At 46.7% G+C, this 56,033-nt stretch carries 64 protein-coding genes (2 of these 64 only partly in view); 21 read left to right on the forward strand and 43 right to left on the reverse strand.

The genetic code is table 11. The features are described from left to right. From EKN16_RS20560 to EKN16_RS20590, 7 genes are all read right to left on the reverse strand, one after another. Positions 1-540, reverse strand: partial view of a zinc-dependent alcohol dehydrogenase gene (locus tag EKN16_RS20560; RefSeq protein WP_125661506.1) — the 5' portion only. Its footprint begins 447 nt before the window's first position; the window shows 540 of its 987 coding nt (coding positions 1-540); it begins with the start codon at positions 538-540; the stop codon falls past the left edge of the window. Positions 541-570: 30 nt separating this feature from the next. Further along, the gene (locus EKN16_RS20565) at positions 571-1,446 is read right to left on the reverse strand and encodes an amidohydrolase family protein (protein ID WP_125661509.1); all 876 of its coding nucleotides are present in this window, start codon (positions 1,444-1,446) and stop codon (positions 571-573) included. Next, on the reverse strand, positions 1,446-2,189 hold the full coding sequence (locus EKN16_RS20570) for an amidohydrolase family protein (protein ID WP_125661512.1): 744 nt from the start codon (positions 2,187-2,189) through the stop codon (positions 1,446-1,448). Before EKN16_RS20570 ends, EKN16_RS20565 begins: the two co-directional genes overlap by 1 nt. Before the next feature lie 7 nt (positions 2,190-2,196). Then, positions 2,197-3,039, reverse strand: a complete 843-nt coding sequence (locus EKN16_RS20575; RefSeq protein WP_164522909.1) for an isochorismatase family protein — start codon at positions 3,037-3,039, stop codon at positions 2,197-2,199. 70 nt (positions 3,040-3,109) lie between these two features. Beyond that, on the reverse strand, positions 3,110-3,931 hold the full coding sequence (locus tag EKN16_RS20580) for a carbohydrate ABC transporter permease (protein WP_125661519.1): 822 nt from the start codon (positions 3,929-3,931) through the stop codon (positions 3,110-3,112). 10 nt (positions 3,932-3,941) lie between these two features. After that, positions 3,942-4,811 carry a carbohydrate ABC transporter permease gene (locus EKN16_RS20585; RefSeq protein ID WP_125661522.1) on the reverse strand — a complete coding sequence of 290 codons (870 nt, stop codon included), beginning with the start codon at positions 4,809-4,811 and terminating at the stop codon, positions 3,942-3,944. A 77-nt stretch (positions 4,812-4,888) separates the two neighbouring features. After that, the gene (locus EKN16_RS20590) at positions 4,889-6,247 is read right to left on the reverse strand and encodes an ABC transporter substrate-binding protein (protein ID WP_232015885.1); all 1,359 of its coding nucleotides are present in this window, start codon (positions 6,245-6,247) and stop codon (positions 4,889-4,891) included. Between the two features lie 397 nt (positions 6,248-6,644). On the opposite strand from EKN16_RS20590, the gene EKN16_RS20595 reads away from it, so the two are divergent. Together EKN16_RS20595 and EKN16_RS20600 are read left to right on the forward strand one after the other, a co-directional pair. Then, a complete protein-coding gene (locus EKN16_RS20595; RefSeq protein WP_125661528.1) occupies positions 6,645-8,060 on the forward strand; it encodes an extracellular solute-binding protein in 1,416 nt (471 codons plus the stop codon). A gap of 188 nt (positions 8,061-8,248) precedes the next feature. Next, a complete protein-coding gene (locus tag EKN16_RS20600; RefSeq protein WP_125661531.1) occupies positions 8,249-8,677 on the forward strand; it encodes an HIT family protein in 429 nt (142 codons plus the stop codon). A gap of 1 nt (position 8,678) precedes the next feature. Here the strand turns inward: EKN16_RS20600 and EKN16_RS20605 are convergent, their stop codons facing one another. Both EKN16_RS20605 and EKN16_RS20610 read right to left on the reverse strand, forming a co-directional pair. After that, a complete protein-coding gene (locus EKN16_RS20605) occupies positions 8,679-9,359 on the reverse strand; it encodes a queuosine precursor transporter (RefSeq protein WP_125661534.1) in 681 nt (226 codons plus the stop codon). A 112-nt stretch (positions 9,360-9,471) separates the two neighbouring features. Next, complete coding sequence (locus EKN16_RS20610; RefSeq protein WP_125661537.1) at positions 9,472-10,011, reverse strand: PadR family transcriptional regulator; 540 nt, start codon at positions 10,009-10,011, stop codon at positions 9,472-9,474. A gap of 339 nt (positions 10,012-10,350) precedes the next feature. On the opposite strand from EKN16_RS20610, the gene EKN16_RS20615 reads away from it, so the two are divergent. Further along, complete coding sequence (locus tag EKN16_RS20615) at positions 10,351-12,705, forward strand: FdhF/YdeP family oxidoreductase (RefSeq protein WP_125661540.1); 2,355 nt, start codon at positions 10,351-10,353, stop codon at positions 12,703-12,705. A 77-nt stretch (positions 12,706-12,782) separates the two neighbouring features. Further along, the gene (gene fdhD / locus EKN16_RS20620; RefSeq protein ID WP_125661544.1) at positions 12,783-13,577 is read left to right on the forward strand and encodes a formate dehydrogenase accessory sulfurtransferase FdhD; all 795 of its coding nucleotides are present in this window, start codon (positions 12,783-12,785) and stop codon (positions 13,575-13,577) included. Here fdhD and EKN16_RS20625 read toward each other — a convergent pair. Beyond that, positions 13,574-14,068 carry a glutathione peroxidase gene (locus EKN16_RS20625; protein ID WP_125661547.1) on the reverse strand — a complete coding sequence of 165 codons (495 nt, stop codon included), beginning with the start codon at positions 14,066-14,068 and terminating at the stop codon, positions 13,574-13,576. The two genes, fdhD and EKN16_RS20625, sit on opposite strands and share 4 nt — an antisense overlap. Positions 14,069-14,233: 165 nt before the next feature. Between EKN16_RS20625 and EKN16_RS20630 the strand changes: the two genes are divergently transcribed. Next, the gene (locus EKN16_RS20630) at positions 14,234-14,605 is read left to right on the forward strand and encodes a ribosomal maturation YjgA family protein (RefSeq protein ID WP_125666476.1); all 372 of its coding nucleotides are present in this window, start codon (positions 14,234-14,236) and stop codon (positions 14,603-14,605) included. A gap of 142 nt (positions 14,606-14,747) precedes the next feature. Here the strand turns inward: EKN16_RS20630 and EKN16_RS20635 are convergent, their stop codons facing one another. The 7 genes from EKN16_RS20635 to EKN16_RS20665 form a co-directional block, all read right to left on the reverse strand. Continuing rightward, complete coding sequence (locus EKN16_RS20635; RefSeq protein ID WP_232016572.1) at positions 14,748-15,812, reverse strand: CHAP domain-containing protein; 1,065 nt, start codon at positions 15,810-15,812, stop codon at positions 14,748-14,750. Between the two features lie 268 nt (positions 15,813-16,080). Next, the gene (locus EKN16_RS20640) at positions 16,081-16,650 is read right to left on the reverse strand and encodes a VOC family protein (RefSeq protein WP_232015886.1); all 570 of its coding nucleotides are present in this window, start codon (positions 16,648-16,650) and stop codon (positions 16,081-16,083) included. Between the two features lie 93 nt (positions 16,651-16,743). Continuing rightward, the gene (locus EKN16_RS20645; RefSeq protein ID WP_125661553.1) at positions 16,744-17,304 is read right to left on the reverse strand and encodes a hypothetical protein; all 561 of its coding nucleotides are present in this window, start codon (positions 17,302-17,304) and stop codon (positions 16,744-16,746) included. A gap of 17 nt (positions 17,305-17,321) precedes the next feature. Continuing rightward, positions 17,322-18,269, reverse strand: a complete 948-nt coding sequence (locus tag EKN16_RS20650) for a hypothetical protein (protein WP_125661556.1) — start codon at positions 18,267-18,269, stop codon at positions 17,322-17,324. Positions 18,270-18,434: 165 nt separating this feature from the next. Next, complete coding sequence (locus EKN16_RS20655) at positions 18,435-19,778, reverse strand: PQQ-binding-like beta-propeller repeat protein (protein ID WP_125661559.1); 1,344 nt, start codon at positions 19,776-19,778, stop codon at positions 18,435-18,437. Between the two features lie 261 nt (positions 19,779-20,039). Beyond that, positions 20,040-20,918 (reverse strand): sugar phosphate isomerase/epimerase family protein, encoded by an 879-nt coding sequence (locus tag EKN16_RS20660; RefSeq protein WP_125661562.1) that lies wholly within the window; start codon positions 20,916-20,918, stop codon positions 20,040-20,042. Positions 20,919-20,939: 21 nt separating this feature from the next. After that, positions 20,940-22,010 (reverse strand): Gfo/Idh/MocA family protein, encoded by a 1,071-nt coding sequence (locus EKN16_RS20665; RefSeq protein WP_125661565.1) that lies wholly within the window; start codon positions 22,008-22,010, stop codon positions 20,940-20,942. 152 nt (positions 22,011-22,162) lie between these two features. Here EKN16_RS20665 and EKN16_RS20670 point away from each other — a divergent pair, with 152 nt between their 5' ends. After that, positions 22,163-23,020 carry a helix-turn-helix transcriptional regulator gene (locus EKN16_RS20670; RefSeq protein WP_232015887.1) on the forward strand — a complete coding sequence of 286 codons (858 nt, stop codon included), beginning with the start codon at positions 22,163-22,165 and terminating at the stop codon, positions 23,018-23,020. A gap of 45 nt (positions 23,021-23,065) precedes the next feature. Here the strand turns inward: EKN16_RS20670 and EKN16_RS20675 are convergent, their stop codons facing one another. From EKN16_RS20675 to lepB, 5 genes are all read right to left on the reverse strand, one after another. Next, entirely contained in the window at positions 23,066-23,719 is a 654-nt protein-coding gene (locus EKN16_RS20675; protein ID WP_125661571.1) for a hypothetical protein, read from the reverse strand. Next, a complete protein-coding gene (locus tag EKN16_RS20680) occupies positions 23,716-24,222 on the reverse strand; it encodes an RNA polymerase sigma factor (protein ID WP_125661574.1) in 507 nt (168 codons plus the stop codon). Before EKN16_RS20680 ends, EKN16_RS20675 begins: the two co-directional genes overlap by 4 nt. Positions 24,223-24,360: 138 nt before the next feature. Next, on the reverse strand, positions 24,361-24,813 hold the full coding sequence (locus EKN16_RS20685; RefSeq protein ID WP_232015889.1) for a hypothetical protein: 453 nt from the start codon (positions 24,811-24,813) through the stop codon (positions 24,361-24,363). Positions 24,814-25,019: 206 nt separating this feature from the next. Beyond that, the gene (locus EKN16_RS20690) at positions 25,020-25,532 is read right to left on the reverse strand and encodes a hypothetical protein (protein WP_125661577.1); all 513 of its coding nucleotides are present in this window, start codon (positions 25,530-25,532) and stop codon (positions 25,020-25,022) included. Between the two features lie 170 nt (positions 25,533-25,702). Next, positions 25,703-26,491, reverse strand: a complete 789-nt coding sequence (gene lepB, locus EKN16_RS20695; RefSeq protein WP_125661580.1) for a signal peptidase I — start codon at positions 26,489-26,491, stop codon at positions 25,703-25,705. 78 nt (positions 26,492-26,569) lie between these two features. Here lepB and EKN16_RS20700 point away from each other — a divergent pair, with 78 nt between their 5' ends. Further along, positions 26,570-27,193 (forward strand): TVP38/TMEM64 family protein, encoded by a 624-nt coding sequence (locus EKN16_RS20700; RefSeq protein ID WP_125661583.1) that lies wholly within the window; start codon positions 26,570-26,572, stop codon positions 27,191-27,193. A gap of 37 nt (positions 27,194-27,230) precedes the next feature. Here EKN16_RS20700 and EKN16_RS20705 read toward each other — a convergent pair whose 3' ends face one another. The 12 genes from EKN16_RS20705 to EKN16_RS20760 all read right to left on the reverse strand — a co-directional run bounded on the left by EKN16_RS20705 (position 27,231) and on the right by EKN16_RS20760 (position 37,064). Then, positions 27,231-27,866: a pyridoxamine 5'-phosphate oxidase family protein gene (locus tag EKN16_RS20705; RefSeq protein ID WP_125661586.1), complete on the reverse strand. Its 636-nt coding sequence runs from the start codon at positions 27,864-27,866 to the stop codon at positions 27,231-27,233. Between the two features lie 44 nt (positions 27,867-27,910). Beyond that, complete coding sequence (locus EKN16_RS20710) at positions 27,911-28,366, reverse strand: GNAT family N-acetyltransferase (RefSeq protein WP_125661589.1); 456 nt, start codon at positions 28,364-28,366, stop codon at positions 27,911-27,913. Further along, a complete protein-coding gene (locus EKN16_RS20715) occupies positions 28,363-28,773 on the reverse strand; it encodes a YrdB family protein (protein WP_232015891.1) in 411 nt (136 codons plus the stop codon). Before EKN16_RS20715 ends, EKN16_RS20710 begins: the two co-directional genes overlap by 4 nt. 122 nt (positions 28,774-28,895) lie before the next feature. Next, positions 28,896-29,381, reverse strand: coding sequence for a hypothetical protein (locus EKN16_RS20720; protein ID WP_125661592.1), 486 nt, complete (start codon positions 29,379-29,381; stop codon positions 28,896-28,898). A gap of 12 nt (positions 29,382-29,393) precedes the next feature. Beyond that, positions 29,394-30,254 carry a hypothetical protein gene (locus EKN16_RS20725; protein WP_125661595.1) on the reverse strand — a complete coding sequence of 287 codons (861 nt, stop codon included), beginning with the start codon at positions 30,252-30,254 and terminating at the stop codon, positions 29,394-29,396. A gap of 309 nt (positions 30,255-30,563) precedes the next feature. Then, positions 30,564-30,965, reverse strand: a complete 402-nt coding sequence (locus EKN16_RS20730; protein WP_125661598.1) for a DUF4265 domain-containing protein — start codon at positions 30,963-30,965, stop codon at positions 30,564-30,566. Positions 30,966-31,191: 226 nt separating this feature from the next. Further along, positions 31,192-31,779, reverse strand: coding sequence for a guanylate kinase (locus EKN16_RS20735; RefSeq protein WP_125661601.1), 588 nt, complete (start codon positions 31,777-31,779; stop codon positions 31,192-31,194). Positions 31,780-32,082: 303 nt separating this feature from the next. Further along, entirely contained in the window at positions 32,083-32,967 is an 885-nt protein-coding gene (locus tag EKN16_RS20740; RefSeq protein ID WP_125661604.1) for a hypothetical protein, read from the reverse strand. A 40-nt stretch (positions 32,968-33,007) separates the two neighbouring features. Further along, a complete protein-coding gene (locus tag EKN16_RS20745) occupies positions 33,008-33,955 on the reverse strand; it encodes a helix-turn-helix transcriptional regulator (RefSeq protein WP_125661607.1) in 948 nt (315 codons plus the stop codon). Positions 33,956-34,160: 205 nt separating this feature from the next. Next, positions 34,161-35,801 (reverse strand): MDR family MFS transporter, encoded by a 1,641-nt coding sequence (locus tag EKN16_RS20750; protein WP_125661611.1) that lies wholly within the window; start codon positions 35,799-35,801, stop codon positions 34,161-34,163. A 37-nt stretch (positions 35,802-35,838) separates the two neighbouring features. Then, positions 35,839-36,255, reverse strand: coding sequence for a MarR family winged helix-turn-helix transcriptional regulator (locus EKN16_RS20755; RefSeq protein ID WP_125661614.1), 417 nt, complete (start codon positions 36,253-36,255; stop codon positions 35,839-35,841). A gap of 245 nt (positions 36,256-36,500) precedes the next feature. Next, positions 36,501-37,064 (reverse strand): GNAT family N-acetyltransferase, encoded by a 564-nt coding sequence (locus tag EKN16_RS20760; RefSeq protein ID WP_125661617.1) that lies wholly within the window; start codon positions 37,062-37,064, stop codon positions 36,501-36,503. A 602-nt stretch (positions 37,065-37,666) separates the two neighbouring features. Here EKN16_RS20760 and EKN16_RS20765 point away from each other — a divergent pair. The 6 genes from EKN16_RS20765 to EKN16_RS20790 all read left to right on the forward strand — a co-directional run bounded on the left by EKN16_RS20765 (position 37,667) and on the right by EKN16_RS20790 (position 42,816). Then, the gene (locus EKN16_RS20765) at positions 37,667-37,888 is read left to right on the forward strand and encodes a PspC domain-containing protein (protein WP_125661620.1); all 222 of its coding nucleotides are present in this window, start codon (positions 37,667-37,669) and stop codon (positions 37,886-37,888) included. A gap of 13 nt (positions 37,889-37,901) precedes the next feature. Beyond that, the gene (locus tag EKN16_RS20770) at positions 37,902-38,588 is read left to right on the forward strand and encodes a PspA/IM30 family protein (protein WP_125661623.1); all 687 of its coding nucleotides are present in this window, start codon (positions 37,902-37,904) and stop codon (positions 38,586-38,588) included. A gap of 215 nt (positions 38,589-38,803) precedes the next feature. Further along, positions 38,804-40,468 carry a GAF domain-containing sensor histidine kinase gene (locus EKN16_RS20775; protein ID WP_232015893.1) on the forward strand — a complete coding sequence of 555 codons (1,665 nt, stop codon included), beginning with the start codon at positions 38,804-38,806 and terminating at the stop codon, positions 40,466-40,468. Between the two features lie 34 nt (positions 40,469-40,502). Next, positions 40,503-41,204 (forward strand): response regulator, encoded by a 702-nt coding sequence (locus tag EKN16_RS20780; protein ID WP_125661629.1) that lies wholly within the window; start codon positions 40,503-40,505, stop codon positions 41,202-41,204. A 179-nt stretch (positions 41,205-41,383) separates the two neighbouring features. Then, complete coding sequence (locus EKN16_RS20785) at positions 41,384-41,971, forward strand: NADPH-dependent FMN reductase (RefSeq protein ID WP_375782031.1); 588 nt, start codon at positions 41,384-41,386, stop codon at positions 41,969-41,971. 17 nt (positions 41,972-41,988) lie between these two features. Further along, on the forward strand, positions 41,989-42,816 hold the full coding sequence (locus tag EKN16_RS20790) for a VOC family protein (RefSeq protein ID WP_125661632.1): 828 nt from the start codon (positions 41,989-41,991) through the stop codon (positions 42,814-42,816). A gap of 150 nt (positions 42,817-42,966) precedes the next feature. Here EKN16_RS20790 and EKN16_RS20795 read toward each other — a convergent pair whose 3' ends face one another. Continuing rightward, complete coding sequence (locus EKN16_RS20795; protein ID WP_125661635.1) at positions 42,967-43,458, reverse strand: hypothetical protein; 492 nt, start codon at positions 43,456-43,458, stop codon at positions 42,967-42,969. Positions 43,459-43,679: 221 nt separating this feature from the next. On the opposite strand from EKN16_RS20795, the gene EKN16_RS33140 reads away from it, so the two are divergent. The 5 genes from EKN16_RS33140 to EKN16_RS20820 all read left to right on the forward strand — a co-directional run bounded on the left by EKN16_RS33140 (position 43,680) and on the right by EKN16_RS20820 (position 47,385). After that, positions 43,680-43,874 (forward strand): hypothetical protein, encoded by a 195-nt coding sequence (locus EKN16_RS33140; RefSeq protein WP_125661638.1) that lies wholly within the window; start codon positions 43,680-43,682, stop codon positions 43,872-43,874. 150 nt (positions 43,875-44,024) lie between these two features. Beyond that, entirely contained in the window at positions 44,025-44,933 is a 909-nt protein-coding gene (locus tag EKN16_RS20805; RefSeq protein ID WP_125661641.1) for a helix-turn-helix transcriptional regulator, read from the forward strand. Between the two features lie 5 nt (positions 44,934-44,938). Then, a complete protein-coding gene (locus tag EKN16_RS20810; RefSeq protein WP_125661644.1) occupies positions 44,939-45,931 on the forward strand; it encodes a cysteine peptidase family C39 domain-containing protein in 993 nt (330 codons plus the stop codon). Positions 45,932-45,953: 22 nt separating this feature from the next. Continuing rightward, positions 45,954-46,961: a hypothetical protein gene (locus EKN16_RS20815; protein WP_125661647.1), complete on the forward strand. Its 1,008-nt coding sequence runs from the start codon at positions 45,954-45,956 to the stop codon at positions 46,959-46,961. A gap of 226 nt (positions 46,962-47,187) precedes the next feature. Then, positions 47,188-47,385, forward strand: a complete 198-nt coding sequence (locus EKN16_RS20820; protein WP_125661650.1) for a hypothetical protein — start codon at positions 47,188-47,190, stop codon at positions 47,383-47,385. A gap of 147 nt (positions 47,386-47,532) precedes the next feature. Here EKN16_RS20820 and infC read toward each other — a convergent pair whose 3' ends face one another. The 4 genes from infC to EKN16_RS20840 form a co-directional block, all read right to left on the reverse strand. Continuing rightward, complete coding sequence (infC, locus tag EKN16_RS20825; protein WP_125661653.1) at positions 47,533-48,018, reverse strand: translation initiation factor IF-3; 486 nt, start codon at positions 48,016-48,018, stop codon at positions 47,533-47,535. 1 nt (position 48,019) lies between these two features. After that, a complete protein-coding gene (locus EKN16_RS20830) occupies positions 48,020-48,925 on the reverse strand; it encodes an NAD-dependent epimerase/dehydratase family protein (protein ID WP_125661656.1) in 906 nt (301 codons plus the stop codon). 87 nt (positions 48,926-49,012) lie between these two features. Continuing rightward, positions 49,013-49,417, reverse strand: coding sequence for a MerR family transcriptional regulator (locus tag EKN16_RS20835; RefSeq protein ID WP_125661659.1), 405 nt, complete (start codon positions 49,415-49,417; stop codon positions 49,013-49,015). 39 nt (positions 49,418-49,456) lie between these two features. Beyond that, positions 49,457-50,467 (reverse strand): medium chain dehydrogenase/reductase family protein, encoded by a 1,011-nt coding sequence (locus EKN16_RS20840; protein ID WP_125661661.1) that lies wholly within the window; start codon positions 50,465-50,467, stop codon positions 49,457-49,459. 254 nt (positions 50,468-50,721) lie between these two features. Here EKN16_RS20840 and EKN16_RS20845 point away from each other — a divergent pair, with 254 nt between their 5' ends. Then, the gene (locus EKN16_RS20845) at positions 50,722-51,774 is read left to right on the forward strand and encodes an LLM class flavin-dependent oxidoreductase (RefSeq protein ID WP_125661664.1); all 1,053 of its coding nucleotides are present in this window, start codon (positions 50,722-50,724) and stop codon (positions 51,772-51,774) included. 248 nt (positions 51,775-52,022) lie between these two features. Here the strand turns inward: EKN16_RS20845 and EKN16_RS20855 are convergent, their stop codons facing one another. Next, entirely contained in the window at positions 52,023-52,928 is a 906-nt protein-coding gene (locus EKN16_RS20855) for an NAD(P)/FAD-dependent oxidoreductase (RefSeq protein ID WP_125661670.1), read from the reverse strand. A 47-nt stretch (positions 52,929-52,975) separates the two neighbouring features. Continuing rightward, positions 52,976-53,413 (reverse strand): RrF2 family transcriptional regulator, encoded by a 438-nt coding sequence (locus EKN16_RS20860; RefSeq protein WP_125661672.1) that lies wholly within the window; start codon positions 53,411-53,413, stop codon positions 52,976-52,978. 92 nt (positions 53,414-53,505) lie between these two features. On the opposite strand from EKN16_RS20860, the gene EKN16_RS20865 reads away from it, so the two are divergent. After that, a complete protein-coding gene (locus EKN16_RS20865; RefSeq protein ID WP_232015895.1) occupies positions 53,506-54,129 on the forward strand; it encodes a DUF1697 domain-containing protein in 624 nt (207 codons plus the stop codon). Positions 54,130-54,320: 191 nt separating this feature from the next. On the opposite strand, the gene EKN16_RS20870 is transcribed toward EKN16_RS20865, so the two are convergent. Next, positions 54,321-54,626, reverse strand: a complete 306-nt coding sequence (locus EKN16_RS20870) for an MGMT family protein (RefSeq protein ID WP_125661675.1) — start codon at positions 54,624-54,626, stop codon at positions 54,321-54,323. A 268-nt stretch (positions 54,627-54,894) separates the two neighbouring features. On the opposite strand from EKN16_RS20870, the gene EKN16_RS20875 reads away from it, so the two are divergent. Further along, a complete protein-coding gene (locus EKN16_RS20875) occupies positions 54,895-55,413 on the forward strand; it encodes a hypothetical protein (protein ID WP_125661678.1) in 519 nt (172 codons plus the stop codon). A 128-nt stretch (positions 55,414-55,541) separates the two neighbouring features. On the opposite strand, the gene EKN16_RS20880 is transcribed toward EKN16_RS20875, so the two are convergent. Next, positions 55,542-56,033: the final stretch of a DUF445 domain-containing protein gene (locus tag EKN16_RS20880; protein ID WP_164522913.1), read on the reverse strand. Its footprint extends 774 nt past the window's final position; the window shows 492 of its 1,266 coding nt (coding positions 775-1,266); its start codon lies beyond the right edge, outside the window — the gene reads right to left on this strand; its stop codon occupies positions 55,542-55,544.

The following is a 56,033-nucleotide window of genomic DNA, read 5'->3' on the forward strand; positions in this document are numbered from 1 at the left end:
CTCCGGTGAATGGAAATCAGCATGTATTCCCACTTGCTCAGCTATACGACAACGTTCTTCGATCAGGTCAACACCAATGACATGATAAGCTGCTGCTTTGGCAATTTGCGCCACCATCTGCCCCAACAAACCGAGACCCAATACGACGACCGACTCGCCAAAATGCAAATCGGCTTGCCGCAAAGCCTGAATCGCGATAGTCCCAATACCTGCAAAAGCCGCTTCCCGGGGGTCGACGTGCTCAGGAACGATTGAAACAGAATGCTTGTTTGCCATAAAATACTCGGAGTGGGTCGGCACTCCATAACATGCAATTCGTTGTCCGGTCTTTATGTGTGTAATACCTGAGCCGACCTCGCGTACAATTCCGGTTGCACTATACCCCAGAAAAGTAGTGCGCTTTTCTTGCACAACCATAAGTTCGGTTCCGGAACTGAGAGCCGAATATTCCGTCTGTACAAGAATGGATGTCTTCGTGAGCTCAGGAATACCAATATCGACAATGGCCACATTTCCGTTTTCGCTTCTTGCTGCTTTCATCGGACTTCCTCCCTTAACAGTGGAGCGACATTAATATACAATCGATGTTTGTTTCGGCAAGCCGAGAAAACGCATCGCGTTGCCCAGACATAAGGCATAACGATCCTCTTCGGAAATTTCAGCGGCGGCCAACTGCAGCACGGTCGCTTCTGGCAGATGCAACGGGACACCGGAACCGTAAACAAACGAAACCGCCCCGCCGCGGCGACATAAGGAAGCGATTGCAGCGAGCGGGCTATTGCAATACCAGAGGTCAAATAATAATTGCCCTGTCCGAAGCTCGGACGGCAATTGCCTCCATACCTCATCCCACTCGTAATCGCGTACTCCGCTGATCAGCAAACGATGACCCTTCAGGGCGACCGCGAGCTCTACAATGGCATGAATCGAAACGGGCTTCACTTTATAGCGCTGGTGCTGCAGCCTTTCGTCCTCTAATCGCAAAAACACTTGCAATGGAAGATCTGCCTTTCGTACGGCAAGGACCAGCTCCTTTACTTCCGGGCTGTCCAGATCATACCCGTGAAATCCAGGGAGCAACCGCACGCCTCGTGCACCGCTGCCGACAACCCACGCCAATTCGTCCTTCCAGCCGGGCTCTGATGGATTGAGGATCGCAAACGGCCAAAGACGGCTGTCCGATGCGCATTCTGTCAACAAAGCCGCATTTCCTGATCTGGTGTCATGACCATGAATCGAAGCAATATGACTTACACATACGCCAGCCAGTTGCAAGCGGTTGACCATAGCAATGAGATCCTCCGCTGCGGCGTAAGACTGAAGTCGGTAAGGCCATTGACCAAGGAATGCCGTCATATCAATGGCCTTCAGCTCCATAAACTTCTCAAATCGTTTTGTGACCTGCGGCAGTGCAAAACTGTATTGCCGAATGTCTGCATTTTGCACTATCGGATCACCTCCGCCAAAATTTTTTCCATATTGCCGCCCATGACAAGCTCTAGCTGTTGCGGAGATAACCCGGCTCCAATAACTTTCCCAATATTGCTCGCTAAACAAGCAATTGGAAGATCAGAGCCAAAAATGACGCGATCCGCTCCGAGTCGTTCTACTGCAATCATAACTTCAGCAGTTCCGATTGGGGTGCCAGAGGTGTCTATCCTCACATTTGAATAAGGGGCAATTGTATTCATTGCGCTTTCCACCTGCCCCCCCATATGAGCCATTATGATATTGGCTTCAGGGTAGCGCTCGGCCAAATCAGCAACGTGAAAAGCGGTTGACTCATATGCCAGCTGACCGACGGTTTTACGCCAGGCGTGTATCAATATAGGAGCTCGATAGGCAATCGCCTGTTCGACAAAAGGAAACACCAATGGATCATTGCAATAAGTCGCCACCCACAGCTTTATTCCAATCATCGAGTCATCTTCGATTCGATGGCGAAAATCGGAAATCGCCTGTTCGCCATGCCGTGGATTGACGTAACAATAACCGGATACCCGGTTCGAATATCGACGAATAACCCCCGCCATATCCTGGTTCGCTCTATAAACCTCTTCAAAAGAAGGCTGAAATTGAAATTCACCGAGACAGCTTCCGACAAAATGACGAATTCCCAGACGTTCACCTTCTGCTAAGGTGTCCGGATGCAAATCAGAACCCGACAGATGGATGTGAGCATCGATCATTCTTGACTCACCTCATCATCCGATCCAGCGATCTTGCTCGCTTGTTTTGGAGCGCATGAACCAAATCGTCGGCATCGTATACAAGTCCGAAAAAAAGCGAGGTCTGCCAAAGAGATAGCTCCTTCGCCAATTGGCGAGAAGCCGTCTCTTTGTTCTCCACAGCTGTCACAGCCTGTGAAACGACAGAACAAAATATTCCCCTTCGCCTCATATCAATCATCCCGCCTGGATTTTGGAAGATGCAGGCATTTAGAGCAAACCCCGTGTAAATCAAATGATTAATTCCCTTTTCCTTGCATAAGGCAAACAACTGCTCCGAGGTAGCGGCGACTCCTTCATTCCCTATTGGTTTTACAGCCATAGGAATATCCAGTCTTCCGAATCCTCGTTCGATATCCTCCAAATTGTGCTTTCCTGGAAAAGCTTCTTCCCTCTTAAACTTTTCCAGGTTAAGCAACGTTACGTCTTTCTCAATCTGTTCAAGAGGCGGGCTCTCTGTCCCGACAAGTTCAACTGCTCTCTGATGACCCGGGTAAGATTGATAATACGAGCCGACCGGCTCGATCACATGTAACACCGCAATACCGTTATTTCTGCACGCATTCAACAGCCCTGGCAAAACATTCGAACAAATTTCATCCGCCCGGGGAAAATACTCCACTGCCCGATGCCAGCCAGGGAACTGATGATGCGTGCCTGCATCCCAAGCATGCAAGACCACAAGCGCCGTTCGTTCCGTATTCAATTCCAGGTTAGCCTTGTGCCAGCCACCGAAACCTTCTCCTGGAACATCTAAGGTAAAATCAGCATCGAACTGTTTATAGTAGTTAGTCGGAACGGTTATGATCATCTCTGCGGTCTCCTTCTTTCTACAAAGCATAAAAGCCGTTTATCTTGTGAATTGAAACGCGGTTGTAGAATCAGCCTTTTACTGCTCCAATCGTAATGCCTCTGACAAAAAAGCGTTGAAATGAAAGGAACAAAACGATGATGGGAACCATGGTCCACACGGATCCTGCGAGAATCAACCCATAATCGGTATTTTGCAATTGCATGGATGCAAGTCCGACCTGTAAAGTCCGCATTTCGCGCGACTCCGTAGCCAAAAGCGGCCAAAGAAAATCGTTCCATTGCGTTATGAAACCGAAAATAGCCACAATCGCCAGTACCGGCATCGAAATGGGAAGAATAATATTGTAGAAAATACGCCACTCCGAACAACCGTCCATCTTAGCCGAAGAAATCAGATCACCAGGAATGGTTTGCATAAATTGCTTGGTAAGAAAAACTGCGAATGGTGAAACCAAAATAGGCAGAATTAAACCGGAATACGTATTTAATAAACCCATATCTCGAATTAACATAAACAGAGGAACCATAATAATCTGTGTAGTCGTCATCATAACGCTGATAATAAGCCAGAAAATCAGTCTTTTTCCCGGAAACTTCTTTTTGGCCAAAGCATAACCCGCCATGGAACATAAAAACACATTGCCAAGCATCCCGCTGATTGCAACAAAGAGACTATTGAAGGTCCAAATCCAACTGATCGAATTCGAGGCAAGCTTCTTAAAGTTAACGAAATTGAGGTTGGCCCATGACAAGTCCGGAGGAGTTTTAATAGCAGAGATTGCCGGTTTGAATGCACTTAGAAACATCCAATAAAATGGAAATAACAAGATCAGCGCCCATACGAATAAAAGGATAACACTTGCAAGGGTCGGCAGATGAATTTTTCGCATAGTTGCCCTCCTAATACTCCAGATCGCTGGACATCGAACGAAACTGGATAACAGCAATGATCATGACAAGAATCAGTAAAATAACAGCCTGTGCGGAGGCTACACCAAAATCGAACTTTTTAAACGCATTCTCATAGATAAGAAAACCAATTGTTTTTGTCGCCCCATTAGGTCCTCCGGAAGTCAGGAGATAAATCGGAGCAAACACCTGAAACGAACCTACGGTATTGACAACGACCAAATAAGTTAAAGTGGGCTTCAGCATCGGCATTCTGACATGAATGATTTCCTGCATGAAATTCGCCCCGTCAATGCGTGCCGCTTCCTGGTAGTCCTTCGGAATTCCGCCTAGCGATGCAGCCAATATTAATATGTTTGGACCTTGACCGACAGCAAGCGTCATAATCATTATCGAAATAAGCGCAACGTCGGGATCGCCAAGCCATAGAACAGGCTCCAAACCAAATTTATCCAACAAATAATTGAATAATCCAAAAGATGGATTGTACAGCCATCCCCACAATATGGATACGATTACAATCGGCGCAACGCTTGGCAAATAAAAAGCCGCTTTGAAAAATCCCTGTATCTTTCCGGATAACGGATCGATCCAAAAAGCAACGAGCAGAGATATGAATAATCCTGTCGACACAGTGACCGCTGCATAGAGTCCAGTGATAGATAACGATTTCCAGAACGCAGGGTCTACGAATATTTGTTGATAATTGGTTAACCCCACCCATTCGTATCCAGCAAGCGTCCATTTTTGAAAGCTCAATTGGAGCCCTTTGAAAATAGGCAGAAACATGAAGCAAAAGAACAACAAGCAAGATGGCAACAAAAACAAATAGGCGGGAATGTAAGTGCGCAAGCGAGCCATTCGACTACTCCTAACCGGCAATTGGAGCGGTTCGGTAAATCTCCGAATTACACCGCGCCAACTGCCTGATCTGCTTTTTATTTCAATTCTTTTTGTATGGTCTTTTCAAGATTACTCAGGCCGTCTTTAACGGATCTCTCACCCGTCAGCATAGCTTGCAATTCAACTTCCCAGTCGGAAACAGCCACCATTCCGAACGCTCTGGAAAATAAGGAGTTGCCATATTGGGAAAGTTGATCGAAATAGCTCATAACCGGATCGTCACCGTATAAATTACCGGTTGAATTTCGAGCAGGGAATACAGCAATCGCTTTTAATATTTTGGAGTTCTCCGTGTTCGTAATGAATCTGGCAAACTCCATGACCATTTTTTTCTTCTCTTCATCCTGCTGCTTGAATGCGATAAATCCGCCTACGTTGTTCCATGCCGTCGTTTCTTGACCCGGACCGTGAGGAGGAGCGACAAAGGCAACCTCAAACGGCTTCGGCGCGTTCTTCACTTGGTCCGCAATATTGGAGAAACTCGGATACATCGCAATTTGCTGATTCAAAAACATATCGTTCACATTGGTTGCCGTAAGACCTGCCGCCCCCGGGGGCGCTGCTTTGTACTTGTTAGCCAGGTCAATACTGTATTGAACGCCTTCCACAAATTTCGGTTCCGTAATGGTCGTTTTGTCGAAAGCGCTGTTTAATACATTGCCTCCATTGGTCACACCATTCAAATACATGTAATATGGCGCATCCTTTGCCCAAACTGCAGTTCCGTAAACGTCAGGCTTGCTTCCGTTCTTTCTGCTGAATGTCATGGCTTCGGCCGCTTTGGTGAACTCTTCAAACGTCCAATCCCGAAGAGGGCGATCAAGCGGGAGTAAATCGACGGCGTTTCTTTCTTTGAAAAGATCCAAATTGATCGCGACACCCGATACCAATTTCAACCATGGCCATAAATACGTCGTGTTGTTATACTTCATTGCTCCCTTTACCGCTTCCGAGTAGTCATCCCAATCGGCTTGCTCAAGGAAAGGATCGATAGGCTCCAACACGCCCATTTTTCCATATTTCGTTACCCCGCCGAAATTATTAATCGTGTATACAAGATCTGGAGGCGACCCTGACGCTATTGAAACATCAATTTTCTCCGTTCCTCCCCCCCAATCGAGCAGTTCCACTGACACATTCACATTCGGATGCTTTTCTTTGAACTGGCGAGCATACTCTTTCGCCCAATCGTCCGGATTTCCGTTTCCATCCCCTTTTATGCCATTCATCATAGGATAAATCCATAGTTTGATAGGAATTTCTTTATTGGAAACGCTTGCACTTCCTTTTGACGGAGTCTCCGCAGAGCTTGAAGCATCATTACTTTTGCTGCATGCAGATAAAATCAAACTTATTGCCAGAGCGACCGATAGGATTACGGATAGTTTACGCATGACTATTGAATATTTCCCCCTTGGAATCGTTTTTGCACTCCTCATGCTTGCATTCTTCGTTGAATCAACTTTTCATTTAACCTCACCACTTTCTGAAAAGAATGGGATAAATGAAATAAAAATAAGGTATATGTTCCTTACCTATACCTTTGTCATAATACTAAGTTGAATGCTGGCTGATGTCAATACTATTATTGAAAAATACATCGATTTCATGTGAGTTCCGGAGAATGACACATGCATAAAAAGCTGTATATCCTTGGGATGAACTGCTTTCTACAATCGTATTTCAGCTCAGTCGCTCGTTCCAGCGCTTACTGATTCTTTTCTTAGATGGTTTGTGATATAGTTGCAAAGTAAGGGATATGTCCATAACCTATACCATAAGAGGGTATCTATGCGAAGAAAAAACGAATTTCTATACACCAAGCTTTACAACACATTAAAGGAACAAATCTATACCGGTTTCATCAAGCCTGGCGAATACTTACTGCCGGAAAATGACTTATGCACCTATTACGGCTTGAGTCGTAATTCCGTACGCAAAGCACTGGATCAGTTACATAAAGAAGGGCTCGTCATCAAACGGGTCGGTCTCGGTACGATGATTCCCGAGGATCTTGTCGTCGACGGTCCGGAGCAAAATACGCTGCGCATTCTGGCGCCATCCCCCGCTTTTTTCATCGATCGCGGACTGCCGCTTTTTATTGAAGCTTTTAATCGAAAGTTCCCTAATGTTTCGGTGAAGATGCTCGAGCTGCCAATTGAAAAATTTTGGGAATCATTCCGTTCCAGCAGTGAAATGGGGCTGACCGCCGATCTCGTACTGGTACCGGACATGCAATTTACCAGCATGGACAATTCGAATGACTTTATAGACCTCGCCCCCTATTTGTCGGACTTGACGGATCAGGTATATCCGAAGGTCATACGTCATTTTAAACAAGGCAGCGAAATGAAAGCTGCGCCGTTTACGTTCTCTCCCGTGTTCGTCGTCTGTAATCCGCAATTGTTCGCAGAGCGCGGCGTGCCGCTCCCCGAAGGGCAGTGGACATTCGACGATTTTATGGATTCAGCAAAACGGATGACCGTCGTACAGGACGGCATGACGACCCAATTCGGCTTTTCTATGCATCGGATTTTCAATCGCTGGCCTGTATTCGCCTTAATGAACGGGTTCAGACGGTCTGATATTAAAACTCAAAAGCAAATTTTGACGCAATCGCTGTCGGTCATCCAGGATTTGTGCTTTCACCAGCGAATCGCGACGACATTCCCGGAATGGAGTTGGCCGCAAACTCCGTTCATTTACGGAAAATCTGCTATGGCGCTGACGACGACGTTTGAAATGGCCAACTGGCAGAATGAAAGCATGAATTTCACGCCTCAGGAGATACACTTGCCATTCAGCAATGAACATTCGACGCTTCTGATTGCCAACGCCTTTATGATTCCCGCATCAAGCGACAAAGCGAGGCTGGCTTCGGAGTTTATACGGATCGCTCTGGAGGACGAAACCCAACGCACAATGGCAGCTAATACGCCATTTTTGTCCGTCAAGGAACCGATTAACCGTTCGCAAAGGTCGGAAGCTTATCTGGAACGTTTAAATATTTCCGAGAAAAACATGGACAACAATTTTTTTAAATTCGAGCTTTTTGATGAGAACGTGGTAAGAGGTCTGGAAGAAAAAATGAGCTTGTTTTGGCTTGGCCTCGAACCGGCATCCTCCATTGTCAAGCTGTATGAGCAACTGGTTCTGCAACACGCGGGAAAGGCCGCGGGTCATGAAGCTGGAGAGAGCGCCAAGTAGGACAAGGTTAGCACTGGACGTTTCGCGAGCAGTGACACCTATACTGGACTTTTTAGACGCAAGAAGGGCCGACCATTTCTGTCGGCCCTTCTTCTTCCGCCAACACATCCTTCTCCGTTGGAGATGTTGTCGCCCGGCTGGACATAGATATACTCCGTATTCGACCGCGAAGGAAGGAGAGGGTAACAATGAACGAACACAGGATCGATTGTTTGGGATGCAGACTTGCCAATAAAATCGAGGATACACAGATTGTATATGAGGATGAGCTCGTAACTTGTTTTCTAGATATCGCTCCTCTTAATGAAGGTCATGTGCTCATACTCCCTAAGCAGCATTATCATGATCTAGATGAATTGGACGACTTAACAATCAGCGCTGTCATGAAGGCATCCCAACTCATCGCCAAAGGATTAAAATCTATATTCAATCCTGATGGAATCACGGTCATACAGAATAATGGAGCATTTAATGATTTGAACCATTATCATATGCATATCTTTCCGAGGTATCAGTCAGATGGTTTCGCCTGGGTTGAGCCCATTGATCTAACGCTTGCCAAAGATAGATTGTCCGTGACTAGAGACAAGCTTAGATCGGGAATAATGGGGACATAGTTTAAGATTGATCCACCTTAAAGTTTCGTGCCATATAGAGAACCGGCGTAGCAGCCGCTGAGATGACAAATTTAAGCACATAGGTCGTTAGGAAGATCTCCACCCACACGCCCCAAGGATATTCCGATCCAAAGGCAATCGCGCAGAAGATAAGGGAATCAACCAACTGGCTGATGCTCGTACTCACGTTGTTGCGGATCCATAATTGATTGCGACCCGGGAATATCTTCTTCATAAACGTATAGATTCGTACATCGAGAAACTGGCTTGTGAAATACGCGCATAAGCTGCCAAGCGCGATCTTCGGCAGGAAGTCAAAAATTTGCTTAAGCGGTTCTTGGCCCATATCGGATTCACCAGGCTGAAACCGAAGTGCCATCTGCATGACAATCATCGTCATGATGAGAATAAAGAAGCCGAACCATACCGCCTTCTTCGCTTCCTTCTCCCCGTACTTCTCGTTAAGCAGGTCGGTTGTCAAATAAATCGTCCCATACATCGTGTTCCCCAGTGTCATAACAAAGCCGAACATATCGATCGTCTTGACCACTTGAAGATTAGCTAGAACGGTCGCCACCCCTACCCAAGCGTATAAGCCATGCTTACCAAATGCTTTATAGCAAATCAGAAACAACGAAAAATTGACAAGGACGAATAATACACCCCATAAAAAATTAAACATACAAAATAAACCTCCTAGTTTTGATAACGCGGGAGTGTCTCGAACCGCGGCTTCGCTCTACGAAGCGGTAATCATTATAGCACGGAGCACCCTTAAGCTCACTGGATATATTTTACTGAGGAATAAAGGACATCGCCCAGTTCACCCATTCAATCTCTTCTTTCTCTAAACGGAACTTGCGCTTATACAGTAAATATCTGCCGAATAGCTTGCTGGTCATATCTGTCAGTCCTGCATCCGGTTGACTCTCCATAAGATCGATTTCCTTCTGAAGCCGTGCAAGGTTGGTATTCTTGGCAGCAAGCCGCTCATTAAAGATACGTCTAGCGGTCTCTGGATCCGTAAGCCCAATTGCATAGAGCTTTACTAGAAACTCATCTCGCATAACCGGGGTAGAAGCAGGCTCATGAATAACCCACTCTTTGAGGGCTGCGACGCCTTTTTCTGTAATACTATATATCTTCTTATCTGGCTTGCTCGTTTGACCAATGAGCTCAAAGGTGAGCAGCTCGTCCTGCTCGAGCTTCGTGAGCAGGGGATAGATTTGGCTGTATTTAGCTTGCCAGAACAGCTCCATCATCTTCTTCAGCTCATAACCGGTGAAAGGCTTCCGATTAAGCACACTGAGCAAAGCGTAAGATAAAGCATTCATCCCGTTGTCCCCCCTAAATAGCTGTGTTTATCTCAAAATAGTATAACATAGATGGTTTCACCGCCGAAACCGATTTCCCTCTATAGCAAAGCCACACGCAGTCAATCATCCTTGCCAGTGAAGCGCTTTCTTGCTAAGATGGGGAAAAGATCCCTACTAACCATCCGTTTTATACGGAACAGCGCTCCTGTCACCGATTCTGCGGGCTTTGCAGCGAACCTGCGAGAGACTAACCGCTTAGAAACCATGATTTTTTCGTACTGAAAAACCATGGTTTCTAAGCGGTTTTTTTGTTACCGGGCAATGCAGGAATCAGCCAATCTTGGGGAGGTCTTATAGATGGGGAAAACAAAGCATTCCGGGCCAATTAAGCTGCCTAGCAAACCAGATTCGAAGCTGTGGGTGAGCAAGGTCCCGTTTGGCCTTGGCAAAATCAAACCGCATCATATTCGCGATACAATTAAGGTAATGGCCGAGAACAAGGACAATTTGCCTTATGCTTTTCGAATATTAACGCAAGGGGTTTGTGATGGTTGCGCACTCGGTGTATCCGGTCTGTATGACCAGACGTTGGATGGCCCTCACTTGTGCACGACCCGGTTGAACCTATTGCGGCTCAACACGATGCCTGCCATTAAGCAGGAGATTCTGCACGCCGATATCGACGAGCTGCGCCAGATGGACAGCACCCAGCTCCGTAAGCTGGGAAGGCTGCCTTATCCTCTGATCCGTCGCAATGGCGAACGTAGTTTCAGCCGCATCACTTGGGATGAAGCACTCGATATGGTAGCCGACAAGATCCGGCATATCGATCCGAAGCAGCTTGCCTTTTACCTAACCGCTCGCGGAATTACGAATGAATCGTATTATGCCGCAGCCAAGGCAGCACGCTTCCTTGGCACGAATAACATCGACAATGCTTCGCGGATCTGCCACTCTCCCTCCAAGACCGCACTCAAGCGGTCAGTCGGAATTGGTGCTTCAAGCTGTAATTATAAGGACTGGATCGGCACCGATGTCCTCGTCTTCTGGGGCAGCGTCGCGGCGAACAACCAGCCGGTCTCGACCAAATATATGTACGCCGCCAAGCGTAAGGGGACGAAGATCATCGTCATTAACCCTTACCGCGAGCCCGCGATGGACGGCTATTGGGTTCCTTCTATTCCCGAATCCGCCTTATTCGGCACCAAGATCGCAGATGACTTCTATCAGGTTAACATCGGCGGAGATATCGCCTTCATGCATGGTGTCATGAAGCATTGGTTCGAGATGGAACGAGCGCAGCCTGGCTCCGCAATTGATCATACCTTCGTACGTGAGCATGTGAATGGCTATGAGTCTCTCCGATCTCATGTCCAGCAGCAGAGCTGGTCGCAGCTTGAGCGTTCCTCTGGTTTAACGCAGGAGCGAATGTACGAATTCGCCCAACTGCTGGCTGGTGCAAAATCAGCCGTATTCGTCTGGAGTATGGGACTTACGCAGCATCGCTTCGGTACGGATAACATCTCGCAAGTGGCTAATCTTGCCCTGCTTCGCGGTTTTCTCGGACGCGAGTATTGCGGCTTAATGCCAATTCGCGGACATAGCGGCGTGCAGGGGTCCGGCGAGATGGGAGCTGATCCATTCAGCTTGCCTGGCGGTGAGTTCAAGGGCGCTGACATCCCTCGCATCGAGAAGGTATGGGGATTTCCATTGCCGAGATGGCAGGGTGACATTGTCGGTGTCACCCTAGAGAATGCACTGCTACCCTATGATCACGAGCGGAAGCTGAAGCTCTTCTATACCTCGGGCGGTAATTTTCTGGAGACGATGCCGGAGCCGGAGTTTGTCCGCTCTTGCTTGGAGTCGGTAGATATTCGCGTTCATCAGGATATCGTTCTCAACACCTCAACGCTCGTTGATGCGAGGGAAACCGTTCTTGTGCTGCCCGCGATGACACGTTATGAGCAGCCTGGCGGCGGAACGTCTACCTCGACAGAGCGGATGGTCTACTTCTCCCCTGAAATTGAAGGGCCACGGATACCTGAGGCTAGGCCCGAGTGTCAGATCTATGGAGATCTTGCAGCACGAGTCTATCCGAAGCATAAGGAGCTCGTTACCTTCAAGGATGCTCATGCTCTCCGCAAAGAAATGGCCGCAGCCGCGCCCAATTATGAAGGGGTTCAGCATCTTCGTAATAAAGGTGATGTGTTTCAGTGGGGTGGAGCATGGTTGTGCGAGGATGGAATTTGCCCAACTCCGGATGGCCGGGGCAATCTCATTGCGGTGGAACTGCCTGAGCTTCGCAAACCGGAAGGACATTTCTACGTCACGACAAGGCGGGGCAAGCAATTTAACTCGATGATTTATAGCGACACGGATCCCTTCAACGCGGCCGATCGATTCGATGTACTGCTCTGCTTGGAAGATGCCAAGAAGCTGAATATTGCACAAGACGATGCGGTTGTTGCCTATAATCAGTACGGCACCTTCCATGGTCGTGCCAAACTCGTCGATATTGCCTCTGGCAATCTAGAGCTTTACTGGCCAGAGGGTAATGTGCTCCTGCCCAAGGGCGTATACGAGCCGCATGCTGGCATACCCGAATACAATGCAGCAGCTATCTTGGAGAAAGCCGAAACTTACTTCGCGCTGAAGGATAAACGTTACGTAGAGAAACGAATTGAAGAGCTGGAGACCGAAGTTATCGGGTAGCAGCTGTGTAGTTGTGTCATACGAAGAGAATCAATTTTAATGAAGAGATCCAATTTGGAAAATGAGGTGATTTCACGATGCTGCCCAAAGTGACCACACGCTGGCGCATTTGCAAATATACGAGCGAAGCAGCGTTAGATCAAGAAGATGAGATCGCAGCGGAATATCCGCTTACGATCCGGCTGGGCGGCGAGGAGTTCGCGACTATCGTCTGTTCCCCTTCCCATCTGGAAGAGATGACGATCGGATTTCTCGCTTCGGAAGGCATTATCCGTCAAGCTGACGAAATTCAGTCCCTCCGGTTAGATGAGGAACGCGGCTTCGTCTATGTCGAGCTCCACATCAAGCAATCGACGAGCAAGCATGACTATGCGAAGCGGATGATTGGCTCCTGCTGCGGGAAGAGCCGCCAGTTTTATTTTCAAAATGACGCCCGTACCGCTCGCACCTCTACAAGCACCGTCCGAATCACACCTGCGCAATGTTTGCATCTCATCTGGCAGCTGCAGCAAGGCTCGGATGATTTCAGGCGTACAGGTGGATTTCACAACGCAGCTCTGTGCTCAACTACGGAATTGCTTGTGGTGCGCTCCGATATCGGGAGGCATAACGCGCTGGATAAGCTCTTCGGCTACCGACTTCAGCACAAGCTGCCCATTACGGATAAAATCATCGCCTTCAGTGGGCGGATGTCCTCCGAGGTTGTCCTGAAAGCAGCAAAAATCGGCGTTGGCATTCTTCTCTCGAAGTCTGCCCCCACCGACCTCGCGCTTAAGCTGGCTCATGATCTGGGTATCACCTGTGTCGGCTTTATCCGCGGACAGGAGATGAATATCTATACACATGGGCAGCGGGTCATAACCGCCGATTAATTAGGTATGGCTACCTTTTCCACCAGCTTCTGAATCCGGTTCTCGAATTTGAGCGGCGTCGTTGAAGGTGAGAACCTCTTAACGACATTGCCGTCCCGATCAACAAGAAACTTGGTGAAATTCCACTTGATTGAGGATCCAAGGAAACCGGAAGCCTCTTTCTTCAAATGCTTATATAACGGGTCTGCATCTGCCCCATTCACATCGATCTTGGCTAACAGAGGGAACGTGACGCCGAAGTTGATTTTACAAGCCTGCTCCATCTCTCCGTCCTTGACCGGCTCCTGATCCCTGAACTGATTACACGGAAAGCCTAGCACAGTGAAGCCTTGATCCTTATAGGTTTCATAGAGCTTCTGAAGCTCATCAAACTGTTTGGCGAACCCGCACTTCGTCGCTGTATTTACAATAAGCAGCACCTGACCGCGGTAGTCTGAAAGCGGTTTTTGCTCACCTCGGGGTGTCTGGACAGTGAAATCGAATACGTTCATTACGATCACCTCATATTTTAATTTTATACAATCTTATTTTAAACAATTTAATTCATTTTGAAAACCCCTTTGCCTAGATTTATATTCTCCCCCAGTTCCGCATGTTAGAATAAGAGTCAAATTCTACATTAATTGTTATGGGGCTGATTTCCTGTGAAAGCCAGAATGGTATATCTTGCTGCAGCTGTTGTTGTCATTGTACTTGGACTTGGCTCAAGGAAGTTTCCCGATTCCTTACCCGAATTTATCTCCAGCAACGCTGGCGATGCATTGTGGGCGATTATGATTTACTTAGGTGTTCGTGCTATTGGGATAAACAAAAGTCGCGGCTTCGCAGCGGGTGTCAGTCTGATCTTCTGCTTCGCGATTGAGTTCAGTCAGCTATACCAAGCGGATTGGATCAACAGCATTAGAAGCACGCTGCTTGGGGCTTTGGTTCTTGGAAAAGGGTTTCTGTTCGTGGATTTAGTCCGGTATACGGTAGGTATTATGATTGCTTTTGTTGTTGATAGATCGATTCACAGAGGAGTTCGCTAACATAAGCCCGCTTCGCGGACGGATCATTCTTACGATCGCTGTTGTCTCCCTATTTCTTGATTCTATCCCTTAGGGGTAGAAATACGGAGACAAAGGCGAACGCTATCGCTTCTTCAGAACGATTCCGTCCGCTTCGCTATCCTTAAAGAATCGGATTATAGCTGCCGCTAAACTGAAATTGATAGTCATCAGCAATTCGAATATAGCCGAGAATACAATGCCGCCTGTCCCTGTGGAAGACGCAGGAGTAGTTCTGATTGTCTCGATTTCCCTCTGCAACCCTTATTTCTTGATCATCGCTAGCTAAAACAATGCCAATATGATCATGAGAGTCATCGGATAGCAATTTCTCGTAGATCACAATATCACCGCGCTGTGGAGTAAATCCATCTTGGTCATAATGAAGGAATCCCGTTTCAGGCAGCTGCGCCCATTCTAGCCAAGCCCCTACACCTGCGAACCGACAGATCCCGTTCGGATAGCGAATCGGCATCCGTAATCCGACTTGCCTGCAGCAGTGGTATACAAAAGCCGCACACCAACTATTCTGCAACACCTTATAAATATCTGGATCGGGCCAATGTTGGCATACTTCTCGATATCGCTCATCTCCCGGCACTCCAATTATCGAATCACCCGCGAGTGCTTCGGCAATGTCGGCTAGCTTGCTGCGTCTGTTTGCATGAAAGAATAGATTTTCTCTATCACTGCAAGGCGCTTCTTCCACAATCTTCTCCGGAATCCCCAGTTCACGAAGCACTTGGCGAAGTCGGACGGCATCCTGCTGAGAGACGCTTCGGCTCGTATTTTGAAAATAGCACTGCAGCACATAAGCATCCTTGACGATTTCATCATATGGACCATGAACCTTACTTCTGTCTTCCCAGTAGAAGATCGCCTGCTGAATGATAAGCTGCTCCTCTTTGGTAAAAATCTTCAAATCTCTTATCCAAGGCCGTACGGCCTCAGCGCTGTTGGCGCCGGGAAATTCTTTGACACCGGTTTTATAGTAGTAATAGTGGTGAAGCAGTCCTGAGATCTCCGCCAGTTCCTGATCATATCCTCTTCTCATTGCGATCATCGAAGCAAAGGTGGATACCCCATACAACTGAACACACGCTTCCTGTCTCCGAATCGCACTATCGATAGACATAATCATTTGTTGAAGGTGTTCACGCACGCTATCCAATCGTTTATCCGTTGTCACACTGTTCAAAGTTCTGCCTCCTCATTTCGACGCGAGTTTCTACCTCTCCTGTTACCTACTAATCTCCCACCCGTTGCTTCCTTATTTTATTGGAAATACAATAATAAGGGATTGCTGCAATCTCAGCAATCCCTTATTTCAATTTAACCTTTTATGGCTGCAACCATGATCTCGATTTCATCCAGACTGATATTTTGACGTCTCCAATTCCCTTTAAAATAAATATTACGAGTGCAATTTGTTTTCCCATGAAATGATTCGCTTAGCCCTATTTCTTACTCACTCCACCGCCAAAAGCAATGCGATACCCGTCAGCATCCCTCATGGTGAATTCGCTCCAATGCTCCGTATAATTAGGGCCATCCACGATTTCCACACCTTGGACGCGGCATTCTTCAACCAATAGATCTACAGCGTCTGTGTATGCAAATACATCAAAATACAGTCCGCCTTCTACAGAAGAGGCTGGTCTAACATCCCGTTTAATCTTTGCAGGATGCAGAACAAACGTAATGTTATCTCTTGAGACGTGTACATGGGCAACATCAGGCCCACCAATTTCCTCATATTTGAATCCCAGACTTTTGTAGAAGTCAGAGGCTGCCTTAATGTCTGAAACCAGCAAAACAATGGATGCTCCTGATATATTGGCTCTTACCGCCTGCTCACTCATGCCATCCCGTCCTTTGTCATTTGTATCTTTGTGCTCATTTAATTGTTTCCACTCGTTAACCGTTGTTTTATCCTCGCTAAAGCTTTGAACTACTTCTAAGGATTTTGGGATGATACTGGGTTTGTATGCATCTGAGTTTTGTTTGGTCTTGGTATCTGTAACCAACTAGCAGCCCTCCTTATATTCCATAATTTTACCATGGGTATAAAGTGATTGAGTGTCTTTTTTTATCATATTTTATGTGCCTTGCGAGTCTTCTTAGTCATAACCGCCCTCTATTTCTGGTAAGGCTTTATACGCATCTTTACTCGCAACGATATGTTGGATAAAGTTTCGCAATTCCAACAGCTGCTTTGCATCGTCCGTTGTATCACAACTTTTCTCTGACCAAGTTAGAGTCTTCGTTTCTCCATCTATACTAATTTTCCAGCTATCCTCCATATAGGGAGTTTTAGCGCAGTTCGAGTTGGTTGGGACCAACTCTTTGGTTCCCATAATGTTGATCTCTCTCATCTTCTCATAAATACTGCGCATCTCATCCATGGACAAAGTGATGTCGGCCGTTGCCGTCCCTTTCACGACCAAATCCTTTGTGACCGTATCTTGATAGGTATTCACTTCATTCTTCGCAACCTCTCCATAACCGAAACGAACGAGGAAATCGAACATAGCTGGCATTTCTTCAGGCATGCTGTTTGGCTGCTCTGCGACTTCCTTAATGGGCTGCTCCGTACCAGAGCTCTCTTTCGAGCCGGTATCCGTATTACAACCTGTTATTATCAATAGGAGCATAGCTAACAACGAGCTTAATCGTTTCATTTTCTCCCCTCCCCCTTTCACACATCCTCTGCTGTCTCGATCAAGAATATATAATGCCTTTCGATTCCCGCGAGCTCTGCTTCTGCCTTGCGCTTCGCATCTCCAAGCTGCGTCATAACAGTTATAACTTCATCATGCTTCTGTTCGATTTGAGCTAAAGTCGCTTTAATCTTTCCTTGCATGAGTATATCGGCAATAAATCCGTCAAAGAAATAATCCGAGAACTTTAGAAAATTGCTGGCGTCGAACCTGACATTCAAAGTTAAACGAACGTCGCTAAGCTCCTGTTGGAAGCGGCGAAGACTATTCTGTGCATTTCGAATATTATCCATCGCTTCATCCACTCGCGAATGCTTCATATGAGTTGATAAAATTCCGCCGCCAAGAAGATCGTAAGTCCCCCAGCCCTTGGCGGATTCCATGCGGTCAATTGCGACGTTCAGATGGGTTTGTACGGTTTGACCGGCACTGTAAGCTTCTTGAAGCTCCTTCACCAAAACAACGAGATCGGATCTCTGATCCTCCAGCTTGTGAAGCTGAATACTCCGCTCCGTCCCCTCATTTCGCATGATCTGCTCCTTTTCACGAAGGATCTGCTCCAGCTCCTGCTTCCAATACTGTACGCCCTGCAGCTTTTGCTCCAGATCGCCAATATCTTCTTGAATGGATTTCACCTCTCGCAGCGCTTCTTCATGCTTCAACTTCGCGCTTAGCAGCTCCTGCTCCTCATGAGCCAATTTCTCTTGTTTATTATGCAATAGGGCCGCCCACAGTGATGTAAAGGATAATTTCAACAGCCGATCTATATCACCTTGTTCTTCTCGAAGCTGCTCCTCACATACCTTCAGCTTCTGCTCCTCTGTAACCAAATCCTGCTGCAAGCGTCCCAGCCGACCCTGCCACACCTCATGGCGTCTTCCCTGTTCCTTGGCGGCTGCCAGCTTTGCATTCAAAGCATCCAGCATAGGTCATCCTCCCGTTTAGCTACTTATTTTCTTATGAAATAAAAGTAGAGCAACTGCCGAAGCACGTTACTCCACCTTACGATCAGTTATGCATTTTTAGAAGAATAACTACTTTAGTGCCTCGAACAAGAGGAATATCTTACTTCTCTTAATGAAAGGTTTGAACTAAGCTTTCACCTTCAATTGTTTCGGTTCCGGGAACGCGAGCATTTTGCCCTTGGTCTGCACAATGATCATGCCATCTACCGCAATGGTTTTTCCGAATACTCTTGCGTACGTTTGAAGCTGAAGCACCGGTTTGGCTGTTGTCAGATCTGTTGCGATCAGCTTCCCATCCGTCAGAGCCACATAGATGCCTTGACCGATTATGTCAAACCTCGCTACCGGATTGGACATCCCTGCATTGTAGGAGATCGGACTATTATTGACCATCTTCACGCCGTATACTTGACCACTGTACGCAAAAATCAGCCTGCCATCATAAGGTCCCGCTGCAAGGGTTGCTTGATCCGATATGCCTGTTAACTTATAGGCCTCTCTCTTAACTGTACTTGGATCTTGATTAAGCGGATAACTATACACGGATGATTGATAGGCAATGAATACCTTGTCTCCAATAATCCAGGTATGACCGGGTCCATAAAAGTCCTTCTTCGCCACATCGATGTTCTGCGGATTATAAACCTGCGTCTTCACTACCTTCCCTGTCTGCACGTCAATAGTATCAAGCGTCGTTAGCATCACGTGGTCGAACATCGTCTGCGCCCGTGATGAAATAACATTATTCCCGCGAGCATCAATGGGGAACGTCTCATTATTTAAGCGCCATGCTTCTTTGCCCGTACTACTGTCGAAGGCATGAAGAACACTATACATATATGCGCCTGATTCTGTATTCTCAATAAGTAGGCGATTACCCTGCACAAGCAGCTGATCCGACGGAAGCTGTTCGCTATAATTATCCTTCCACAAGAACTTGCCATCGGATATCCGATAAGCTTGAATATCCCCATTCATCACATACAATTGTCCTTTATCTGCAAAGAGCTTGGTTGCTTCCTTACTTGGCACACTAGTGGTCCACAACTTCTTGCCCTTAATAGCATCGACTCCATATAAATTACCGCTGTCTGAATTCACCACAATACGGCCATCCTCATACAGCAGCGGAGCTTTCAGGTGCGTGCCAAATGACCATAACTTCTTCCCTGTACGAGCCTGAATCGCCAGCAGCTTGCCACTCTGGATAACGAATAGCGTAGAACTACTCGCGGCAACGTAGCCTTCATTCATCCGGAAATCATCCGGAAGCTTGTCCGCAATAACGGACCACTGCACCTTTACAGTCGGTACGACCGTCGACGTATCAAAGTTAGCTCCAACATAAGAAGTGTGGGGATCGATCCCTGCGTAGACCGCTGTTCCCGATAACAATAAGGCAGACACCGTTAGGAGCGCAGCCGCAGCTCTAGCGCCTCGTTTCATTACGATTCTTCTTAGTTCTCTCATTGAACACCATCCTTATTCATCCTTATTCGCCCTTTTTATACAATTATCTAACGGCTTCTCCCCATTTAATGTTGCATGCATGTCGATTTGAAAGAAGCGCCAAAGCTTCGATTATTCGCTATAAGCCAGACGATGAGAGTCTTACAAAGACAAGCGATAGGAAGATTCCAGCACAAAAAGACGACCACCTCATACTGGGGTGATCGCCTCGCCTCATTCCATTCACCATTACCCAAGATGGGTAATCCTACTCACTTCAAACTAACGATAAGCCTTGATGAATTCCACGGCACGGCGGATATCCAGCTCTGGCTGTGCACCAACCTCACGTTCAATGGTCAAATAGCCGTTATAGCCAATTGAATTTAACGCTGCAAAGTAAGCTTGAAAATCAACCGTACCTTCACCTAGCGGCACCTCTTCAAAGTCCGCGCCAGCCGACGCCATTTCGGCAATATGCTCGTGGCTCATTTTCTCATAACCGAGGAAGCCATAGACCTGCCGCGGGTCAACCACACGCAATCTTCGGCCATCCTTCACATGCGTATGCACGATATAGTCCTTAAGCGTCAATACCCCTTGCACCGGGTCATCCCCCGTAACCATAACCATATTCGCTGGGTCAAAGTTAACCGATACCCCATTCGTGCTCAAAGTATCTAGGAAGCTCTTCAAATGAGCTGCAGGCTCAGGACCCGTTTCAATGGCAAAATAAGCATTTAAGCTCTTCGCATACTGCCCAAGCTCCTCGCAGGCTTGCTGCATTGCCTCATAGATAGCGCTATTTCGATCATCTGGAACGATACCAATATGCGTCGTTACGATGTTCGTACCCAGCTCAACGGCGAGGTCAAGAATCCGCTTGGATTGTTCTACTTTAACCGCATTTGCAACGCGATCTTGGAAGCCATGACCGCCGAGATCACCGCATAAAGCGGAAATGTCCAGCCCTAAATCTGCTATGTAGCTGCGCAGCTCACGTCTGGCCTCAGGGTTCAGCTTCTGAGGGTCCATTTCACCGGAAACGGCATAGATTTGTACACCTTCTGCGCCAACTTCCTTCGCTTTCAGCAAGCCATCACGCACGCCAATCCCAAAGCTATCGACGATAACACCGATTTTATTCGTTAGTTTCACCATTGATCAGGACATCTCCCTTCCTTAGAATTGAACTTCTTTCCCTGTAGCTGCGGATTCATAAATGGCCGTTAGAATCTTCGTTATTTCCACGCCATCCTGAACCGGACTTAACGTCTCCCTGTGACCTAGACAGCTCTGTACAAAATGATTGACTTCATTCGAAAAGGCATCTTGAAAATTAAAGCCCCGATCATCAATCTGAGGGTTAATATTCACGATTGTATCCAGCTGCTCGGTTACAATGAGAAGCTCGGGCTCAATCTCCGCGCCGCCTTTATCACCATATAATTTAACCATTGACTCATCACTTTTAGCATGCAAGCTGAAGCTCACATCCACTAGAATTGAGGCTCCATTCTCAAATCGAATAAGCGCATTAGCCATATCCTCTACATCATTCAGCTCAGCATTATAATCCGCTGCCTGGTAGAAGGATAAGTTCTGGATGTGGGAGCGATTACCCAGCTTGCGGTAGGTATTGCCACTGACGGACTTCACTTTTGGTCGGCCCATCAAATACCAGCATAGATCAATAACATGCACACCAATATCAATAAGCGGTCCCCCACCTGAGCGCTCCGAATCGGAGAACCAACCACCAGGATTACCCAGCCTGCGTATAGTGGAGGCTTTCGCATAATAGATCTCGCCAAGCTCACCAGCATCAATAAAGCGCTTTAGTACCGCTGTATTCGATGCGTAGCGCCTCACGAATCCCACCTGCAGCAATTTGCCGGATTCATTAACAGCTGCTTCAACCCGCTTGGCTTCTTCCATCGTCTTGCATAGTGGCTTCTCGCACATGACATTCTTCCCTGCATGAAGCGCAGCGATGCTAATCTCCGCATGGCTGTTATTCCATGTGCATATGCTTACCGCATCAATTTCCGGATCAGCGAGCAGTTCACGATAATCCGTATATACCTTCGTAGCACCGTATTTGTCCGCTGCCGCCTTGGCCCGCGTTTCATTTAAGTCACATATTGCAAAGATTACAGCATCCTCGCAAGCTGCATAACCTTCTAAGTGAGAGCCTGATATGGAGCCCGCCCCAATCACACCAATGTTCAACTTCTTCTGCTTAACTATCATTTTCTACATCCTTCCTAAACTCTGCGATTTGTTTAGAGATTTACGGGATAGACATGAACGTTATGATGATTGTGATAGCTTTATTTGCTTCCTCTATCTAATTGACTTAAACTAAACGATAACATAGCTTCGTTGAACGGAGAATGCACATCTTGCCAACATTCATGGATTATATGATCAGTCCCCTACCCATTCGCAACTTCGATTGTATGGTCGATCGAAGCCGGCTGCGACTCAAGTCGCTGACCATCATCAATGCGGGCCATCTGCCCGGAAGAACGCATCAGCGGCATCAGGGTGTATTTGAATCGTGGGCTTTCGTATTCATTGGTGCCGGGCGAGGATATTATCAGACTAAGGGTGGAGTCCGTCAAACGGTAGAAGCCGGTTCTTTGTTCTGCTTGTATCCGAATGAGACTTTTGATTATGGCCCCGAACAGGACGGTTATTGGGATGAGTATTATTTCACAGTGGAGGGGGAGCGTATTCAGGAGTGGATGTCACATTGGTTCGAGCAGCCGGAGCTTGTTAAGTCCGTTGGCGTAGATGATACTTTCTTTGGCAAAATGGAACTGGTATTTCAGTTGTTAGAAAGCGGTATTCCTGCCAATCAGGACCGAGCGGCTATGGCTGTGGAATCCTTGCTATACGAGATGGCTGTTCGATTAGGCCAGCAAGAGAGCAAGAATCGCAGCTTATTCGTCCATAAGCTGATTGACGACCTCTCGAGCTCCGTCTATCAAGCGCTCGACAGCCAGATTGTCGCTGCGCGGCATCATATATCGATTCCCACGCTAAGGCGGATCGTTCACGACTACACCGGTTACCCGCTGGGTGAATATATGCACAGGCTTAAGATGGCCGAAGCGAAGAAGCTTCTACTCAACACAGATAAGAGCGTGAAGGAGATTGCCGCGCTGCTCGGCTATAAGGATGTCTTCTACTTCTCACGTTTATTCAAGAAATACGTCCTGGCGGCTCCCAAGACGTATCGTTCACATATGGGTTAATCAAGTTCCTTCCTTCTACTAGGCAGGCGCTTCTTACCTAGTCCCTCAATGATCGACTAGCTTACCTATATAATGAATGCCGTCCTCCGATTTAATCTCAATCAGACGGCTGCCCAGCTCTTTGTTGTTCTTGTAGGCCGTAATTTGAAGTGTACTGCTTGTAACCCTGTGTGACCCTATCTCCCCAACTAAAGGTGTCCAATAGATTCGTTCCCCTGATTGCAGGGTCGTTCGCTTATGCTGAGGCTTAACCTTGTAATCCGGCGGTGCCCATAGCAGCAGCTCCCCATCAGACACCTTTAGTGTAATTGAATCTGCATCGTCACAGACAATCGCAATCGGGAATCCCGGTACATTACTCATCGTTAGTTGGTACTGTCCAAGTGGGAATGCAATATCCGGCTTTATGGGAACAGGAGCACCATCTGCTGCATAGGCCGTCATTATGAAACCATTGAATATTGTTTTTACTTGCGAGGCATCGTTGTTACCATTGTTCAAAGCAATTAGCAGACCAAATGCACAGATTATAATCAGCATACACGCTGCGAACATACTGAGTTTTCTTCGTCTAGTACCTGTACCCTGTAAATTTGGATTAGGATCAACTGATGTTGATCTTGCGCTGAGAATGAGCTTCTCCTTGAAGTCCTTACCAGCCTTAATTTCCTTCATTCCCTCTACGTACTTATTCATCATCCATCCATCCCTCCCAGCATTCTGGCCCTCAGAAGTTCCTTTGCCCGCTTAAGCTGTGATCGAACAGTACTTTCTTTCCGATCTAACAGCTCGGCTATCTCAGATGTCTTGTAATTTTCATAATAATAGAGATGAATAACGACGCGGTATTTCTTCGGCAGAGCAAGTACATATGAGACAACCTCTCTGCTTTCATTGTCCTCGATGGGTAGAATCAGAACGGCCTCATCGATGGCGGATAATCGTCTTCGCCATCGATTCCGCATCATATCCTTGCAAGTGTTGATCGTAACTCGAATAATCCAAGCTCTCTCATGCTCCGTATCATGGAATTCCTTGCGCTGCTTGAATAGTTTGATATACACGTTCTGACAGGCATCTTGTGCATCGGGCATATTCCGTAAATAAGTCAGCGCTAGGCGGAGTACCAGATCGGCATACCTTTGCACCAGGTCAGATAATCCATCTTCTTCACATAACTCCTGACTCTCCAGATGCTCCATCCCCTTTCACCCCTAACACGATCTCAAATGCCAAATTGTTGCATTCGCATAAGAAAAAATGACTGACGCACACATCCTCCACAAAAAAATCCCCCTGCCATTTCTGACAGGAGGAATTCAATGATGCCAAATTCAGCTTTATGCCTTTTCGATTACAAAATCAAACTTCCATGTAGCTGATTCACCGGAATACCGTCCACGATTCTCTACAACCTTAACCTTTATAGACTTAGTAGTCTTCTTCGTTACCTTAGATACTTTAATGCTTGTTGTGGATGTTCCAATATCCGGAATTTTATCCTGTTCCTCCGCATATGCCTTCAAGGCTATCGTATCTGATGCCTTGAGATTAAGCACAACCGTTGATCCTTCATCGATTTCCTTCCCATTTACAGATCCTTCTGTCAGCCACTCGTTGCCTACATGGTTGTTCTCAATAAGCTCGACATTTGACAAGGTAACCTTAATCTTAACCGTCTTCTCAGCTGCGAATAAAGGCTGCACGGATAGACCAAATAAGAGAATAAAACATAGGACAGGCTTACTGAATCGGTATACCATCTTCTTCATCTCTCCTTCCAAATCATTCATATCATATAGTACAAGCTCAGACTCGGAATCAGATTCAGTTACGGCTTCGAGTTCAAGCGGAAACCTAGACTTATTCGAAAAATCAGTAACATTAATACTTGTTAGGAACATTTTACCACATATAAAGTCAAGTCATGGGCAGCAGTTTTGTTCCACAAAAAAGGAAGAAGCCTCGTAGAGAGACTTCTTCCTTTTTGATCTTATCTTTAAGGAATGTATTGTTGAACGATCTTAACAACTTTCCCGTCCTTGATCGTCAAATGATAGGGATACGCGCTAACATCGAGCACCTTATTGGCATGATAGATCGCTTCGAACTTAGCGAGTGGAATCGCTTGGTTCCATTCCGTCGTGACGTTATAGATATTGCCCGTACGATCGTAGATCTGCATCAACACGACTGCATTCGGGTCAACTTCCAGCGTCTTTACCTGTTTGTCGTCATTAACGATATAGTAGCCATCAGGTGGACCGTCAAGACCGGAATCTTTCTCCCGCTCCAAGAAAACCTTATCCGCTTCTTTTCCTTCATACCACTGAATATCATCAGCCTGCAAGGATATCTTGCCGCCGTTATTATCTATATGATTAATGAAAACAGTTATCGTATCTGGCGTCTTAGCCACCGGTTGGTAGCTATTACTGCCCGCATACGCCGTAGATATAAAAACTAGCAATCCCATTATCGCAACTGAAACACCTAATGCTTTTCGTTTCATCTTCAACATCTCCTTGGAGTGAGCTGGGGACAATCTTCTCTTATAACGCCCAACATCTACTATTAATATACCCCAAACCAAGGCAAATGAAATCTCAAAATGGTAACAAAATGATAAAGATTACATAAAACTTTTAGAATGCGCTATCATTCTTAGATAGATTTGAGAGGCTACAGCTTCGTACCTATCCTACTGTGATCCTTCGAATAGTAAATGTACATGACTTTGCCTGTGACCGAATCCGTCGATATCATCCCAATATAACGGCTGTCCATGCTATTCACTCGATTGTCACCCAGAACATATAGACAGCCTGGAGGAACAACCGTTTCCTTAGTCGTTAAATGCTCTGCATAATCACGGACACGGCTAGCTTTAATGTAGCTCTCCTCAAGCCGCTGCTTATTCACGTATACGACGTCATTCTTGAACTGAATCGTATCGCCAGCACTTGCTATAATTCTTTTGACAAATGTTCGTCTCTCATATGGAAAAACGATCACATCTCCATTCTTATAGTCTCTCGCATCTGTATTCACTAGTATTCGATCATCCGTTACTAAAGTTCCGCTCATAGAAGGGCCGTCCACGATAAAAGCATTCACACCTACAATAGATTGGAAAGGAGATGCTTTGGCGATCAATACATACAAAAGGATCATGGACACATACATATACCATCGATTATAACGTCGTAATGTGAATAATGTCTTTCTTCTAGCCGCACTCACGATGGCATCCACTAGAGCAACTAAATGAACAATGATAAGGAACGCGATAAGGATTGGAAGCGACCAGAACCAAGTCTTTACGTATGAGAAAATGAGAAATGGCAGGAATAATAGGCTCAGAATAACCATAACCGCTTTTTTCAACTGACCATTGTACACCTGACCTAGTCCCGGTATGAATAAAGAGGCGATACCTGCTAGTAGGAAAGAACGTTTTGCAGTCTTCATTGTTTCACTCGTTTCTCTTTTTCTGTTATTGTAGAATGATGAGGCGATACGCTTCTAAATGCGTACACCGGAGGATCTATGAAACGTTGGTTAGTCATCCTAATTTATATAGTTATGATTGCTGTCGTCTGGGTCAATAAAGACGGACTGCTGGACTGGATGAGGCATGGAGAAATCCCGATGTATCTGGCTGTACTCGTTGTAGCTGGCCTTGCCTTCTTCCCAATCGTACCCTTTAGCATCGTCATTGGCATAATGGGCTTTCTTTATGGTCCTGTAACTGGAGCTTTGCTCAGTTGGCTTGCTGCGTGGGGTGCGGGAATGGCCATGTACGGATTATTCCGCTATGCATTCCGCAAACAGGGTCGAGCTCTGTTAAGTCGCTATAAGACACTTGATCGATGGACTGACATGGTTGAAGCGCATCCCTTCCGCTTTGTGCTGGCTGCAAGACTTATGCCGGTCATGCCGCAATATATCGTGAACTGTTATGCAGCGATAACGGGAATCCGCTTTCCCGTCTATGCATTAGCAACTGCGCTCGGTAAATTGCCCGCCATGTTCGTGCTTGCTTTTATCGGCCGCAATATACTCTCGGATACTCGCTCTCTGATTCTCATGCTGGGTGTTTACGCCTTATTTCTACTCCTTGTTTACGTTGCCTTTCGTTTTTGGAAGAAGAAGCATGGAGAGAGCACATAGGGAAATCCTGTCGGAGTATGCTAGATCAATAGCGGAATCAGTAAAGCCGTTTCTCGTAGCTTTCCTTTAACGATTGTTCGATGTCTGTCTCTGTTATACCCGCCTGGTTGACATGAGCTGCTAGAATCTTAGAAGCTACGGGTCGTGAATCCGGCTCAATCCATGTCTCCGCATTCCAAACCTTGGAGCGCTTAAAGGCCTTTGCGCAATGGATGTAACACTCTTCAACCTCCACGCCAATGCCGATAAGGGGCTCCTTCCCGTAAGCCGTCATTTGTTCTAGTATATCTTGATCTCTTATGACGTAGGCTTGGCCATTGATTCTTAGCGTTTCCTCCAGACCGGGTATGAGAAAAATAAGGCCAATTCGACCATTGGACATCAGATTCAATAAGGTGTCCCATCGACGATTGCCAGGCCGCTCTGGGATAACGAGATGCTTCTCGTCCAGGACAAGTACGAATCCGGCTGCATCTCCTCGCGGGGAAACATCACATAGCCCATGCTCATCCGTTGTTCCAATGAACAGTAAGGGTGTCTTTGCAATGTAATCGCGACAGTGCTGATCGATATAGTCAATCGCCTTCTGCTTCACAAGCTCGCTCGGATATCCCAATAGTTCTCTGAGCTCTTCCTCCGTATGAACGATGTGCTTGAACTTGGCTGAGCTCATTAGTTATCATCCTTTCGCAGCTTTCTATCGACGCAATCGATTGCTTACAAGCTCAGAGAATAATTTAAGAATGCAGCGCTCACTTCATAGCCATTCTTCTCATACAGCCGCTGTGCAGTTTCATTCGTATGTGCCGTCGATAATTCAATTCGCATCGCCTTCGTCAAGATCGCATATTCCTTCGCTGCATCGAGCAGCCTACTACCCACTTGCTTCCCACGATAGGCCTCCGATACGAACAAATCATTCAAAATCCAGATACGCTGCATAGATACAGAGGAGAACGAAGGGTACAACTGGGTGAAACCAACGCCCTCCCCAGATTCCTTATTGATCGTTATAAAAAGAATAGATTCGTTATGCTCGAACCGATTCCATAGAAACTCTCTTACCGCATCTCTATTAGAATCCCGCTCATAGTAAACCCGATAGTTATCGAATAGCTGAACAAGCTCGTTAAGATCCTGTATGGTTGCTTGTCTTGTGAGAAATTGGCTCATTTCTTACACTTCCTTTTGTATGAAGTCTTTTCACTGCTTAATCTGTACTTCGTAATCACAGACAGATTAGCAATGGCAATGAGGATGAAGACAATCGCAAAAGCCTTTAGTCCAGTTGTATACAAGCCAATAAATGCAGATAAGAAGAGTATCGACTCCAGAGCAATTACCCCGATTTCCGGCAGCTTAATGGGCGCTTTCGGAGCGATGAATCTCCCCCAAATGACTGCCGAGACAAGAGGGAAGCCTATCCCCGCAATAATCTTAACCACAACTCCGTGGCCTATGTGAAAACCCCAATAACCTAGAGCGAAGATCATCACCAGCTCTAATAGGAAGCGAACGAGTAGGTTAATAAATTTGAACATGATACGATCAGCCTCGTCTTTCTGTGACCTTACACTCACCGATAACGCTGATTAACATCATTAACAATGCTCTTTTCTTAATCATTACTTATCCGCTCTATAACCTCATTCAAATGCATCTCTTCCATGGAAGGGATTTACGCTAGGATTGGTGGAATCAGCTAACGTCCAGACATTCCGCCGTAAGAGCCAGCTTGCAAAACAATCTCTTGGTCATTATCATAAATCACTCGATAGCTCTTGATCATCGGAATCAGCTTCTTGAGTCCTTCTTCATCCAATTGTGATGTATTTATTTCGAATTGACCGTCGTATTGAACATTTTTATTGTTAGGGAGATTCTTCGTCAGCTCTATTATCACATTCTGTTCCAGAAGTAAATTCTTAACTGCGTCCGATATTATCGGTTCAACGGATTTGACTACATACGATTTATTGGTTGGGTTCTCTATGGTCATCGAATAATAAACGATTTCCCGGTCCGTTGGTATTTGCTTCACCGACTCACTGCTACCACTGATATACCAGGACAGCTTCTCCTCCTCGCCGTCATGGTTATAAATCTTAACTGCTAGAATCAGAACACCCAATAGGATGAAAATAACACCTAAGGCCGTTCGTTTATTAATGTTGCGAATTGTTAACATGTCTTCTCCTTTCTACCCTCTGATCCGTCCACCGCTCTTAATTAGCCATTCGCCACTTTCCCAATCTGACAGCTCACCTTGCTCTGATTTATAGTAGAGATCCATGCGAATCGTGAGATCCGTATGCCAAGGAGAGTCCACAATAACGGAACGAAAAATATGATCCAAACCCGGAATCGCGAATCCAGATGGGGCAGGGAACTGCTTCTCAGCTTCTGCTTGCGTCATTGTCGTTTCCAGTGCAAATTGGAAGACCGGCTTATCTGTGTAGCTATCGTAGACCCACTCGAACTTCGGTGTTCTTTTGACAGTAAATGCTGTAATATCAGCTGCAAATTCCGCTTCATCCGCAGGAATAATAAAAGGCCAATCTTCATCTGGATAACGATAAAGGTTGCATACCTCTGATATCTTCCCGATAATCTCCTCCCACTCACCACGCTGCATGCAAGAAGTCGGTATATTAACACCAGAGTGATCGAGCCCAACCAGCTTATCCTTCAACAAATCATGTAACTCGCTTATAGGAAGAGCATTACTAGTACGTTCTGTATGTAATGGAGGAGAGGCTTGATCAGTAGACATGCTGCCCCAGCCAAGAGAGGCATCGTCAACTCCAGCAGATAAAGAGATTCGACCAATATCCATGTTCATCTCTAATTCTGCAGCGTCAAAAACAATCCTAGGCAAAGGAATATTAGCGGAACGAAACGAGGTTTGCGGAAGGGCATTCTTTTGAGAGGAAGAGATGATGAAGTGATCGCCCTGACATGCCGGTATACCTTGCAGTAGGCTGCCGAATAGATGATTCCAAGCTTTCTCCTGTGAACTAGCATTAGGGAAAACAAACGTAATGGTCCGCAATTGCGACATGCAAACTCCTCCTTATTAATTCAGTGCACACCTCTATTAATTCGCTGGAAATAAGACTTAATCGGTTAATAACGTTCCATCCAAATCCAGCACAGTCGCTGATACATGCAATGACTTGACCTCCGTCCTACCGTTCCAAATATAAAAAGGCCTCCTATCGTAACAGCTGCCCGCTTTTGCAAGGCTGGATTCATCTGTTTACGAGTTGGAAACCTCATTCATTTCAAGTAGTCAACAGTGTAAGGAACATTTTACCATAAATGACTGCTTTGTTTCTATTCTATTCTTATGAGAACAGTATCCTCCGCATTACCTCTCAACGATATTATTAATGGCTTCTTCTACATTAAATTCACTATCTACCGGAACATTGATGATGACTAACCCGCCAAAAACTTGCTGGAAGTTACCGTTCATTCTCATTACTTGATTCTTTAACTCCATTAAGGCTTGGGATTCAGATGCTTCCTTAGTCAGTAACCAAGTGTATCGCGCTAGCTTTGATTTCTTCAGCGTTTCTATATAATGATAGGTGTCCTTATCTTCCCTAACTTTTATAATATCTCCAAATGAGACCCGATCTGTGAATATAGGATTCTCCTCCATGCGAACCGTATCCACGTCAATCTGTGTCACATCAAGGATTTCTATTTCTCGACCCATTCCATCAAAACATAGCTGCATCGGAATCATTTCTTGAATGGTATTCACCCGCTTTTACCTTTATTGATCATCAATCATGATCTCTTTTCATTTTATACACTCCACCCGATTGATGAAAGGGCTTCTTCGCTCAATAAAGAAAACAAACAAACGAAAAAAACCACCAGATATCAGATATCATCCAGTGGTCATTCTTCACCTGTTCTCTTACCTATTGTGTTACCCTGTTTCCGTGCTAAATCCTACCGAGGAGCGTGCTCCTTCTTAGATCATCTTAGTCTCTTTCTACCAAATTCCGCTCTAGATAACCTTCTAACGTATTCGTTATGTCAAACACGGTATGTGCCAAATCATAGTTCTCAAAAGCGTGCTCGCACTGGGACTGATACGCGATATCCGCTTCGTAATGACTAAGTCGCGCTGCGATAACATCCTCAAGCTGTCCTTCATCACGCTGACGCTGTTCAACCGTATTGCGGTCGGCATAAATAAAAATTCGGATCACATGGTCCCCATAGGTTCGTTTTAGAATCTCCGCGCCTTCTGGATCGAGAATGAGATAGATGCACCCGTTGTGCTGGAAGCTCCGCTCTATATCCTTGTCGCGAAGGCCATAACGAATGTGATTAATGGTGACATTTTCAATAAAACCGCCTTCATCATCAAGCTGACCATAGAGTTCGGGAGTGATGAAATGATAATCCTGACCGTTTACTTCACCTGGTCTTGGCTTACGTGTCGCATACGACAACACCTTGGTCAGACCTAGAGTCGTCCCGACACTATCCGCCACCGACTTACGTCCAGAGCCATCGGGACCCGTAAATACGAAAATCAGCTCTCGTTCCTTCAGCTCGCCCATACCCATTACCTCCTAAAAGTTTTTTACGCGGCTAGCGCCTAAAAGTACGGATTAGATACCTTCGAGTAAAAACTAGTTATGGAAGCAAACACTTTCGTTCTGGCACGACTATGCTGGATAATACCGATTCTTAATCCCACATAGATGATGATCTAATTATAGCTAATATAGTGAAAACCAGCAATAATCCTGTAGTTTCATGTGAAAAAATTAATATTTCTGTCTCATTCTACTATATGCTTCAATTTACAAAGTATTTCTTTCCATTCAGATAAATAGCGATCACCTATCCCCATGACAATACTACAGCCTGCCATATGCCTTCAAGGTGAGAAGTCTCTCCACTGTAATCAATCCACGCCATTCCTGTTCCCCTGCCGGACTGACTGGCGGCCAAGCAATTGCCCATCCACCGTCCTCTTGCTGCTGGGTGATGAGGACTTGCAAATGCTCCTCCAGCTCCTCATCCGTAATGAATTTGCGTGCATAACTCTCAGGCAATGGAGCCCAATCGAGCAATTTGTGAACATAGCCTTCCGCCCGGGGATTTCTCTCCATCGTATCTGGCCTGCTTAGCCATTGATCCATTATCGGCTGATATTGGCTTGCCCGCTCCCTCTCTGGCGTAAGCTGCAGGAATGCAAGAGCGTGAATCCCATCATGGTAGCCAACTGGCCTCTCTTGCTCCATATACCGCCAAACATATGCCACACTTCTTATAAAGTACTCTTCTTGAACAATCTCAGGGCGCGTCTGCTGCTTGTACAGCAAACCTAACATTCTCCCTGTGGGATTAATCGACGGTTGGCTATCTTCTTCTGCCGTCCACCATGGGGCATGCGGGTAATCGTTAACACTTCTTAGCGAGAATGGGACTCCTCCCTCACTCAAGGTGTGCTCGCGAAGATAACTATTTATCCCTTCAAGAATCTGTACATCGTAACTATTCAACTCTTCCATAAGCGAAAGCGCCATTTCTGTTGGAATCGGGTGACTATGCGGGCCGCGCAGGTCGGGCTCAAGTCCGTTACCGAAACCACCATCCGAATTCTGATAAGCTCTTAACGCTTCAATGACTGCTCCCTTGGAGCCCCCCTCAAAATGATACTCATATCTCTTCCGATCCAGTAATCTCGCATGTTCATAAATAAACAGCTTCGCGCGATCTATTATCCTTTTTTCTCCCATTTCGCTTCAGCTCCTTAAAGGTTTTATTTAACCAGCCTAACTATTCAATGGACTTGTACTGACTTCTTACTTGCTCCGCCAGCTGATAGATCTCCTCTCTCAGCGATTCGGGAGAGATTACCTTGGCATCCATTCCGAGCGTATAGAAAAAGCGTATCGCCCAGGCCCACTCCGATGTCGGGCACATGAAATCAAGCTCCCATTCATCGTCCGATAACTGTTTAACAGCCTCTCCAGAATGATAATCCTGTTCGGCCAGCAGTGCTCCCCTGTAAGTGAGCTTGGCCAAGATTCGAATATCTGGCGGTGTCTGCTCCTTTGGCTGTCCGCCTTTATCCGATGATAGATTTCGCAATTTCCCTTCCGGCTTTGCGATCACTTCAATCTGCTCAAAACGATCCACGCGAAAGGTTCTTCCCTCCTCATGTGTGACCGAGTAGGCCTCACAATACCAGAAGCCATGTGCGGTATAGATTCTTTGGGGCAGCAGCTCCAGCCATCGGTGATGATTTTCTGAGCGATAGAGAACCTGAAGCCACTGGGCATTTGAGGTGTAAGCCAGCATCACATCTAGATGCGGCGTCCTCACCTTGCGCTCCGGAACCTCAACCTCCACATGGGCCAGCATCGGTTCAATCTGCTTCAAGATGGGTTCAGGCAGAACCGCTTTTATTTTATCCATCACCGTCCATTTCGCTTGATTAAAGGGGGTATCTGTTATTCGAGTAATTGCTCGGAGCGCGAATATAGCGGTGAGAGCTTCCTGTGCATTCAGCTGCAGAGGGGGTAATTGGAAGCCTTCCATCAGCCGAAAGCCACCGGTCGGACCAGGTATCGCATACAAGGGAATCCCCATCTCAGAGAGAGACTGCATGTCCCGAAGAATGGTTCTTTTGGATACCTCTAATTTGCTAGCTAGCATTTGGGCAGTTTCCGAGCCTTGCTGTAGGGCAATAAGGATGGCCATCAGCCGATCTATTCTCTTCAAGTGCTTGACCCCCGTCTTCTTAACCTAGTATAGCAACCAATTAGTGACAACAAGGATGTCATCAATTATTCTTATCCTTCATTAATTCGGAGAAAAGACGCTCTATCCTGTTTCAAAATGAACCCTAGACACAATAAAGGAGCCGCAGTTCACGATTGCGGCTCCTTTTGTTTTGCAGTCAAAGACATTCATTAGCAGGCAATGATTATTCCCCTTGGCCAACCAGCTTCTTACTCAGAAGATCAGAACCTTTAGTATCTTTGGCCCCTGTTTCTGGAACAGCTGCTGCATTCGATGTCCGAAGCGGTATTTCTTTGATGAAGAAGGTTAAGATTAGAGCTGCGACTAAGATCAAGGTTCCAGTCAAGAACACTGTGGACAGCGACTCACTCAATGCATCACGTAGTAAAGTAATGGTTTTGGTGAAGACTGGCTGCAGATCTGCCGGAAGGCTTTGGTGAAGCTTTTCAAGTGCAGGCTGATTCGTAAGCATTTGCGGATTCGCGAATTGGGCGAATTGCTTCGCAGTAGCAGGATCCAGCTTCGATAGATCGGCACCTTCACCGGACTTAGCCAGTTTAGTCAAATTACTTTTCAGACTGGATGCTAGAACCGTACCCATAACTGCAATCCCAATCGTACCACCCAAGTTACGGAATAGTTGAAGCGATGCCGTTGCAGCACCAAGCTCTTTATGAGGTACCGCATTCTGAACAGTCAGAGAGAATACCGGCATACCAAGTCCAAGTCCTAAACCAAACACGATCATAGCTAATACTGCCAGCCAAACACTATTCATGAAGATCATGATTATCATACCCGCAACCATGATTGGCATACCAATCAAAGCAAAGCGTTTGTATTTTCCAGTTCTACTAATAATCTGACCACCGATGGCGCTTGTAAGCACCATTCCAATGGACATTGGCATCGTTACATATCCAGCGTGAGTTGGCGAAATGGCCAATACTCCCTGAACGAAGAACGAAAGATAGATAAGCGCACCCATCATACCGAAGTTCATCAGAAAACCGATGATGTTTGAAAGGGTTACAACACCATTTTTAAATAAATGCAGCGGCAGGACAGGCGTTTTCACCTTGCTCTCGACGATCAAGAACAGAATAAGTGATACGAGCGTTACTGTGAATAAGCCAAGAATCTGACCTGAAACCCATTCATATTTGGAACCGGCCCACGTAAAGGCGAGCAGTAAGGGTACGATTGTTGTTGTTAGTAGAAGCGAGCCCACATAGTCAATGGATTGCCCTTGCTTACGCTCCACTTTCGGGAACAGCGTCATGATCATGATGAACGCAACAACACCAAGCGGCAAGAAGATCCAAAATACCCATTTCCAATCCATATGATCAACGATATAACCGCCTAGCGTCGGTCCGATAACGCTGGAGAAGCCAAAAACAGCTGTCATAATACCCGTCCATTTTCCCCGTTCACGAGGTGGGTATAAGTCACCAACTGCGGTGAAGGCGGTCGCCATAATAATACCAGCACCAATCCCCTGTATACCACGATAAGTAATCATCTGATAAATATCGTTTGCAGTTCCGGACAGGAACGCACCTATTATGAAAAATACGATACCGGCGAGGATGAATGGCTTACGCCCATAAATATCGGAGAGCCTTCCTACAAGCACCGTTGCGATCGTAGAGGTCAGCATATAAATGGTAATTGCCCACGTATATAAGTCCATTCCGCCAAGCTGGGCGATAATTCGCGGCATTGCCGTACTGACAATAGTTTGGTTGATCGCCGAGAAAAACATAGCGAACATGATGGCAATCATAATGGTGAGCTTTCGTTTACTTGTTAAATGTTCCATAAATTAACTCTTCTCCTCTTTTCATTTTAATTCGTTATTATTCAAGCATCCTTTTAAAAATGCGGGTCAAATGCGCAATATCCTCATCCGGCAGCTTATCAAAGAATGTCGACATCGTTTCAGCTTGACTGATAAGCAGCTGCTTAAGCATACGTTCACCTTTGTCGGTTAATTCAATGTATACTACCCTGCGATCATCCTCCGCTCTTGAACGTTTAATATAGCCCTCTGCAATCAATTTATCTGCTATGCCCGTTATTGCTCCAGGTGTCATTCCCATCGCTTCCGCAAGCTCAGATACCTTCTGAGCTCCTTCTGCCTGTAATTTGAAGAGGACTTTGAACTGCGTGAAGGACAAGCTGTATGTTCCATGCTTATTCCACTCTTGCTTCATACTCTTCAACAACGTTCGGAATAGGCCCGCCAGACTGATAAGCTCTACATTGTACGCCATATCTATTCCTCCTAAAGTCTTCCGAAGAAAAGCTTTCTTACCTAATACCTCATTCTTCGAGGGAGTCACTGCGGAATTTATTTTAATACTAAAATAGTTATTAGTAAAGTATTTATTACTATATGTTTTTTAAATAAAGTAGTCAAGTAACAAAAGACGCCCTCTGATTCGAAATTCGCTTAAAAACAGCGCATTTTCTCCATCAGAGGACGTCATTAGGACGTTTTACATGTATTTCTTATTCGTTACTTGATCGGCTTGACCATCCTACGATAGCTATTGTCTCCAATTTGCAATTCGCCATCCTCTTCAAACCCTTTCTTCTTATATAATGCGTAAGCCCCTTCATTATAAGCTTCGACGATAAGTCCTACTTTAGAGTAACCTGCAGCAGCTGCAATTTCTTCTCCGGATTGCATAAGCAATTGCGCGATACCCTGACCACGGAATGCTTCATTAACGGCAATTGCATCATAATAATATTCACCAGGCCTTGCCTCAGTAACAATGATAGTCTCCTCACTAGCACCCTTCTCATTCTGAATGCTCGTCAGGAAAGGCTCGTCCAATTTCTCTGCTCCATCGCCAGGATAAGCGATAAGCATACCGACAACCTGACCTTCACGCTCCTCGACGAGTACATTCTCATAGCTGATCCTATTCCCTGATTGCATATAGAACGCCTCAAGCCGAATCATCGCTTCCTTCTCGTCGAGCGTTCCTGCAAGCAATAAAGCGATAGACCCAATGGCATCCAACATTAGTGGCATAACCTGTGCTGCATCTTCCTTTGTGGCTGTTCGAATCATAGTGTTTGTTCTCCTTCTATGTATATGATATTCCGTTCATGATACCGAGTTCGTTTAATATTCACAAGCACGACTCGGGTTCATTCTACGAAAGCATCCCCTTTTACAGGAACTTTTCCCGTTAATCTTGCTTGCTAAGCGGACTGTGGAACCGTTATTCAGATCCAAACACGACTTAAACAAGTTCAGCGGACACAGGTTCCGCTATCAACTAAAATGCAGCTGATTTCAGATGATTTGTGGAGAATAGCGTCTTCTCTGTCCTTTAATCCAGCTGCATGCAGCGATTGGACTAAAATAAGAGCTCTCCTGTCCGCTTTTTCCGCACCGCACGCGACTCCTGGCGTGTGGTGCTTGGTCACACGGCGACGGTCAAACCACGTGCATCTGATTACCTTCGTCATCAACCACTAGTTTTGGTGTTGAGCTATAAAAAAGGGGTCGAATTCCCCTCTTAGCCGCCTTGAGACGTATGCTACCCCCGTCTTAAGGCCAGCACTAGAAACCGTCGCAGGACGGTTCTCCCGCTACCGCCCATACTATAAACTTAGGTTATCGCTTACGGAATGTAACCTAAATAAACGAGAGGAGATTAAATAATAATGAAAAAACTTTACCGTTCGACCATGGATCGCAAGCTGACCGGGTTATCTGCCGGAATCGGGGAATGGTTGGGGGTAGATACCACCATCGTCAGACTCGTGCTCATCGCATCTGCATGCTTCAGCTTTGGGACCACGTTCTTACTCTACATCCTATCCAGTATGATCGTTCCCAAAGCACCTTACGAGGTGCTCTACACAAACAACCTACACAAATTCTAAGGAGTGACTAACAATGAGTGTAATTACAAGATTGATTCAGTTAACTAGAGCAGCTACCGGAGAATTGCTTGATAAGCTTGAAGATCCAACGATGATGATGAATCATTATGTCCGTGAAGCCCAAGCTGAGATTGAGAACGTGCAGCAGGAGCTTCAGAAGCAAGAAGCAATGGCTAGAGTTCTACAACAGCAAGCCGATGAATCAGCCAAACTAGCTGAGATAAGCGAGAACAAAGCGCTTGAAGCTCTGACTGCTGGCAATGAATCACAAGCCCGCGATTTACTTAATTCTAAGCTCTACTATACACAGAAGTCTCAAGCGTATACCCATTCTCTTGAGCAAGTGAATTTCCAGATTCCTCTGCTTGCTAAACGTCTGGAAGAAGCCAAAGCAGAGCTAGTCGTTATGCAGAAAAAACGTGATGACCTCGCGGCTCGCGTTCAGCAAGCAGCTGCCAAAGCACAGAGTGCGATGCCAAGCTTTAGCCATAGCTTTCCTGAAGGCGGTTCAGCCTCACGCGGGTTCCAGCGCATGGAAGAGAAGATTTTGCAATGGGAAGCTCATTTGGATGTGAAGAGACAGCCTTACTCCCCCTATACGGATGCAAGCACAACTGCAGCATACCCCGCTCACCCGGAGAAGGATTCTATCATCGATCAACAAATGGAGCTCCTGCGCAAGAAGCTTCCTACGGAGTAAATTCATAGTAGTGTTCGTAAACTAAACAAACAAGCCTGCTTTGACCCATAGGTCAGCAGGCTTGTTTGTTGTTAATTAGGTTATAGGTTCCGTTAATGTTACCTCTACGGTTCCATCACTCGGTCCAGCCATTCCCATACGACGGTACAATATCCCCCAGCATGAAGGATATCCTGCTCTTCTTCACGAACCTATTAGACAAAGGGGTGAGACTTGTGACAGAGGATCCTCGCGTAAAGGAGCTATTTACGCTCAAGACGATTGCGGAGACATTAAATCAATCGAATGATCTGCCCGTGATGCTGAATACCGTTCTGGAAAAGCTGTTGGAGCTTACAGGGTTATCAGCGGGCTGGGTTTATATCATCGACGGTTACTTACAATATGAGTGCGTAGCTGATTACAATCTACCTCCCGGTCTATTACATAAGGACAAGCTGCCTATGCGCTGCGAATCATGCTGGTGTATGGATCGTTACTGGGATCGTCGGCTCAATAACGCCGTTAATATTTTACATTGCAAAAGACTTGAGAACGCCGTGGAGTATAACTGGGGAGATACAAATGGTATTACTCATCATGCTACTGTACCGCTTGGCTCTGGAGATCGACAGTTCGGGCTGCTGAATGTAGCGGCGCCTGGCAAGTCGCATTTCTCCGAGGAGGAGCTTGCCCTGCTGCAGGCTGTCGCCTTCCAAATCGGCAGCGCCATTGAGCGTATGCGACTGTATACCGCGGAGCAGCTGCGTGCTGAGCAATTCGCCCGGCTTGGTCAATTCAGCCGAGCACTTGGAGCAGCTACGGGTGCTGCAATGGAGACAGAAGCATTGTCAGCTCTCATCGTAACGCTAATTAAAGAGCATCTTGATTGGCCTTTTGCAGCTCTAATTCAAGCTTCACCGAATGGAAACTACATCCTCCGGGCTGTCCATGGTAATGATCGGACGGAGACGCCCAATAGCAGACTGCGCTTTCCGGATAAGCACTGGATTCGAGAGGTTTCTCGGGAAGGCCATCCTGCAGCTGCATCCAACGAGGAGGTCGCTCAGCTATCTGAATTGGAAGGCATACGGATGCTGCTGCCTTCGTCATTACTAGCTGCTGCAGCCGTATCCATTCCGCTCGTCAACGCATCAGGAGGTATCCTCCTTATTGGCTATGATCAAGCGGACAAGTCAAGCAGCAGAGAGAACAGAGAAGTGATTGAGGCGCTTGCGGAGCATGTAGCTCTCGCAATCGACAGCTCGCTGCTGGAGAGGAACCGACGTGAGCTTGCACTTGTTGAAGAGCGTAATCGTCTAGCTAGAGACCTGCACGACTCCGTCAGCCAAATGCTATTCTCGCTATCGATGACGGCCAAAGGTGTCGAGAGCCTGCTAGCAGACAACCAGCAGGATAAGGCACTAGCTTCAATTCGCGATATCCAGTCCTTATCACAGGATGCCCAGAAAGAAATGCGAACGCTCATAATGCAGCTTCGTCCCGCTGGATTGGAAGCTGGGCTGCTAAGCGCGCTTCAGAATTATGGCAACAAGCTCGGACTGCAGGTCCACACACAGGCCGCTGGCATTCGCGAGCTGCCCCGTCCCGTGGTAGAGGCACTTTGGCGAATCGGACAAGAAGCGCTGAATAACGTACTTAAGCATGCTGGGACCTCAGAGGCAGCCGTGACGCTGGTGTTGAACAGTATGACAGCCGTACTGCGTATTTCCGATAAGGGCATTGGGATTACGAAAAAGCAGCGTCTTGCTGCAGCTTCTATCTCACTTGGACTAGCCACTATGAAAGAGCGTACCGAAGCGCTAGGCGGCCAGTTTACCTTAACGAGCAAGTACCGAAACGGGACAACAATCGAGGTCTTCATCCCGCTGACTCCCTAATAAATGATAGATGCAAAGACGAGGTGATTGACCCATGACCATTCGATTACTCCTAGCAGACGATCATGCCATGGTGCGAAGAGGACTTCAGGTGTTTTTAGCTACTCAGTCTGATATTGAATTAGTCGGTGAAGCCGCTAACGGTCAAGAAGCATTGGATCAAGCGACTGCTCTCCAGCCCGATGTCATCTTAATGGATCTGAATATGCCTATTCTTAATGGCATCGAGACGACGAAGCAGCTCAAGCTGACACACCCGGATGTTAAAGTGATCGTGCTTACTTCGTTCTCCGATCAAGACCATGTTCTGCCTGCCATTCGTGCTGGAGCAAGAGGCTACTTGCTCAAGGATATCGAGCCTGAGGAGCTGGTGAATGCCATCAGACGTGTTCGTCAAGGACAAGTCGAGCTGCATCCAGAGGCCGCTGCACAATTAATGAATATGCTGGCAACTACAAGCCATGAGGCATCGACAGATATAGCTCCGAGCGAAAGCCTTTCTGCTTCTATGGTAGGTACCGCTGCGGCAGATAGCTCCTTGCTGCGGTACCTGACGAGAAGGGAGCAAGAAGTACTCGGACTTATCGCACGCGGGATGAGCAACAAAGAGATCGGCAGCACCCTTCATATTACAGAGAAGACGGTCAAAACTCATGTCAGCCATCTGCTCGACAAGCTCGGTCTGGTTGATCGGACGCAGGCAGCGCTATACGCTGTGAAACATGGACTTGGGTAATTGCCGCCTATTGCCGCCTCCTCCCTTTCTCAGACTAAAGTTGTAGTAAATTTGTAGTAAAGTTCAGCCTTTGGTTGAACTTTTTTTATTCCCCTTTTCATCCTTCTTACTGACGCTAGGACAACCTTTATCCTCTAAAATAAACAATAAGAAAAGAGAATAAAGCAGACCGAAAGGGAATGGTAAAGATGAACATTGTCATTATTGCAGGCAGCAACCGCAAATCCTCCACCAGCACAAGACTAGCCGGATATTCAGAGCGTCTTATGGGGCAAAAGGGGCATAGCGTCACCTTGTTCGACCTCTACCGCTCACCTCTTCCCTTCTACTCCCCAGATGAATATCACCAAGAGCATGTTGAATTACAAGTGCTAAAAAAATCTCTCGTCCAAGCGGACGGTATCGTTCTCGTTACACCTGAATATCACGGCAGCATAAGCGGCGTCTTGAAGAATGCTCTCGACCATTTGGGACAAGAGCATTTCAACAACAAAGCGGTCTTGTCGGTCAGCTCTTCCGGCGGCGCTGTCGGTGTCAGCTCCCTTACGCAGCTGCAGGCTATCGTTCGCAACCTGCATGGCATCAACTCCCCCGAATGGTTATCCATTGGAGGCGCCCAGCGCAAATGGTTTGAAACCGAGGGGCAGGATGGCTACGAGATCGGCCAAGATATCAATGATCGCATTCACCGCGTCATCGGCTCTTTCCTTGACCTTACGCAGTTGGTCCGTAGAGAATCTCACGCAGCAGGATCAATTTCTTCATAAAAAGGAGGGCACAGCAAATGATCACTCATTATGCCCAATTGCAGCTCCATACCGTGTCCATCCAAGGTGTCAAACAGATCTACCAGCAGAAGCTTGGTTTTCCCGTCATCTATGAGACAGATGAGGAAATTCGATTCCAGCCGACTGCCCATTTTACCCTTTCATTCCTAGAGGTTAGCGAACCGTTGTCGCCGGCCCATATTGCCTTTGAAGTGCCTCATTCGACCTTTGACGAAAGTGCAGCCTTTATTCGGGATTCAGGGATTCCTCTCCTGCAATGGCCGGACGGCAGAGAAGTCGACGAGTTCGAGAAGGGGAGAAATATTTATTTTCGAGATGGGGACGGTAACCTACTTGAGCTTATCTCTCATTCCTATATCACGGAGGGCGTGCTTCCCCCCTTTGGCGCATCCAAGATTATGTACTTGCGGGAGGTAGGGTTTCCAGCAGATCATGTGATCCAGCTTCGCGAATGGTTTAAGCATGTTCTGCAGATGAAAACCCGTGAGGAATCGGATATCTTCAACTTCGTCATTGGCGGAACTGCACATGCTATTGTAAGCTCGACCTCAAGAAGGTGGATTCCCATTGCCATGCGCGCACTGCCTCCAAGAGGAACGATAAGCTTTGGTGTAACGGATGCGAGTTTCATTAGGCAGGTCCGCTCTCATGTGGAGGAACAGTCTATTCTATTCGAGTCTGACGAGGAGCTTCACTTCCGCCAATACGGTTACAGTATTCGTCTAGTCGTCGCTGCAAACTTTGATGCACAGATACCAGTTTTGCTGGGCCTTCCGTTATCTGTGGCTAAAGGAAGTGCTGCTTATGATAAAAGCCCTATTTGAGACGCATCAATGAAATCGGTTGTAACGATTAGCCAGTGGCTGTCCTTGATTATGCAAAAAGAGGCTGCACAATAAAAGAAACGGATCAGCTGTGCAAGCAGCCGATCCGTTTCTTTTTTTGTTTGAAGCTCCACTAACTGGTACCTGACACTATAGCAAAGAGAAGCCTTCTTCTTGCAAATACTGCTCAGCTTCCTCATAGGTTTCCAATACCATCTCCAAGCTCGCGCCCGTATACACGTACCACAGATCTTCCTCATGCTTGAGCGTCAGCAGTTGTTTATTCGCGCCGATCCATTCCGAGGTACGCACCTCTCCAGGCGGTGTTGATGACTTGCCCTTCTTGGCTGCTGGTTCCGGCGCCCGGAATGAAAGCGAGCGAATGGATGCTTCAACAAGCTCACGAAATGCGGCTTCGTCATATTCGCGAACATTTACGAAACCTTTATCATCCGTTGCATAGCCTCTGAGCTGGCCTGCATAGAGGTATCCATTGCCATTGGGATGCAGATGAAAGGCAACATTTTTCTTCTCGTAAAGACTCTCTTCATATTGATAGTTGACGCGACCCAAAGAGACATCCTTGCGCTGTAATTCAGGAAAGGACTCCAAGATCGTAAGTTTCTGTTCAAAACTGAGCATAAAGGCCTCCTGACCACGGTTCATTTTTGCTGATGATTATAACATATACCCCTGGCTAAACCAAGCTCGAGCATCGATAACTTGCTTAACTTGCTGAACATGCCATCGAATTCCATCATAAATAAAATTCAAATCCGAGAGTGATGCGACATTTTATGTCGTACCATCTGTTTTATAATGAGGGGGCAACTCTAGAAAGTATGAAATGAGGATCACAAATCATGGCAAAAACAAAACGAGGCCGCATTCTATGGAGCCTTCCATCACGCGGCCGGGGCACATGCCCGGTCTGCAGTACAAAGCGGATTAAACTGCTCTACTCACGGGCCAAATCCGATGGAACTACGATCAAAGTGTGCAAACGATGCATTCCTGCAGCGCAGCCAAGAGTAGATGCCGCCATTCCCGCCCTCTAAGACCTCGCCCGTTCCCGCTCTTTGGGGGCGGGCGCTTTAATGGCAGCGGCAGACGTGTAGTTAAGAAATGACTTGTCACTTCATCACCCCAGTGATGTAATAGAACAAGCAGCACAATCAATTGCTATGGCAGGGAAAGGGGGTACTCGCTTGAGCAATAGGCATCGCATCCAGTGGTTCGATGATCAGGTTAGGCAGGGCAAATACCCCAATAGCACGCAGCTTGCACAGCAATTCGAGGTATCCAAACGACAAGCCCAGCGTGACATTGAATACCTGACCTTCTCTCTCCGGGCTCCCTTGCTTTATGTAGCGAAACGTCGAGGCTATTGCTACGAGGATAAAATGTATGCGCTCCCGCATCTTTATATGACCGAAGAGGAGAAGAAAATCCTCAAATATCTGGCTTATCGGTACCGCCAGTACAATTACGATAATGCCACCGCGGTGAATCGCATCGCTCATCTACTTGACCGATTTACGGATGAAGAAGGAATCGATCTGGATAAAAGGCTTCCCATCTTTGAAGCAAGCCCTGAGCTCATCCAGAACGTAGAGCTTCTCTCCTACACCATCAAACATCAGTTTGTGGTCACGATTACCTACAAGGATCAAGCTGAGGAAGAAACGCTGTTGAGGGTTTATCCGATCAAGCTGTTATCCAAGTATAACAGTGACTATCTGGAGGCGGTCTCCGAGCAGCAAAACAAAGTTCGCAGCTTCAGGCTGGACTGCATAACAAATCTGATCGTTAGCACGGAGCACTACGAGCTATCATCCGATGACACCCCTCAATTGACAGATGGATCCGGTCCAATTCGAAAACCATTTTCGGCTAAAGTCCGGCTGTCTCAGCATGTAAATAGCGAATCTTGGCATGGTTATCGCATTCAAGATCGGCAAGATTTGATCTATACGATTGCATTTCACGATACGGAAGCCTTCCTACAGCATTTGTTCATCTCCAACTGGGAGGCGTTGATTTCTCCGAAGTGGCTTCGAGAAAAGCTAGGCAGTCGTTGCCAAAGCATGCAAGGTCGGCTAGATAAAGGAGAGTAACAGGCATGCCCTTACTAGAAGAGATTCATATGAAGCGCGAATCGAAGTCTTATATCGATAGCTTATATGTCATACTGACAGCAGCTGATTTATTCAGCGGCCCCAAATACATGCTCTCCGGCTTAAGCGGTATGGCGTTTAAGTTCGCGGTACACGAACAGCTGCTGCACCTATCCGTTACTGCTTACGGACAGTGGGGTGACGAGCATGGTCCCGCTATTGCCAACTTGGGTCTCTATACGGAATGGGATGGTGGACGAACCAGACATCCTACCTTTTCCTACTACCAGCAAGAAGCGATTAAAGCGGTGAAGCAATCCATCGATCAAGGAGTCGGCGTCATCTATTGGCTTCCAGAGTTTGGAGTTATTCAAGGGTATGATGACGAGGATTCTATCTTCTATGTCCAAGATGGTTGGTCTGAGGAGCGCAAAATTGTCCTCTATGACAATTTCGGTTTGAATTTCACACCGTTTTGGTATTGGCAGACCTTCCGGGACAAGGTGATACTCGACTTTGAATATCAGGTGCTCGAATCGCTGCGGTTAGCCATTCAAGATTGGGTGACGCCCCATAAGACACTGCCTAATACCGATATCGGCTCAGGCAAGCTAGCCTATACCTTCCTCATTCAGGCTCTCCAACAAGGGGAGTACGATGAGGGCGGCGCTGTTTATATTTTGGATTCGTACATGTATAGCAGAGAAGAGATCGCCTGTTACTTGCGAGAGGTGCAGGGGACGTTTAGTGAACTTAAGATAGCATCATCTCAGTACGATGAGCTTCTGCTCGTCATCGCGGGTATTAACCGTTGTATCACCAACATTGCTGGCAATAGACAAGTCGATCGCATGCGCATTTCGGAGTTATGTACCCTTTTACAAGAAGCGCAATCCCTAGAGGATCAAGCTATTTCACAATTCCAAGCTATCTCCTCTCGCTTCCCTGATCTCAAACGCTCCACTATTCCTAGGTGGGGCTCACACTCACCCAGATAATGAAAGGAGATCATGAACGGTTATGGGCATACAACGATTAGTCGGCTTACGACTTCTGTCAGCGTCCAAATCCTATATAGATGCTCTGCACGGTATCTTGTCACATAGCGGTCTATACACCGCTCCCAAATATATGCTTGCTGGCATGACGGTCACTGGCTTCCGTTTCACTGTAGACCGACTTATAACCGCGGAATCGCCGACGGCTTATAATTGGATGGCTGAGAACTTCCTGGCTGCCGACTTCATCGGTATTACTTCCGCACAGCATGCTGGTTTCTCATTCGAGCATACCTTTCCTCTGTATCAAAAAGGAGCCATTCATGACATTAAACGATCCATTGATAGAGGTATTGGGGCTATCGCTTGGAAAGATCAATTTGTCATTGTTACGGGGTATGACGATTCCAGACAAGTGCTGTTCTACTCGGATGGCAGGGATTCCGGTGACGGCTTTAATAGACCACAAGCGCATGAGGCAGAGCTGCCCTACGAACAATTCGGACGCAATTTATCGCCTTATTGGTATTATCAAATTGTTGAGGAACGGGTAGAGCTTGACGAGCGTGAGATCTATCGAGAATCCTTCATGCAAGCCATCTACAAGTGGGAGACGCATGATCTCATGCTGCCTGAAGGGGAGTATGCTTGTGGGAAACGTGCATATTCGGCCATTATTCACGCTCTTGAGACTGGCTGCTACGATAAGACAGGCATTTGGAGCGTAATCGATACCTATGCGGCCGCTAAACGAGATCTTGCTTGCTATACCCAAAAGCTGGAGCAATTATGGCCGCAAAGCAGATCGGTTGCTGCCTGTTACGCGGAACTGAACCAAATCTATGAACAAATCGTTGATACTGCTGCTGCTGGATGTAATGAAGGGACAACTGAGGAGCCGAAGCTAGTTAATCAACTGATCGCTCTCTTTCATAAGGCTTTAGCTATTGAGGATGAGGCTATTCAAAACATGAAGAGGCTCATGAGGGAAACTGTCGATAATCGGTTTAATGATATTGCTCTAAGATGACTCCGGTTTTGGTGTTTGTGCTCCCGTGGTACTTCGTACCAAAGTCGCTCAAACACTCAAAACCTCCGTTACAATGGAAAAGACTAAAACACGGATGCTCTTGTGGTACTTCGTACCAATGTTGCTCAAATACTCAAGACCTCCCTCACTAGAATAGTTTCTAAAAGGGTGGATTGGGGAAATTAGGGGATAGTAATCATTAATCCCAGCAAAGGTGGCTACGAAGATGACAAAGCAATCTAATAATCATGAGGAATTTAATGAAATGTATAACAAAACTTCAAATACAGCAGCCGGAATAAATACGCCGAAGAATCATGAAGATTCCGGCCCTCTAGATATGGTTAGTGATGCTGTAGCTGAGATCGTCGAGAACGTTCAGCATACCTTCGACGGTCAAGAAAAGAAAAATAAGTACAAATAAAGGTATGTTAACGATTTGACATCGTTCAGGGACACAAAAAGTCACTCCCTTACGCAATCTGACTGCTCAAGGGAGTGACTTTTTGTGTTTGCTGCTAAGTAGAACCTTAATTTAAGAGTACCCCATTAGTTTCCTCAACGACATGGATTAAAGCGGAAGAACACGCACGACCGCTTGCTTCCCGCTTACTTGGATGCCCGTCTGTTTCTTGCCGGCTGCTGCCAAATCCTTCAGTGCCCGCTCCAACAATTCCTTAGCCTTCGGCCCTTCTTTGCCCTGAATCCGGACAACTAGCTCCACCGCATTGCCTGAAGATAACAGCTTTTCGCTTTGCCGCAGCTTTGTATCATAGTCGTGATCTTCAATATGTGTTGTAAGCCGAATCTCCTTGACCTTCATCGGCTGTTCCTTCTTGCTTGTCTCCCGCTTCTCTGCAATGGCGCTCTGTTTAGCGGCTCCTCTGCTGATCAGCTTGCAGGGTGGAGGACTGCTCATTAAAGAGGTACATACCAAGTCCACCTTCAGCTTCTTAGCTAGCGCCAAAGCCTCATCCCTCGGTACAATCCCCATATTCTCACCGTTTAACCCCGTTAACTGTACTTCGGATGCTTTGATTTGCTCATTCACGATCAAGTTATTGACTCTCCCTTACATGTTGATTCCCTGCTATATCTATAATTAATTGCGGTAGCCATTCATTCAATTGTTGAAAATTAAAACCAGCCGATCGGGCCTTCGTCGTGTCAAAGTACCATGGCTCTGGAATACCGAATGGCGACTGATTCGCTGCATCTGCTTCCTTCACAAGGATTGACTTTTTCCCTGTCGCTTGCTCGATTAGTGACACTATTCTTCGAGGCGATATCTCGCCTTCTGAACAAGCATTCACCGGTCCGGTCAAGCTCGAGCGACCAAGCCAGAGCAAGAAATCCGCTGCTTCATCTGCCTCAATAAAGGAGATTTGTACATCCGGACTTGGTATACCAAGCGGAAGTCCCTGCTGGACATGCTCCACATGAAAATGCAGCCGCCGCGTATAATCGCTATGTCCGAGTACGATCGGGAACCGAACAGCCACGACTGGGAAAGACGCCTGCTGCAGTAATACCGTCTCAACTAGTCGTTTTCCCTCTGCGTAATCGACCGCCTCCGGAGTGACTTCCGGAATCAAATAACTGTACGGATCAAAATCCGCTTCCACCTTGCGAGGCTCACCAAACGGATACACACTGACGGATGAGGTGACAATATAGGTACCTACACGACCGTCAAAAAGCTTCACAGCTTCTTGGGCATTCTGTGGTGAATAGCAAATATTATCATAGACAAGATCGAATGAAGCTACTCCCAATACACGGCGTAAAGCTTCCGAATCGGTTCGATCAGCCTGAAGATGCTTCACAGCATCACCGAAGGACTCAGGGAGTGAACCCCTCGTTATGACGGTTACGTCTGCCTCCTCTTGGATCAAGCGCTCCACCAGCTTCTTGCCAAAAAACCTCGTACCGCCAAGCACGAGCACCTTCTTTTTCTGCTGCATCTATATCAACTCCTCTAGCTATTAGCTTACAGTAAATGAGACGTGCATGCATCCAAACCGATGATATTGCGATTCCTGCTGTTCCTGCTATTCTTGCTGTTCTTGAAGCCTTAATGAGTAATAAGCCGTCTTCTCCTGTGCGACTGCCTTCACCTTCTCCAGCTGCCGCATGTGCTGCTCCAACTTGACGATATGCTGATTGAGGATTAGCAAACGTTTCTGCAGCACTTCACGGATACCCTCATGCTCATCCTCATCCACTTTGCTTTGATGAAGCAGACAGCCATCCTCCGTGAATGCGGCGATGTCCTCAAGCCCCATGCCCGTTTCCTTCAATCCATGGATAAATCGGATAAATTGCAAATCTTGATCATCGTAACGACGTACCCCGTTCTGCCTGCTAGGCTGTGGAAGAACGCCTACCTTCTCATAATAGCGGAGCGTAAAAGCTGTAATACCCGTTAGTTTGGACATTTCCCCAATGGAGTACATGCGTGCCTGCCTCCCTTTACCCCACCACTAATGAGACTCTTATTCACCTACAAGGACAATTTTACCGCTTGCTGAGGATTGTTCAAGCAATTGTTGTGCACGAGCCGCCTCAAGAAGTGGAATTTCATGTGAAATGATCGGATTAATTGCACCTTTCTGCAGCAAACTAAAGACGGCTGATAGATCTTCCTTGAACCATTCCGGTTGTTCCTTCCTTAAAGCAGTGATGCTATAAAGATATGCGGGATTGCCGCTGCACGTTGTCTGGGCTGCTTGTAAATCGCTCCAATCCTTAACCCAAGCATCGCTTGTCGATTCTCCAAGAACAGAAGTGTAGCCGTAACCCACGAATCTACCTTGACTACTAAGCGTTTGAAAAGATCGTAACCAATTGTCACCACCGATTGGATCGAATACAGCATCCATGCCCGCTGGAGCGCACTCGGCCAGCACTTCTACAAAATCTTCATTGCGATAGTCGATCGGTACCGCTCCGAAATCTGCAACAACAGCATGCTTGGCTTTGGAGGCAGTACCGAACATCCGCAAGGAAGCCAGCCTTCCAAGCTCTAATAAAGCGGTACCCACGCCGCCGCTCGCGCCATGAACTAGGATGGAGTCACCTTCGTTCACCTTAGCGAGTCGGTGAAGCAGTTGATAAGCCGTTACATAATTGAGGATGACTGCAGTTGCTCGTGAAGCCCGAACATCAGTCGGAACCTTGAAAACTTCCTTTTCCTTCGCATAGACGAAAGCTGCATAACCGCCAACACCATCATAGAAGACACCGACTCTATCGCCAATGCTGTAGACTGTCACTCCAGCTCCAACCTCGTCAACAAGACCAACCGCATCGTATCCAGGAGTGAAAGGCGGCTTTGGCGAATGGGGATAGACGCCTTCTCTTCTCATAACATCAGCAAGAGCCACGCCCGCGCTCTGGACTTTGATTCGAATTTCGTCCTGCTGTGGTTGGCGCAAGGGCTCTTCTATGGCTTCTAAAACTTCCCGTCCTCCATATTGGGTAACAACGATACGTGTGTTTAACATGAGCATCTCTCCTCCAAGAATGATCGAAATGTTTGATGCTCTTATCCTAAGCCTTAGAGTCAGCTCTAAGTCAATCCTCTAGCTGCGAAAATTTAGAACGGCATGGTTACCTTCTTCGCCTTCCTCAAAATCAAGGTATAAATACTATACCTTCTTACAAAAAAATAGCTACTTGATAAATATCCTAAGCTGTTTCATAATTAAAAGATAAACTCACCACTTCGTATTGAGCGAATATAGGAGGTCTTCTGAATATGAGTAAGGACTTGAACAATAATCAGGAATCCAGCGCCGTGCGTAATGTTCCCATTTCCGTATTAGATCTAGCGCCAGTTAATGTCGGTACCACGCCGGCAGAATCTTTTCCCAAAACACTTGAGCTTGCTCAGCATGCCGAGAAACTAGGCTTCAGTCGGTATTGGCTCGCCGAGCATCATAATATGACCGGTATCGCTAGCTCCGCCACATCTCTAGTTATCGGCTACGTTGCGGCTGGAACGAAGAAAATTCGGGTTGGCTCCGGCGGAATCATGCTTCCGAATCACGCACCATTAGTTATTGCAGAGCAGTTCGGAACGTTGGAATCCATGTACCCTGGCCGCATTGATCTGGGTCTTGGAAGAGCGCCGGGTTCCGATCAGCTGGCAGCCCAAGCTCTGCGTCGAGGGCTGGGAAGTAACGGTCAGGATTTTCCCCAATTGTTGAAAGAGCTTCAAGGTTACTTTAACTCCACACCGCAATCTGCAAGGTCAGTACGCGCTGTTCCCGGTGAAGGTCTGAACATTCCGATCTGGCTGCTTGGCTCAAGCGGCTTTAGCGCTCAATTGGCTGGCACGCTCGGTCTTCCATTTGCTTTCGCCAGTCATTTTGCTCCGGAATATCTGCTTCCAGCCCTCGAGCTGTACCGCAGTCACTTCCAGCCTTCGGCAGCTCTGGATAAGCCTCATGTAATGGTCGGCATTAACGTCATTGCAGCCGAAACAGGCGAAGAAGCTCGCAGACTGGTAACTTCGCTGCAGCAGCAATTCTTGAACCTCATTCGCGGCAACCCTGGCAAACTGAATCCGCCGGTAGACAACATGGATGATCTCTGGGCACCCCATGAGCGCGCTGCGCTCGAGAGTAAATTCAGCTACTCTGTTGCAGGGAATAAAGCCGAAGTTCAAGATAAACTACAAGCTATCCTCAAAGAAACACAGGCTGACGAGTTAATTGCTACCGCTCAGATCTTCGACCATCAGGCCCGCTTGCGGTCCTATGAGATTCTAGCGGAAGCTGCTAATCTGCAGCCCGTAAAGCAGGATTAATGACAAAGCACCGAGACATGAGCCTATTAGGACCCAGCGTCTCGGTGCTTTTCACAGTTCTGTTCACTGTTTCTGTTCTGTTCTTTATTCCGTTCTCTGTTCTATTCTCTGTTCTGTTCTTTATTCTGTTCTCTGCTCTGTTCTCTCTTCTGATCTTTGTTCTGTTCTTTGTTCTGTTCTCTGTTCTGTTCTTTTCTTTTCTCAGTTCTTTCCCTGCACTCGCCTCTGTACCTTTTGCCTTTTTCCTTCTAAGTATGAAACAACTCATGGGTTAAATCCGAATTAACACCGATTGCTGCCCTACTGCCTTCTGCTGCGGCAATAATAACTTGTGAGGGAGCAATAACCGAAGTGTCACCAGCAGCATAGACTCCCTTTATATTCGTTCTCCCGAATTCATCCGTCACAAGCCCTCCAAGACTGTTCATCGCACAACCTAACGATTCCCCGAATGGAGCCGCTTGCAGCCAAGCCGGTGTAATAAAGCCGCCTTCTCTGCTAACTTCCACGCCATCTTCAAAACGAATGCCTTGCAGCAAGCCCTCCGTGCCCAAAAGCTCACTAATCTTTTGTTCATATACGCGTATGCCCTTACTATGCAGCAGCTCTTGCTGCTCCCCAGATAGGACGGCATGGCCATTCGTCGCAAGAACTAGATCATCGGTCCAGTTCGAGACAATGCCAATCATATGGACAGCACGATCCATCTCCGAGATTACCACAAGCGGCTTGTCTCTAAGCTCCCAGCCATCGCAGTAAGGACAGCTGAACAAGCTTTTTCCATAATAATCAGGAAGCCCGTTCACGCTCGGAAGGATTTCTTTCAAGCCCGTCGCCAAAATAATTTTACGTGCTTGGTAGCGCTCGCCCTTCTCAGTCACCAGCGAGAATACATCCTTCTCCTGTTTCACCTCAACGATCTTATCCGTCTTCATCGCCACCGATGCATATTTGCCAATATCCTCATGGGCGATACGCCTAAACACTGATGGGCTAATCCCATCCCGTGTAATGAAGCCATGCGATTCCTGCGTCACAGCATTACGCGGTTGGTTATTGTCGAACATAACTACCTTTCTTCTGGCTCTGCCCAGCACAAGAGCCGCATTCAACCCGGCGGGACCACCGCCAATAATTGCACAATCAAGTATCATGATTATTCCTCCCGAGACTCCAATTGTCTTTGCTTAAACCTAAACCATTACTGAGCTTCCCTATTCACAAAAGCAATCAAGCTCTCATCAACCTTATCTGCCAGCTCTTGGATTGTTCGTTCCTTCAAATAATGTTCCATCTCATGCTCTGCATTCATCATGATGTGTTGAATGAAGCAATCGCGATTGCTTTCCCTATCATGTCCAAGCCCACAATCAAACAAGGAATCCGTACCCTCAACAGCCTGAATGATAGACAGGAATGAAATATCCTCCTTCGTTGAAAGCTTATAGCCCCCATTAACGCCAGGCGTTGATTCAATCAGGCCTGCCTTGACCAGCTTGGTCAAAATCTTAGACAAATAGGTCGGCGAAACGCTTTGAATATCCGCTAAAGGACGAACCCCGATCGTCTTGCCCTTAGGCGCAACAACCAAATACACCATCGTATGCAGCGCATAGTTAGTAGCCTTCGAGTACTTCACTTGCTCCCCTCCCAATTACAGACTCAATTTGTCTACGATTGTAACAGGTGGATGTGCGCAAGTCAACGCCAATAACAAAGAGCCCTCCCATAATGGAGCGCTCTTTGTTATTAAATCTATCCGATTATGGTAAAATAGTGAAAAACCTGTCCAAGAATGAGGTACATCCGATGAAGACGAATATCGCCCTGCTGCGCGGAATTAATGTGAGCGGACAAAAACTAATCAAGATGGAACACCTGCGAGCGCTTTTCGCTGAGCTTCACTTCCAGAACATTCGATCCTATATCCAGAGCGGTAATGTGATCTTCGATGCACCGTTGGAAAGCTCAACGACCCTGCTCGGCGGTCTCATCGAAGACGCAATTAAAGGCACATTCGGATTCGACGTTCCTGTTATTGTGCGCACCGTAGACGAAATCGAAGAAGTCGTCACACGGAATCCTTTTGCCGGAGTCGAGCTCTCTAAGGAAGAGAAGTTCTATGTCTCCTTCTTAACCGAGGAACCGACCGCTGAAGCGATAGCGAAGCTAGATTCCTTCAAGAACGACGTTGACGATTATATCGTCCAGAACCGAGAGGTCTATATTCTATGCCGCGTAGGCTATGGCAATTCGCTCTTTTCAAACAATTTCCTAGAAAAGCAGCTTCGCGTCACCGCTACGACTCGCAACTGGAATACTGTTAATAAGCTCCTAAGTATGACTAAGAGTTAGGAGCTGAACGGATATCAGAAGCCTGGCAATACCCAAAGCTTCAAGGTAGTTGAACCGAAGTAACAGCAGTCCACAGAGTCCCAAGAAGATGTAATCCAGCGTCGTGAAGGAAGTCGCGTGATACGAGGTTCGCTTGCGCCGACTTCCGAAGTCTCTTAGCTCCATTGCATTCGACACGGTCTCGACCCGATCTAATGGCTAAACCGATAGGCAGCTAGATCCACTACCCCCGCCTCACTTACCTCAACGCCCTCTTCTTGCAAATAGAGCTGCTGCATATACCGGGCTTCATCGTCCTTGATGGCGATTTCCCCTTTGGCATTCACGACCCTGTGCCACGGAAGATCATGCTTCCCGCTTAGCGAATGAAGGATGCGAACAACCTGTCTAGCCCCTCTTGGACTCCCGGCCCATGCGGCAATTTGTCCATAGGTCATGACATTGCCTGGCGGAATCTCTTTGATGATTGTAACAACTTGCTGTGTAAAAGGCTTCATTCCTCTTCACCTACTGAGTCTGAGTGTATTTTATCTACAAAGTATACAACCCCCATGCCTAACAAAAAACCAATTCTTCCAGGTGAGCCTCTGCACTAGTGTCTTTCAGGTTAGCATTAGTCTCCCTTTCATCCATTATTTAACTTTTCATGCATGCTAACAGCAACTTTTATTCATAATGTACAGTCTAAATATTATCTACTCAAAGAAGCGCTGACAGCCCAGATATAACTACAAAAGGAGGGACAAACCCATAATAACCAAAAGAATGGCCATTATCGGAGTGATCACCATTATCACATTCACGGTTATCGTTCTTCTTGGACTACGTCTCAATATTATGAAAATAACCCAGACGGAAGATACGATCGAACAGAGGATCGGGGTTCGAGATACCTCTCTCTCTTATGATAGGCTCATCGACCTTGAATGGGAGTGGAATCGGAGTCTCAATTCTCGTCTTCAGGTAGAGCTGCAAGAAGCGTCATTAATCGCGAGGTCCGAACTGCCAGAGCAGCCTGAGACTGTCGTCGATCTACTTATCGAGATCGCATCCATGTATCGTGGAGATTCCCCTTTCACATACGCGAGAATGGTAGCTCTAGAATATTACACCGAACAAGAACCTATCGCCTCAGAGATTGCTCCTTTTGGCCCGCTCCCGATCACCGATTTTCTTGAGATCGACGTCGATGATCAAGAAGCACAGCTCCAAAACATACAAGAGTCCTATAAAGAATTTAATCAATACGTGGATAATTTCATGAATGTAAAATTCAAACAATAAAGCAAACAATGGGACCCATAGGGCCCCATTGGAAAAGTGTATATGAGTCGCTAAATGACAGCGTAGTCTAGGCATGAGCCGGTATCAATCCTATACCTGTTCCACCAGATTTCCGGCTTGTCGTACCATCAGAAATAACCGCTGACCTGCTCGATTAACCGAAGCACGATACCAATTAGGAAGCCGCATAATGCACCATTAACACGGATCCACTGTAAATCCTGACCTACCTTGTCCTCGATCAGCTCAACCAACTGATCATTATCCAGACGATCTATATTTTCTTTGACGAAGGTCCCGATTTTATCGTGGTTTCGTTCAATCATCGAAATCACTTGATGCTTTATCCACTGCTCCGCCTCACGGATAAGGTCCTCATTCTCCTCCAAGCGATCAATGAAACGTTCAATGAAAGGCCACACGGTATCAGAGAACGAATCGGAGTGGACAAATTCAACACCTTTCTCACGCCAAGCAACAATAAGATCGGTTATTTTCTCTTCCATTTGGAATGAATCCAGCATACGATCTCGGAGCGTATTGATTTGGCCACTCTCAGATAAATTGTCCAGCAGCTGCACAAGTCCCTTACGCAGTCCATTCATTAATGCCGCTCTCCG

The sequence above is a fragment of the Paenibacillus baekrokdamisoli genome, assembly GCF_003945345.1.
In the GTDB taxonomy this organism is placed as follows: Bacteria; Bacillota; Bacilli; order Paenibacillales; family Paenibacillaceae; genus Paenibacillus_Z; species Paenibacillus_Z baekrokdamisoli.

Excerpts from the sequence above, each read along its gene's own strand:
- EKN16_RS20570 (WP_125661512.1), bottom strand. The coding sequence starts at position 2,189 with ATGATCGATGCTCACATCCATCTGTCGGGTTCTGATTTGCATCCGGAC.
- EKN16_RS20575 (WP_164522909.1), bottom strand. The coding sequence starts at position 3,039 with ATGATCATAACCGTTCCGACTAACTACTATAAACAGTTCGATGCTGAT.
- EKN16_RS20580 (WP_125661519.1), bottom strand. The coding sequence starts at position 3,931 with ATGCGAAAAATTCATCTGCCGACCCTTGCAAGTGTTATCCTTTTATTC.
- EKN16_RS20585 (WP_125661522.1), bottom strand. The coding sequence starts at position 4,811 with ATGGCTCGCTTGCGCACTTACATTCCCGCCTATTTGTTTTTGTTGCCA.
- EKN16_RS20590 (WP_232015885.1), bottom strand. The coding sequence starts at position 6,247 with ATGCGTAAACTATCCGTAATCCTATCGGTCGCTCTGGCAATAAGTTTG.
- EKN16_RS20595 (WP_125661528.1), top strand. The coding sequence starts at position 6,645 with ATGCGAAGAAAAAACGAATTTCTATACACCAAGCTTTACAACACATTA.
- EKN16_RS20600 (WP_125661531.1), top strand. The coding sequence starts at position 8,249 with ATGAACGAACACAGGATCGATTGTTTGGGATGCAGACTTGCCAATAAA.
- EKN16_RS20605 (WP_125661534.1), bottom strand. The coding sequence starts at position 9,359 with ATGTTTAATTTTTTATGGGGTGTATTATTCGTCCTTGTCAATTTTTCG.
- EKN16_RS20610 (WP_125661537.1), bottom strand. The coding sequence starts at position 10,011 with ATGAATGCTTTATCTTACGCTTTGCTCAGTGTGCTTAATCGGAAGCCT.
- EKN16_RS20615 (WP_125661540.1), top strand. The coding sequence starts at position 10,351 with ATGGGGAAAACAAAGCATTCCGGGCCAATTAAGCTGCCTAGCAAACCA.
- fdhD (WP_125661544.1), top strand. The coding sequence starts at position 12,783 with ATGCTGCCCAAAGTGACCACACGCTGGCGCATTTGCAAATATACGAGC.
- EKN16_RS20625 (WP_125661547.1), bottom strand. The coding sequence starts at position 14,068 with ATGAACGTATTCGATTTCACTGTCCAGACACCCCGAGGTGAGCAAAAA.
- EKN16_RS20630 (WP_125666476.1), top strand. The coding sequence starts at position 14,234 with ATGGTATATCTTGCTGCAGCTGTTGTTGTCATTGTACTTGGACTTGGC.
- EKN16_RS20645 (WP_125661553.1), bottom strand. The coding sequence starts at position 17,304 with ATGAAACGATTAAGCTCGTTGTTAGCTATGCTCCTATTGATAATAACA.
- EKN16_RS20650 (WP_125661556.1), bottom strand. The coding sequence starts at position 18,269 with ATGCTGGATGCTTTGAATGCAAAGCTGGCAGCCGCCAAGGAACAGGGA.
- EKN16_RS20655 (WP_125661559.1), bottom strand. The coding sequence starts at position 19,778 with ATGAGAGAACTAAGAAGAATCGTAATGAAACGAGGCGCTAGAGCTGCG.
- EKN16_RS20660 (WP_125661562.1), bottom strand. The coding sequence starts at position 20,918 with ATGGTGAAACTAACGAATAAAATCGGTGTTATCGTCGATAGCTTTGGG.
- EKN16_RS20665 (WP_125661565.1), bottom strand. The coding sequence starts at position 22,010 with ATGATAGTTAAGCAGAAGAAGTTGAACATTGGTGTGATTGGGGCGGGC.
- EKN16_RS20675 (WP_125661571.1), bottom strand. The coding sequence starts at position 23,719 with ATGATGAATAAGTACGTAGAGGGAATGAAGGAAATTAAGGCTGGTAAG.
- EKN16_RS20680 (WP_125661574.1), bottom strand. The coding sequence starts at position 24,222 with ATGGAGCATCTGGAGAGTCAGGAGTTATGTGAAGAAGATGGATTATCT.
- EKN16_RS20685 (WP_232015889.1), bottom strand. The coding sequence starts at position 24,813 with ATGAATGATTTGGAAGGAGAGATGAAGAAGATGGTATACCGATTCAGT.
- EKN16_RS20690 (WP_125661577.1), bottom strand. The coding sequence starts at position 25,532 with ATGAAACGAAAAGCATTAGGTGTTTCAGTTGCGATAATGGGATTGCTA.
- lepB (WP_125661580.1), bottom strand. The coding sequence starts at position 26,491 with ATGAAGACTGCAAAACGTTCTTTCCTACTAGCAGGTATCGCCTCTTTA.
- EKN16_RS20700 (WP_125661583.1), top strand. The coding sequence starts at position 26,570 with ATGAAACGTTGGTTAGTCATCCTAATTTATATAGTTATGATTGCTGTC.
- EKN16_RS20705 (WP_125661586.1), bottom strand. The coding sequence starts at position 27,866 with ATGAGCTCAGCCAAGTTCAAGCACATCGTTCATACGGAGGAAGAGCTC.
- EKN16_RS20710 (WP_125661589.1), bottom strand. The coding sequence starts at position 28,366 with ATGAGCCAATTTCTCACAAGACAAGCAACCATACAGGATCTTAACGAG.
- EKN16_RS20720 (WP_125661592.1), bottom strand. The coding sequence starts at position 29,381 with ATGTTAACAATTCGCAACATTAATAAACGAACGGCCTTAGGTGTTATT.
- EKN16_RS20725 (WP_125661595.1), bottom strand. The coding sequence starts at position 30,254 with ATGTCGCAATTGCGGACCATTACGTTTGTTTTCCCTAATGCTAGTTCA.
- EKN16_RS20735 (WP_125661601.1), bottom strand. The coding sequence starts at position 31,779 with ATGGGCGAGCTGAAGGAACGAGAGCTGATTTTCGTATTTACGGGTCCC.
- EKN16_RS20740 (WP_125661604.1), bottom strand. The coding sequence starts at position 32,967 with ATGGGAGAAAAAAGGATAATAGATCGCGCGAAGCTGTTTATTTATGAA.
- EKN16_RS20750 (WP_125661611.1), bottom strand. The coding sequence starts at position 35,801 with ATGGAACATTTAACAAGTAAACGAAAGCTCACCATTATGATTGCCATC.
- EKN16_RS20755 (WP_125661614.1), bottom strand. The coding sequence starts at position 36,255 with ATGGCGTACAATGTAGAGCTTATCAGTCTGGCGGGCCTATTCCGAACG.
- EKN16_RS20760 (WP_125661617.1), bottom strand. The coding sequence starts at position 37,064 with ATGATTCGAACAGCCACAAAGGAAGATGCAGCACAGGTTATGCCACTA.
- EKN16_RS20765 (WP_125661620.1), top strand. The coding sequence starts at position 37,667 with ATGAAAAAACTTTACCGTTCGACCATGGATCGCAAGCTGACCGGGTTA.
- EKN16_RS20770 (WP_125661623.1), top strand. The coding sequence starts at position 37,902 with ATGAGTGTAATTACAAGATTGATTCAGTTAACTAGAGCAGCTACCGGA.
- EKN16_RS20780 (WP_125661629.1), top strand. The coding sequence starts at position 40,503 with ATGACCATTCGATTACTCCTAGCAGACGATCATGCCATGGTGCGAAGA.
- EKN16_RS20785 (WP_375782031.1), top strand. The coding sequence starts at position 41,384 with ATGGTAAAGATGAACATTGTCATTATTGCAGGCAGCAACCGCAAATCC.
- EKN16_RS20790 (WP_125661632.1), top strand. The coding sequence starts at position 41,989 with ATGATCACTCATTATGCCCAATTGCAGCTCCATACCGTGTCCATCCAA.
- EKN16_RS20795 (WP_125661635.1), bottom strand. The coding sequence starts at position 43,458 with ATGCTCAGTTTTGAACAGAAACTTACGATCTTGGAGTCCTTTCCTGAA.
- EKN16_RS33140 (WP_125661638.1), top strand. The coding sequence starts at position 43,680 with ATGGCAAAAACAAAACGAGGCCGCATTCTATGGAGCCTTCCATCACGC.
- EKN16_RS20810 (WP_125661644.1), top strand. The coding sequence starts at position 44,939 with ATGCCCTTACTAGAAGAGATTCATATGAAGCGCGAATCGAAGTCTTAT.
- EKN16_RS20815 (WP_125661647.1), top strand. The coding sequence starts at position 45,954 with ATGGGCATACAACGATTAGTCGGCTTACGACTTCTGTCAGCGTCCAAA.
- EKN16_RS20820 (WP_125661650.1), top strand. The coding sequence starts at position 47,188 with ATGACAAAGCAATCTAATAATCATGAGGAATTTAATGAAATGTATAAC.
- EKN16_RS20830 (WP_125661656.1), bottom strand. The coding sequence starts at position 48,925 with ATGCAGCAGAAAAAGAAGGTGCTCGTGCTTGGCGGTACGAGGTTTTTT.
- EKN16_RS20835 (WP_125661659.1), bottom strand. The coding sequence starts at position 49,417 with ATGTACTCCATTGGGGAAATGTCCAAACTAACGGGTATTACAGCTTTT.
- EKN16_RS20840 (WP_125661661.1), bottom strand. The coding sequence starts at position 50,467 with ATGTTAAACACACGTATCGTTGTTACCCAATATGGAGGACGGGAAGTT.
- EKN16_RS20845 (WP_125661664.1), top strand. The coding sequence starts at position 50,722 with ATGAGTAAGGACTTGAACAATAATCAGGAATCCAGCGCCGTGCGTAAT.
- EKN16_RS20855 (WP_125661670.1), bottom strand. The coding sequence starts at position 52,928 with ATGATACTTGATTGTGCAATTATTGGCGGTGGTCCCGCCGGGTTGAAT.
- EKN16_RS20865 (WP_232015895.1), top strand. The coding sequence starts at position 53,506 with ATGGAGCGCTCTTTGTTATTAAATCTATCCGATTATGGTAAAATAGTG.
- EKN16_RS20870 (WP_125661675.1), bottom strand. The coding sequence starts at position 54,626 with ATGAAGCCTTTTACACAGCAAGTTGTTACAATCATCAAAGAGATTCCG.
- EKN16_RS20875 (WP_125661678.1), top strand. The coding sequence starts at position 54,895 with ATGGCCATTATCGGAGTGATCACCATTATCACATTCACGGTTATCGTT.